The organism is Streptomyces sp. NPDC048275, from assembly GCF_040652275.1.
Classification (GTDB): Bacteria; Actinomycetota; Actinomycetes; order Streptomycetales; family Streptomycetaceae; genus Streptomyces.
On the sequence record NZ_JBEZLR010000006.1, the window covers coordinates 115344 to 173014 of the forward strand.

Sequence of the window (57671 nt, forward strand, 5' to 3'; positions counted from 1 at the left end):
GTAGATCGCGTACCCGGCCCAGGGCCCGACGATCGCCATCGAGAAGACGTTGGCGCCGAGTGTGGTCAGGCCGCCGTGCGCGAGCAGCAGCGCCTGGAAGAGCAGGGTGATGGTGCCCAGCACCGCCATGATCGGCGGCCGGAACAGGATGGCGCCGAGCCCCGTGCCGGTGGGATGCGAGCAACTCCCGGTCACGGAGGGCAGCTTCAGCGCGGACAGGACGAACGTGAAGGCTCCGGAGGCGCCCAGGAGCAGGGTGCTCTCGGGATGCTCTCTGACCTCACGGGTGAGGGACCGTACTCCGTGGACGACGAATGGCGCTGACGCGATGCTCCAGGCGACCGCGTGCGCAGGGGGCAGAAAACCCTCGGCTATGTGCATGGCTCAGCAGACCCTCTCCAGCACCTCGTGGATGGTTGACGCGCCTTGGCCGGTCTCCTGGCTGACGGGTACCACCGCCCGTACTCCGCCTTCCCGGGTCCGAGGACCCAGTGGCTGCCCGCGAGGGCTGGAGCCGGACTTCCCGATCACAGTGGCGAGGGCCGCACCGGTATCACACCGGATTTCCCGTGCACCAAGGCGTCGTGACAGTAGTGCGTGCACCGGGAGGGTGACAAGCGGGGCACAGAGGTGTGAAGGCGGCGCATGCGCTCACACCTGGCTCCGAGTCTTTGCCTGCGCTTGAATTCACCGACCACAGTCAGTGCACAAGGGAGCCACAAGTGTCGCGCCTCACATCGCCGTTCAGTCTTCGCCGTTCCGGCGTCCTCACCGCGGTCGCGCTCGCGGTCGCCGTCGCCACCGCCGGACCGGCGGCCGCCCATACGGAGGTCGAGGCGGAGGGCGCCCGTGCCCTCGACCAGAATGTCGCGCTGACCTTCACCGCGGAGTCGGAGTCCGGCTCCGCGGGGATCAGCAAGCTGGAGGTGATCCTGCCCGAAGGCATCACCCCGCAGGACATCTCCTACAAGGAAGGGCCCAAGGGCTGGAAGCTCGCGCCCACCAACCGGGGGTACATCGTGTCCGGGCCGAAGCTCGCGGTGGGCGAGGACGCCGAGTACGTCGTCACCGTACGGCAGTTGCCCGACGTCAAGGTGCTGGACTTCAAGACCCTGCAGACCTACAGCGACGGCCAGGTCGACCGCTGGATCGAGTTGGACGAAGAGGTGAGCGAGGACGGCCACGGCCATCCGGCACCCCGCCTGGAGCTGAAGCCCGCCGCCCCCGGCGCCGAACCCGTCAGCCCCAGCCCCACCGGACAGACGACGACGGCCTCGCCCTCGCCCTCGCCTTCGCCTTCGCCCAGCACCGGCTCGGGCGAGCCCACCTCCGGGGCGCCGTCGGCGTCCGCGAAGCCGGTGGCGAAGGAATCGGACGACGACGGTATGTCCGTCGCCGTGCCCGTCGGTATCGGCATCGCCGTCCTCGCGATCGGCGGCGCGGTGTGGTGGCTCAGGAGCCGTCGCGGCGGCGCTGCCTGACGCCCCGCAGCCCCCTCGTACGAAACCTCCCGCCCGGTCCCCAGCAGTGCTCACGGCACAGGCAGGGGCGACGGGTCTGCTCGAGGTGAGGTTCCCTGCCGTGGCTGAGATCCCCTTCGCCCACGTGAAGGGGCTCTCGGGCTGCCTCGGGCTTCCGGCAAAGAACAGATAGGCCGCGCCTATACGGGGCATCGATTTTTGGTCGTGGACCGCTTCACACGGGGGCCGGTTCACTGTGGCGCAAGCTGGCGCGTACCGATCGGGCTCGGTGTCGCGCGATCAGGGAGGCCGCAATGACGCAAACTCCGGGCAACGAGCGAGCCGAACAAGCCGCGCGCATCGCGGCCAAGCCGTGGTACCGGCAGTTGTACGTGCAGGTGCTGGTGGCGATCGTGATCGGCATCGTCCTGGGCTGGCGGTGGCCGGACCTGGCCACGTCCATGGAGCCGATCGGCACGACGTTCATCACCGCGATGAAGATGCTGATCGGGCCGATCGTGTTCCTGACGATCATCGGCGGCATCGCCGGAGTCGCGAACCTGAAGCAGGTCGGGCTCACCGGTATCAAGGCACTGACCTACTTCCAGGTCGGCACGATCGTCGCCATGGCGACGGGCCTGGTGGCCATGAACATCTTCCGTCTCGGTGACGGTGTGCACGCCGATCCGGCCACCCTTCACACGTCGGGCGACGCGGGGGACTACATCGCGAAGGGCGAGAGCCAGCACTGGTGGGAGTTCCTCACCCACATCGTGCCGGACAGTTTCTTCGGCCCGTTCGTCGAGGGCGACATCCTCCAGGTCATCTTTCTGGCGGCGATCTTCGGTATCGCGCTGAAGTCGGTCGGCGCGGTGGGCGAACCGATCATCGCCGGCGTCAACCGCCTCACCGAGGTCGTGTTCAAGGTGCTGTCCTTCGTCATGAAGGCCGCGCCGCTCGGCGCCTTCGGCGCGATGGCGTACGCCATCGGGAAGTTCGGCCTGTCCACGCTGACCAGTCTCGGCTCGCTGATCCTGCTCTTCTACGTCACCTCCGCCCTGTTCGTCGTGGTGGTGCTGGGAGGTGTGCTCGCCGCGTACGTGAAGCTGAACATCTTCCAGCTCTTCCGCTACTTCAAGGAGGAGTACTTCCTGATCCTGGGCACCTCCACCGCCGAGCCCGCGCTGCCGGGGCTGATGCGCAAGCTGCAGCACATGGGCGTCGAGCGGTCCACGGTCGGACTGGTCGTGCCGACCGGCTACAGCTTCAACCTCGACGGCGCGGCGATCTACCTCTCCCTCGCCACCCTCTACATCGCGCAGGCCACCGACACGCCCCTGTCGGTCACCCAGCAACTCGGCCTGCTCGCTGTCATGCTGCTGACCTCCAAGGGCGCCGCGGGCGTCGCCGGCGGCGGCTTCATCGCCCTCACCGCGACCCTGTCCACGGTCGGTACGGTCCCGGCGGCCGGCATCATGCTCGTCTTCGGCATCGACAAGTTCATGTCGGAGTGCCGGGCCATGGTGAACTTCTCCGGCAATGCCGTCGCCACCCTGTTCATCGCCAGGTGGGAGAACAACCTGGACCTGGCGAGGGCCCGCGCGGTGCTGTCCGGCAAGGCCGGAGATCTGCCACCGGTCACCGAGCTCGAAGAAGTCCGGGCGGCTGTTCTGCCGCCCGCCGCCCAGGCCGGCCACGAAGTCCCCGCGTCCAGGCACAGGGACGCCGTGAGCGCCGCCGCTCCGATGCCGGCCGAGGTGAAGCCCTGATGGTCTCCATCCTGGTGGCTCCGGACAAGTTCAAGTTCGTCGTGACCGGCGAAGGGAGCCTCGGCGAGCAGTCCCTGTCGGGCAAGCTGCCGGTCGCGCCGGCTCGTCGGGCCCGGCAGCAGGGGAGGGCGGTGCACGCCGTGGCCGGCCGTTGCACGCTGCCCGCCGACCGGACGGCCGCCCACTTCCGCTCCGTCCAGGCCCTGACGGACCTGACCGACCAGGACTGCGCGAACGACAGCGAGCTGTCCGCCCGCCTGCTCACCCAGTGCGGACGGACCGTTGCCGAGCGCTGGATCGGCTCCGGTGACCATGAGGTGCCCCTCAGCGGCCCGCTGTCGCCGGAAAGGTAGGTTGAGCCTATCGATCGACGCTACGACCGGGAGGCGGCGCCGTGGACGCCCGGCAGCTGGAGTACTTCCTGGCCATCGTCGAGCACGGCGGGTTCAGCAAGGCGGCGGCCGCGCTCCACGTGGCACAGCCCTCGCTGTCGCAGGCCATGGCGAACCTGGAGGCCGACCTCGGGGTGGCCCTCTTCCACCGGGTGGGCCGGGGCGTCGTACTGAGCGAGGCCGGTGCGGAACTGCTGGAGCCGAGCCGGCGCGTCCTGCGGGACCTGGCCGCCGTACGCGACACCGCCGCCGCGCTCGCCGGGCTGCACGGCGGCACGGTCGAGGTCGCCACCATGCCCTCCCCGGGCATCGAACCGCTGACCACCCTCATCCATCGCTTCGCCGAGCTGCATCCGTCCGTGACGGTGAGCACCCAGGCCGCGTTCACCCCGGACGAGGTCATCTCCCTGGTTCGCAGCGGTGCCTGCGAACTGGGGCTGCTGGGCTCGGCGAGCCCCTTGCAACTCTCCGGGCTGGACGTCCTGCACGTCGAGGACCAGCCGTTCGTGGTCGTCGCGGCGCCCGGCGGGGCCATCGAGGACGGGGTCACGATCAGGCCCGAGGACCTCGCCGGACAGAAACTCATCGCGTCGCGTACAGGCAGCCTGATGCGCAGCATCGTCGACGACATCACCACGGGCGGCACCGGCACCCAGATCGTGACGGTCGTCGACCACAGGACGTCCATCCTGCCCCTGGTCCTCACCGGCGTGGGCGTCGCCGTCCTGCCGTCCTCCTGGACCAGGCTCGCCCGGCGCTGCGGTGCCGCGGTGGCACCCATCGCGCCGACCGCCCACCTCCACGTGGCGATGGTCAGCCTGCCCGCGCATCTCACCCCCGCGGCCCGCGCCTTCCTCACCCTCACCAGGTCCTTGGCCCAGCGCCGGGCACGGGACGCCTGACGACGAACCGATCGGCCGGGCCTATGGGTCGTATCGAAAGCAGGTCTTGGACGCGCCCCGACGCCGCTGTGTTGACTCGAATCGACCGCACCACAGCGAGCCGGAGGCCCCCATGACCGCACCCCGCACGTTCCGTATCGCCGCCATCCCTGCCGACGGCGTGGGCAAGGAGGTCGTCGCCGCCGGGCGTGCCGTCCTGGACGCCCTGGCCGAAGGCTCGCACGGGGCCTTCGCGTTCACCTGGGAGGAGTTCCCCTGGGGCTGCGAGTTCTACGAGCGCACCGGCAAGATGATCGACGACGACGGCCTGGACCGCCTGAAGGACTTCGACGCCATCTACTTCGGTGCCGTCGGCTGGCCCACCGTCCCCGACCACATCAGCCTGTGGGGCCTGCGCCTGAAGATCTGCCAGAACTTCGACCAGTGGGCCAACGTCCGTCCCGTGCACTTCCTGCCCGGCGTCACCAGCCCGCTGCGCAAGGCCGACGACACCGAGCTGGACTGGGTGGTCGTCCGCGAGAACAGCGAGGGGGAGTACGCGGGCCTCGGCGGCCGCAACCTCTCCGGCCGCGGGCAGGGCGGCGAAGTCGCCATCCAGTCGTCCCTGTTCACCGAAGTCGGCTGCGAACGCATCATGCGCTTCGCCTTCGACCTGGCCCGCACCCGCACCCGCCCCAAGGTCTCCTCGGTCACCAAGAGCAACGCCCAGCAGTACGGCATGGTCCTGTGGGACGACGTGTTCAAGCGGGTCGCCGCCGACTACCCGGACGTGGAGACCGAGAGCGTCCTGGTCGACGCGATGTCCGCCAAGTTCGTCCTGCGCCCGGAGGACCTGTCGGTCGTCGTCGCCTCCAACCTCAACGCGGACATCCTCTCCGACCTCGGCAGCGCGCTGGCCGGCAGCCTGGGGCTTGCCGCCAGCGCCAACCTCAACCCCGAGCGCCGCTTCCCCAGCATGTTCGAGCCGGTCCACGGCTCCGCGCCGGACATCGCGGGCCAGGGTCTGGCCAACCCGATCGGCGCGGTCGGCAGCGCGGCGTTGATGCTGGAGCACTTCGGCCTGCCCGACCAGGCGGCCCGCCTGAACAAGGCGATCGAGGCCACGACCGCCGCGGGCATCCTCACCCGCGACGTCGGCGGCATCGCCACCACCGAGGACGTCACCAAAGCCCTCATCGACGCGCTGAACGTCTGACGACGACGCGCTGAGCCTCTGACGGCCGGACAAAAAAAGTCGACGGCATGACCACCGCGACGTCACAACTTCCTCACAGCGAGCGGTAGGACGAGCCCGCACCCAGGTCCGCACTTCACGAAACATCAGGTGTTTGACCATACTGTCCAGGGGCTGTGTCCTTCGCGGCCGGCGGCGCGGTGCGTCGCCGGTCCGTCCGCGCCGTAGACCGGGGCGGGAGGTGAACTCCGGCGGGACGTCCGGCCGTGACCGAACCGAAGGGACCACGCCCCGTCAGGCCACGGATCGGACGGGGGCGTCGCCACTCCTCGGCCGTTCGCAATGGACAGGGAGTACGGCCCTCATGCCACAGCAGAACACGTCGTCGTCGGACGCGGGTGCCGAACGGCTGGTCGCCGGTCGCTACCGCTTGCTGTCCGTTCTCGGCGAGGGCGGTATGGGCACCGTATGGCGCGCCCGCGACGAGGTACTGCAGCGCGAGGTCGCCGTCAAGGAGGTACGCGCTCCCGTCGGACTGGCCGTAGCGCAGGTCGAGCGGATGTACACCCGCTTGGAGCGGGAGGCCTGGGCGGCGGCGCGCATCAGTGCTCGCGGTGTGGTGACCGTCCACGACGTCGCCACCGACGACGGCCGACCCTGGATCGTCATGGAGTTCGTCCGCGGCCGGTCTCTGGCCGACGTGATCGGCTCCCAGGGTGCCCTCACACCGCGGGAGGCCGCGCGCATAGGTGCGGAGGTACTGGCCGCGCTGCGCGCGGCGCATGGCGCCGGAGTGCTGCACCGCGACGTGAAACCCGCCAACGTCCTGCTCGCAGACGACGGCAGGGTGGTGCTCACCGACTTCGGCATCGCCACCGTGGAGGGGGATTCCGCGCTGACGATGACCGGTGAGCTCGTCGGCTCTCCCGAGTACCTGGCGCCGGAGCGGGCACTGGGCCAGAACCCCGGCCCCGCGTCGGACCTGTGGTCCCTCGGAGCGTTGCTCTACACGGCCGTCCAGGGCCGTTCGCCCTTCCGCCGGACCAGCCCGCTGAGCACTCTGCGTGCCATCGTCGACGACGAGTTGCCCCCGCCGCACAGGGCCGGACCCCTCGTGTCCGTCATCGAAGGCCTGATGCGCAAGGACCCCCACGATCGGATGTCGGTCGAACAGGCCGAGCAGGAGCTGCGCCTGACTGGTGCTGCTGACGGCGTCTCCGGCGCCGGCACGGCCACGCTGTCCGCCCCGCTGCCCGCACCGGCCACCGAAGAGCTGCCCACCGCCGAGTCCCCGCTCGGGGAGACCGCACCGATGGCCACGGCCGGGGCGCCGACCGTCTCGGCGTCATCGTCTGTCCCGGAAAGCGCCATGGACGCCAGGGACATGGCGGCGACAGTCGAGGCCCCCACAGCAAAGGGACCTGCGGCTTCCGGGGCGTCGGCGGACACCGCCCACGCCTCCACCGCGCCGGAAACAAAGACGGCGGGCACGGTCGACACACCTACCGCCACGGTCGACACACCTACCGCCACGGTCGACACACCTACCGCCACGGCCGACACACCCACCGCCACGGTCGACATACCCACGGCCCCGGCACACCCCGACGCCCCCACCGCCCCGGCACAGCCCTCGCTTCCCGGTGCCGTACCGGCGGCCACCGCCGAGACGGCCGCTCTGGGCGCCCGCTCGTCCGTCGGCGCCGCCTCCCTGCCCACCGTGGACAGCCCCGGCGTCCCCGGCGTCCCTGACGTCCCCGCTTCTCCCGCCCCGCCACGTCCCGCGCCGGAGGCCGCCTCGGCCCCGGGCATCGCCGAGTCGCCCACCGTATTGGCAGGCCCGGTATCAGGGCCCGTACCCACGGCCGTTTCTGCGGCGCTCGAGCTCGAGGGCGCCGAAGAGTCCGGTCACGGCCCCACGAGGCGCAAACGGCGCATCGGGTACCTGACCGCGGCGGGAGCGGCCGTGCTCGCGCTGCTCGTAGGCGGCCTGGGCTATGCGCTCGGCGGCGGCGACACTGCCGAGCAGCCCGTCTCGGTCACCGTGACCGGGGGCGCGACCACATACGTCGGAGACTGTCCCCCGGCGGACTCGCAGGCTCCCTGGTTCACCGCGACCTTCAAAGTGTCCGAGTTGCCCTTCCAGTTCTCGTACCGGTGGGTCTCGACGAACGGGTCCGTGATCGACCGGCAGTGGCGGACGCTGGCGTTCCCGGAAGGCGGCCCCCGCACCCATCAGGAGACGGTGCGGCTGTCGACGTATGCGCAGAGCGGAACACTCCGCAGCCAGATGGCCGTGGAGATCCGCTCACCGTTCGAGACGGTGTCCAACTCGGTGTCGTTCTCGGTGACATGCGCCTCGACGACGGGCGGTTAGCCAACCGGGCGTCAAGGTCGGTGCCGCGCAGCAGAGTCATCCCCGCGCGTCGGTCATACTTCAATCAGTACGAGTTGGACCGCTGCCGGGCCGACTCGGACAATACCGGTCAAGTGAGCCTCGCTGGACCGGAGTTCTGTGGGAGTGACGAACCACTCTCACCCTCGTGGCGGACCAACCGCAGGGTGCGGTTCCTCTCCCCGCATCCGAGACTTTCGCAAGGAGTTTCTGTGTCGTCGGTCATCGTGGGACGCACGGGTCCCTTCGCCGGTCAGAGCGTGGTTCTGGGCAACGCTCCGCTGCGATTCGGACGCAAGAGCGACAACGACGTGATCATCGTCAGCGTCAGCGCCTCCCGTCTGCACACCGAGATTGTGGCGGAGGACGGCGCGTTCGTCCTCTACGACCGCAGCAAGAACGGAACCTTCGTCAACGACCAGCCCGTCACCCGTCACGTGCTCGTGCCCGGTGACTCCATACGCATCGGCGACGAGACCTTCCTGTTCGAGACGCAGGAGGCCCTGGAGACGGTCCTGGACCTCTCCCAGCTCGAACTGCCCCGCGCCAATGCCTCGGCGAACCCGGGCGAGCTGCGGGTCACGGTGTCCGGAGGAGGTCCGGTCGGCCTCGCCTTCGCCCTGCTGCTGGAGAACGCCCTGCCGGGGAAGGCGTCCATCACCGTCTACGACGGCCGGTGGATCAAGAACGGCTCCACCGTGGTCTGGAAGGACGAGACCCAGGGCAACGTCCGCCGCCAGCAGGTCGTCACCGTCCAGAGCCGTCAGTACCTCGCGCTCACCGAGGAGATGCAGTCGGCGCTGTTCGACGCGGGCGGATTCTCCGAGATGTGGCCCCTGGGACCGGACTCCGTGGACGGCCGCCCGCCCCGCAACATCCGGATCGCCTACATCGAGGACAAGCTGCTGGAACTGGCCAACGCCAAGTCCGCGATCCGCCTGGTGCCGAAGCGATTCGATCCGTCGGAGCAGCAGCAGCGGCTCTCCCAGGAACACGTCCTGGTGATCAGCGAAGGCGGCCGGTCGCGCACCCGGGAGCACTTCGCGGACCGTTTCGGTGCGGCCGACTCCTCGATCTACTCCCTCGACGGGGAGCACCTTCAGGACCTGGTGCTGGGACTGCGGGTCAAGTCCCAGCTCTCGGACCCCATGAGCGTCCTGTTGACCGTGGCGCAGAACCGGTTCCTGCTCAACTCGCTGCGTGGCGAGGGGTTCCTCAACATGAGGCTGACCCGCGAGGAGGCCGGCAACGTGATCGGCATCGACCCGGTCCGGCAGGTCTTCGAGGAGTGCGTGGCGGCGCGGCCCTGCCTGATGAGCCGCCACGAGGACAACGAGTTCGTCTGCCCGACCCATGGGACCCTGTTCCTGCCCGCCCTGCTGCGCAGCTCGCCGCTGTGGAAGCAGATCCAGGAGGGCCTGAGGTTGTTCGGCGTCCCCGAGGACGATCTCAGCGCCATCACCTCGTTCCGGCTGGACATGGTGCAGCGCCCCCGGTTCACGGCCCAGCTCAGCCGCCCTACCGCCACGAGCACCGGCACTTACGGCTTCCTGCTGGGCGACGCGGCCAACGCCATCCACTTCTGGCCCGGGCGCGGCCTCAACAGCGGCCTCGCCTCGGCTGTCTCCCTCTCCCGCTCCCTCAGCCGGGTCTGGCAGGGCCGTCCGCTGCGCGACGCCGACTTCATCCGGCACGAGGCGGCGATGTCCATGCTCCAGTACCGGCACAAGAGCCGGGCCTGGAACGCCATGGTCACCACCGACGAACGAGGCGTGACCCGCGCCATCAAGGACATCATCGCCGACAGCATGGAAGGGGACCGGGCCGTCGCCGAATCCGACGCCGAGCGGTCTGATCTGGACCTCTTGCTGGACCGGATGAGTGCGATCCGTGAGCGCCTCGCCCCCCGCCTCCCCGGAATGCCCAGCGACGAGGAACTGCGCAGCCACCTGTCCACCCTTGCTCCGTCGACCCTGCGGGCCCTGCAGGAGAGCGGCGCCTGGGACACGCTGATCGTCGGTGGCGAGGAGGCCGACATCGACATCTTCTACCAGTCGGACGCCCCGGTCTTTGTCGGCCGCCCCATCGATCCGCGCATCGGCCAGGCGGCAGGACCGCGGCAGCCGGGGGCGCTCGACCCGGCGTGATGCGGGCACTGAGCCCCTGAGGGCGAAGGTTCACATCCTGTCCCGCTGTCAGAAGAAGGGGGCCCGGCACAGCCGGGCCCCCAGAGCCACTGCCTCCATGAGGTCAAGGGGGCACGCATACGATCAAGGCATGAACGCGTGGAAAGAGAGCCTGGACGCAGCCGGGATCAAGGAACCGGCGTTGCGAAGGGACTACGACGCTCAGCGTCGGCTGGTGTCGCGCTTCCGCCGTACCTCGTACCTGGCGGTTCAGCTGCTGCTACCACGGCCGATGCTGCCCCATGTGGTCGCGGCGACAGCCGTGATGCACCACGGGGACAACCTTCTGGACACCGGTCCAAAGGCGCAGCGAGCCGCAGGGTGGGCGTCTTGGGAACAGCAGGTGCGTCAGGTGCTGGACACGGGAGTGAGCGGTGATCCGCTGCTCCGCACGCTGGCTCACACCATTGCGGCCCACCCGCGGCTTCGAAGGCCCGTAGAAGACTATCTGTCCACCGCGACAGCTGAGCTGGAGTTCACCGGATTCCTCGACGAGGCGGACTACCAGGCCTATGTGGATGCCTATTCACTGCCGGCGTTCATGCTGGTCGGCGCCCTGCTGGGGCCGGGGGGCGACGACGGGCCGTATCGGACGGCGTGCCGGGCGTTTATCGACGGCAGCCAGCGGATGGATTTCGTCAACGACCTCGCCGAGGACCTGCGGGAGGGACGGCTGGGCATCCCGGCGAACACTCTGGAACGCTTCTCCGTCAAGCTGGAAGATTTGGCGGCAGGCCGCGAAGTCGCGGGTGTGCGGGAGCTGGTGGGCCATGAAGTCAGGCAGGCCCGTACGACGTTGGAGGCGGCCAGGGAATTGTCCGCCCTGGCTCCAGCTCCTTACCGCCCGCTGATGGACGCGCTGGTCGAGGTCGAGTTGCTGACCGCTGATGCCGCGCTGGCGCGTGGTGCCAAGTTGCTGCGCGGCTCGGCGAGGCCGCCGCTGGTGAGGTCGCTGCGGGTGCTGCTGAGCGCTCGCCGAAGGGTTCGCAAAGGGGGCTGACAACTGTGCCATCAGCCCGACGCCGTCGTGACCGTCGGCAATCATCGGGCGAGAGACGCACACCCGAGCGGGCCGAGGCTGCCTCGGCGTGGCGCAGAAAGCTGGAGTACACGCCGGGTAGCCGAGAGCGGGGGTCTCGCGGTCGACCTGGACGGGGCGGCCGAGGAGCGGTCGTACGAGGCCGTAGCCGTGCGCACCCAGCGACCGGCGGCAGGGCAGCAGCATGGTCGCCAAGGCGCCCCGCTTCGTCCGCTTCCCCGCGATGCGTACTCGCCTGTTCGGCGTAACGTCTTTCTTGTGGACCTCACCGCGGACAGCCTTGTGTCCCGTGTCGCGCATGAGATCAGCCTGAGCGCGGACAGGCTGATCGCCGACGTGTTGCGGTGCCTGCGGCGTGAAGTCCCTGAGCTGTCGGAAGACCCGGACATCGCCCGCATGACATCGGAGAACATCACCGGGCACGTGAACCGCGTTTTGACCGGCTTCGAGCACGGCATCGAGCCGAGCCGGATCGCTCCGCCCGTCGCCGACGTCGAACACGTGCGTTGGCTGGCCCGGCGCGGGATACCCCTCAGCGCGATGCTGCGGGCCCACCGGCTCGCACAGGGCATAGCTCTCGACAGGCTGCTCGAAGAGTTGCCGCGACTGACGAGCGACGCCGAGCTGATCAGCGCGGCGGCACGCAAACTGACCGCGACGACGACCGAATACGTGGACCGAGCCTCCGAGCAGGGCGTCACGGCGTTCCAGGAAGAGCGGGACCTCCGGCTGCGGTGGCGGCTGTCGATGGTGAACCAGGCCGGCATGCGCATCGGCACCACCCTGGACATCACCCGCACGACGCAGGAACTGGCTGACCTCGCCGCCGAGCACTTCGCCGACCTCGCCACCGTCGACCTGCTCGACTCCGCGATTCACGGACACGACACCCCGGAGGAGAAATCGCTGGTACTGCGCCGGTTCGCCCAGCGGTCAGTGACCGAGGGCTGCCCGGAAGCGACGATCGAGCAGCAGCAGCTCCACACCTACCCGGACGGATCGCCGCCCGACCGCGCCCTGACCACTGGACAGCCTTCACGGCACCACTTCGACGGGCTTCCCGACCGTTCGGCGGCGAACCTGGGACCCAGCCGCGGCATCGACGCCCACCAGACCCACTCTCTGCTGGTCGTTCCCCTGCGCGCCCGCGGCACCGTCCTGGGCGTCGCGCAGTTCTCCCGCCACCGCAATCCCAGCCTCTACGACGACGAGGATCTGCTCCTCGCACAGGAGATCACCGCCAGGGCAGCCGTCGCCGTCGACAACGCCCGCCGCTACACCCACGCCCGCGCCACCGCCCTCAGCCTCCAGCGCAGCCTGCTCCCGTCGCGTACGCCACAGCAGTCCGCCGTGGAGGTCGCCTGCCGCTACCTGCCCGCCGGCGTCGAGGCCGGCGTAGGCGGCGACTGGTACGACGTCATCCCGCTGTCGGGAGCCCGAGTCGCCCTGGTGGTGGGCGACGTGGTCGGCCACGGCATCCACGCGGCCGCCACCATGGGCCGGCTCCGGACCGCCGTACGCACCCTGGCCGACATCGACCTGCCGCCCGACGAACTCCTCACGCACCTGGACGACGTCGTCCTCCGCGTGTCCGCAGAAGCCTCCACCGGCCCGGACGCCCAAGCCGGCGGGACCATCGGCGCCACCTGCCTGTACGCGGTCTACGACCCCGTCAGCAGTCGCTGCACCCTCGCCCGCGCGGGCCACGTGCTGCCTGCCGTGGTGACCCGGGACGGCACCGTCGACATCCTCGACCTGCCACCGGGGCCGCCGCTCGGCCTGGGCGGCCTGCCGTTCGAAGCCGTGGAGGTCGACCTGCCCGAAGGCAGCCTCCTCGCCCTCTACACCGACGGTCTGATCGCAGCCCGCGACCACGACATCGATACCGGCCTCACCCTGCTGTGCCAGGCCCTCGCCCAACCCGCTCCCTCCCTGGAGGCCACCTGCGACACCGTGCTCAAAAGCCTGCTGCGGGTTCGCCCGGACGACGACGTGGCCCTGCTCCTGGCCCGCACCCACGCCCTCGGGAGCTGCCAGGTCGCCAGCTGGGACCTGGAAGCCGACCCTGCCGCAGTCGCCGGGGCCCGGTCGAGTGTCTGCCAGCAGCTGAGCACCTGGGGGCTGGAGGAACTCGACTTCACCACCGAACTGGTGGTCAGCGAACTGGTCACCAATGCCATCCGCTACGGCAGGCCCCCCATCCAGCTGCGCCTCATCCACGACCGCGCCCTCCTCTGCGAGGTCTCCGACGCCAGCAGTACCACCCCGCACCAGCGCCGCGCCCGCGTCTACGACGAGGGCGGGCGCGGTCTGCTTCTGGTCTCCCAACTCACCGAGCGCTGGGGCACGCGTCACGCCCGGCGCGGCAAGACGGTCTGGGCGGAGCTGAACGAGTCCGTCGGATTCCCGACATTTGCGCTTTTGTAGCCCTCTGGTCCTGGACTGCTCGGCCGGGCCGCGATTGGTTTCTTCTTCTCGGCGTCGTGGTCAGCTTCCGGCGGGTGGGTCGGCCAGGATGCCCTGAAGGAGGCCGGTGGACTGCCCGACCTCGATGAGGTAGCCGTCGGGGTCGCGCATGTAGCAGCGCAGCTCCGCTTTGCGGTCGATGGGCGGGGTGAGGAATTGGGCGCCCTTGTCGCTCCACTCCTGATAACAGCTGTTGATGTCAGCCACGCGGATGTTGAGGAAGCTGGTCGCGGTGCCGGGGTCGGAGGGGGGATGCAAAGTGACTTCGGGCTTGTCGGGGGTCGGGCCGCCCCCAGGGTTCATGAGGATCCACGCGTTGGCCAGTTTGACGATGCACGGGTTTTCGGCGAGAACCACTTCGCCGCCGAGCACATCGGTGTAGAAGGCCCGCGAGCGGGCCACGTCGGCCACGGTGAGGAAGTGCGTGAGCAGGATCCCGGCCTGCGGGGCCGGGAGATCTTCACGGCGCATGTCAGTCCCCATCGTCTTTGGTTCCTGGTCGACCCTGGTGCAGCCGGTGACCGTCGCCCCGTTCCCGGGTGCCGGCAGATGGTCCGAGACGGCCTCCACGGCGGAGGGCCGGGCCTGCCGAAGCCCTCCGTCAAGCCCCTCACTCGTGATGATGGAGGACATCCGCTCACTCCGAAAGTCGATCACGCTGCGGAAGTCGATCACTCGTAGGGTTGGGGCATCCGTCGCCTCCTTCAGCGGCGCGTCGGGTTCTTGCGCGGTGCGATGGTGGCGTTCGGCAGTGCGGGCGCGGGAAGGCGGTCGCCGTCGTAACCGTCGACCGTGCCGAAGCGGTCGGATGCGTTCTGCCACGCTTCCCTGGCTTCGACGATGTCTTCGTGGCTGCGGCCGATGAAGTTCCACCACATGACGATCTGCTCCTCGAACGGCGTCCCGCCGAGCAGCACCGCCCGAGCGGGGGTGTCCGTCTCGTTCGTCAGCGTCAGCGTGTCGTTTCCCGTGCCGAGGTAGCCCAGTTCCGCCGGGCGCAGGAGTGTTCCGGCGATGCGGACATCCCCCTGGTCGACGAGCAGGCCGTACTCGAAGGCGGCGTCCACCGGGAGTGTGGTCGTCGAGCGCGGCTCGAGGGCGAGTTCGGCGCCGAGCAGGGGCGTGAACGTCCGTACCGGAGAGGTGTCACCGGCGAGGGATCCCAGGAACACTCTGATGTCTGCCCCGCCTACCCGGACCGGGCTCGGGACGTAGTGCCGGAAGTCACGGCCGGTGTGCCGGTGTTCTTCGGGCAGAGCCACCCACAACTGGACGCCGTGCAGGATCGTGGTGCGGGTGGTGGAGACTTCCGTGTGGCTGATGCCGTACCCGCCGGTCATGAGGTTCAGCTCACCGGGCCGTACGAGCGCGTGGCTGCCCATGCTGTCGCGGTGCTCGATCTCTCCGCTGAACAGCCAGCTCACGGTCTGCAGGCCGGTGTGCGGATGGGGGCCGACGTCCATGCCGTCCGTGTCGGCGACGTTGTCGGGGCCGTAGTGGTCGACGAAACACCAGGCCCCGATCAGCGTGCGGGCACGCTGCGGCAGCGTGCGCCGTACCGTCATCGCTCTCGGCCCGCCCAACGGGACGTCCCGCGCGCTCAGCACGTCGACCTGCGGCGCGGCCTCACCTTGGTCCGCGGTACCGCAGCGCAGTTCGGCGGGATCCACTTCGACGTTGCTCATCACACGCCCCTCTCACACCCGAAGATGATTTCATATTCAACAATCATGCCTGATAGTAAGTCCATGCCCCATCACGAGCACGGCAGAGCGAGCGAGGGCCGGTAGCGGCCCTCAAGGAGTCCACGTTGAGTGACACCACAGCAGCCCCCGCGAGCCGGCGGGTCTTCATCGACAAGCAGAGCCCCAAGGCCTACCACGCACTGGTCGAGACGGCCGAAGCGGTCCGCGTGGTCGCTGCCGAGGCGGGGCTGGACCGCAGCTTGGTAGAGCTGGTCAACCTCCGCGTGTCACAGATCAACGGCTGCGCCTACTGCCTCGACGTGCACACCAGGGCCGCGCTGCGCGCCGGCGAGACCACCCAGCGTCTGGGCGTGCTGGCCGCCTGGCGCGACACCGAACTGTTCACGGAGCGGGAGCGCGCGGCACTCGCCCTGGCGGAGGCAACCACCGAACCCGCGAACGCCGTCGCGCAGGAGGGCGCCTACGATGCAGCTCGCCAGGTCCTCAACGACGACGAGATCTCCGCGGTGATCTGGGTGGCGATCACCATCAACGCGTTCAACCGGGTCTCCATCCTGAGCAAGCACCCCGTCCGCGGGATGCCCCTGATACCCGGTTCCTCACGTGGGTGATCGCCACCTCGGTCCGCTCGGCAGGCAGCGTGAGGAAATCGCCCGGGGGGGTGATACAGGTGCAGATTCCGGTCGAGGGCTTTGACGGGGCATGTCGCTCTTTCTCTCTGCCCCTCCAAGTGCGGCACGCGTTATTTCTTGACACGTACGGTTTTCGTCGAGCGCGTTTCCAGTGTCATTTCGTCCGCGTTGGCCACCCTGGCCTTGAGCCGCACAGTGCCGCTCGCGACGTCGACGACATCCACCACCTTGGCCGGCAGCTTCGCGGCGTCGTCGTTGCCGGAGGCGTCGGCCAACTGGACGGCGCGGCCCAGCTTGGCGGTCGCGTACTCGAAGTCGCCCTGTTTACGCGCTTCCAGGCCCTGCTGGATGACCTCGGCGAGTTCGGCCTGCCCGGTGTAGTGGGCGACTTGGGGGTTGATGCGTGTGGAGGCGGCCGCGCCACAGCTTCGTCGGTCTGAGGCGCGGCCGACGTAACCTGCGGAGCGGCCGGTGTATCCGGCTGTTGGGTGAAACACGTGGTTCGCGGTGCCTCCCCCCCCGGAGGGCCGGGGAGAGTTGGCCCCCTTCTGAGCCGACGCCCGGGGCGGTGCCGCAGGTCGCTGTTCCGTAGCGCTGGTGTCCGGCATTGCGTTGAGTCCCCTTCGTACCGCGGAGCGGCCTGCGCCGCGCTTTCCGCGAGGGCTCCCCGACGGAGGTCCCGCCCGCTCCTGCTCTACCGCAGACCGGGATATTGCTTCACGGGCGCCCGTTGCTGTGGCCGCTGGATCGCGCCGTCCCATGTCAACGTTTCGTCCAGGTGTCCATGCGCGCTGATCAATGATGCGTCAGGAGCAACGGCGGCGAGGACGCGTTACCCGTTAGGGTCGCAATGAGCGTGTGCATTCCCGCAGGCAGCCGGAGCGGTCGCTGCCGACCGGGTGTCATCGAGCGGGTGGAAACGGGGGAGACGGCGGGATGGGACGGGGAGAGCCGGAGCGGGCCGCCGTGCTGGATGTCGGGTGCCACAGCGCACTGCTGACGGTGGTCCGGTGGCGTCCGGGCGCAGGGCTGGAGCCGGTTTTCTCGTACAAGGTACGGCTACGGCTGCAGGAGGCGATCGATCGCCGAGGTCGTATGCGCGAGGCCGGGATCGCCAGCGTGCAGCGCGCCGTGGCCGAAGCGATGGCCGCCGTCCAGGTCCGCTGCCCGCCGACCGTGTTCCCCTTCGCGACCTCGGTCATCCGGGACGCACCCAATCGGGAGCAGGTGCTCGCGCAGGTGGCCCGTGCCACCGGCACCCGGCTGCGGGTTCTGCCCGGTGAGGAAGAAGCGCGCCTGGCCTATGTGGCGGCTCGGCAGTGGGCGGGTTCCGAGACCGGCCCGCTGCTGATGCTGGACATCGGCGGCGGCACGGTGGAGATCGCCAAGGGCCGGGGAACGCAGCCCCGCCGCGTGCTTTCGCTGCCGCTGGGTGCCCGGCGGGTCACCCGGGACTGGCTCCCGGGCGGCACCCTTCCGTCCACGGGACGTTTGGAGGAGGTCCGGGAATACCTCGGCCATGCCCTGAGTACGGCGCCCGGCCTGCCGGTGGCCGCACGGGACGGGCGCGTCGTCGCCTGCTCCAAGACCTTCGAGCAGCTCGCCCGGCTGGCCGGCACTCCACCCCGGCGCGGAAAGCCCCCTTCCGGGCGGCAGTTGACGCTGTCTCAGTTGCGGCGGTGGATCCCGGTGCTGGCCGGAGCGGACCCCGCCCGACGGACCCGACTGCCGGGCATCTCCCGGCACCGCGCGGGGCAGGCCCTGGCCGGTGCTCTGGTCGCCGAGGCGCTCCTCAAGGTGTGCGAGGCCGAGAGCGTCGACATCTGCCCTTGGTCGACCAGGGAAGGACTGCTGTTGGAACGCCTCGGTGTGGTTTCCGTAGCACCTCGGCACGACCTTCCTGTCTTCGGCTGACCTGAGGCTTGCCCGGAACAGGGTGGAAGCTCTCTGCCACTCCCACAGGCTCTGCGGCTGACGAGTGGTGGGTGACGTCGTTGCGGTTGCCGCCGAGCCCGGCGAGAACCGGTGGGCCTTCGGCATCGTGGCGACGGTGGCCTGCGTCATCCCCATCGTGATCGGCGGGACCCTGCTCTTCTGCGGCCCCGCGCTGCTGCGCGGCGAGGCGGACTGGGTGGGCATCGCGGGCGGTCCGCTCTCCCTCGTGGGCGCCCTGGCCGGCGTCGGCATCGGCGTGGCCGACACCGGGCTCCCACGCGACGAGCGGTGGTCGAGGATGGCCGGCTACCTGGCCGTGTTCGGTGTCTGTGTGGTCACCATCGTGCTGATCAAACACAAGGCGACACAGAGGTTTCTGCGGTGACTCCGACAGCGATCGGCCGCCCGCCCCGTCACCCGGCCTTCCTGAACAGCTCCGACATCCGGCCCCCCACCCCATGGCCCAGCACCGCCGAGTCCGCGCCGATCAGGCCGATCCGCTCGGCCAGTTCCCGGGCGTGCACGTCGACGGCGGCCTCGATGAGCTCGGCGAAAGCGTCCAGGGCGTCGTGAGCGCGGGAGCGGGCGACGGCCGCGCAGCAGACGGCGACCAAGGCGGCCGGCCACCACCAGCAGGCGAGCAGGGCGTAGCCCACGGCCCAGGCGGCGAGGCGGGCGGCGGCGGCGAAGGAGTCGTGGGCGGACTGGATCTGGCGTACGGCGGGTTCGGGGAGAATCAGCCACAGCCGTGGCCAGAGGGCGGCGAGGTCCACTCCATAGGCGGTGTGGACGCGCTCCGCCGTCGCCTGGACGCGGTCGCCGTACCAGGTGGGGCGGGTCGGTTTGCGTAGCGCGACGCGGTCGCGGGCCTCGGCGAGGTTCTCGATGCGCGCCTGGATGTCCGGCGGGGCCGACGGCCGGCCGTTGGGCGCAGAGATGCCGTTGTGGGCCTCCTCGTACTGCGTGTCCAGGTCCAGCCACCTGCGGGTGCGGCGGGCGGTCAGGGCACGGGACAGCGGGTCGCGGCCGAACCGGAGCCAGTACCGCTCGATCGCGCCGCCGAGGAACTGCGCGGAGAGTGAGGCCGCGGTCGCGGCGAGCAGGACGAGGGAGACCAGGAGCGCGGCGGTACCGGCGCGGTCGAGGGCGGGTCGGGTCGCGAGGTCGTCCAGCGTGGTGCGCAGCCGGTCGATGTCGTGCCAGTGGTGGTGTCCCAGGGTGGTGCCGACGGCCGTGGCGGCGAGGAAGAGGGCGCCGGGAAGGACCAGCAGATTCAGCCAGCGTTCGGCGAGTTTGCCGCCCAGAGTGGCGAGGAAAGGGTTCATACCGGCGGGGTCACTGGCCGGGGCCCAGACGGCGCTTGCGCATACGGGTGCCGTTGACGGCGCAGGGCGGGGCGGGGAGCAGGTCGCGGGCCCGTTCGACCCGGGTGCACTGGGCCGGTCCGGGACATACGGCCACCTTGATGTCGTGCGAGATGCCGGGGACCCTCGCGCTCCGGGACTCGTTGACCAGGCCCCGTGCGTCTCCCGCTCGGCGCAGCGCCATGTCCAGGTCGCGGTAGCAGGTGGCGAGTTCGTCGGCGCTCGCGCCCGACCGCAGCAAGTCCCTTGCCCGCTCGGCCAGGTCCCGGACGTCGGGATCCTCCAGGTCATCGGGCGAGCCGAGCAGGGCGCACACCGCCGCGGCCCGATCGTCGGCGTGAGGGACGGGGGCAGATGCGGTCATGGTCCAAGTGTGCCGGAGATCAAGCGGAGTTGAGCAGGAGTTGACATGCTGTCGGGAGGGACGGCTGGGGGAGTGACGGCGTGAGGTACGACCGGGACTGGTTTCTTCAGGCGGTTCGCGTGCGTCTCGACCGGGCCGGGACGGCGGACGGGCGTGTGGACGCGGACGTGGTGTTCGGCCCCGCCGCGGATGCCGAACTGCGGGGACTGCTGCGGACCTGCGACACGAGGACCGACATGGAAGCCCGGCACGCGGCCGGCTGGCTCTGCGTCGCCCGTGCGATGGCCGACCCCGGGCACCGTGGCGCCGTACACGGGTGCATGGCAGGGACCCTGCTCTACCCGGTGTGGGTCGCCGGTCCGGCGTTGGTGCCGCCGCAGTTGGCGGCGGGCTACGCGGCCAACGATCCAGCCATCCACCCCGACCCTGCGAACGCGGACGGTCCCCACGAGTGGGCGGCCCAGGTCGCCGCGTTCGAGATCGTGGCGGAAGGGCGGCAGCACAACCCGCCGCCGGGCGCTTCCGAGTCCGTCCGCAGGCTCCACGAGATGGCCGTACTGCTGGCCACCATGTCGCCCTCGCGCGACGCCCGGCTCGCCACTGCGATCGGGCTCGCCAGTCTCGCCGTACTCGCGACGCCGGAGTACGACCCCTGGTTCCCGGGCCGGCTCAGAGGTGCCACCGACTTCGTGACCCTCACGGGGGCGACGTGGCCGTTCGGGGACCTGCCGGACGCGGATCCGGTCCGGTTCGTCCGCGGTGCCCTCAGGCGGATCCCGGCCGCCTCCCCCGAACGGGTCCTCGTCCTCGCCGGTCTGGGCCGCCTGCTCCTGGACCGCTACCTGGAGTCGCACGACGCCGAGGACCTGCACGAGGCGGTGGGGATCGCGCGGGACGTATTGGCCCAACTGCCGTCCGGCCACCCGCATCTCCCCGACGGCTTCGGCGCCCTGGGGCAGGCGCTGGTGCTGCTGCGGCAGGTGGAGGGCGCGACGCCCGAGCAGTGCGACGAGGTGGTGGATGTGTGCCGCCGGGCCGTCGACGGCCACCTGAAGGGACCCGCGGCGGCGGGGCACGACCTGGGCATGGCGCTCGTTCTCAGGGCGCACCACACCGGCCGGGTGGCGGATCTGGACGAGGCGATCGCCGTGTTCACCGAGGCGCTGCGGGCGGCAGGGAATCCGGGAGAGACCGCCGCCCTGCGCAACGCTCTGGGCAACGCCCTGCGCGCCCGCTCCGTCGCGACCGGCTCCCAGGCCGATCTGGACGCGGCGCTCGGCTTCACCGACCTCTCCATGGTATCCGCGGAGGGCCCGCAACTGCCGCTCATCGCCCCCGCGATGGCCCTGTACAACCGCTACCTGCGCGACCCGACGGCGAACGGGGCGGACCTGGACGAGGCGCTGCGCCAACTGCGCCGCGCCGAGAAGCTCATGGCACCGGACCACCCGGACCGTCCCGCGGCGCTCGACGACCTCGGCCTGGTGCTGATCGCCTGCTTCCAACGCTCGGGAAACCCGGAGGAGTTGAACGAGGCCGTACTGGTCCATCGGGAGTCGGTGGCCCTCACCCGGGAGGGGCACGGGTCGCTCGGGCTGCGGCTGCTCAACCTCGGTGCCGCGTTGAGTCTGCGGCACCGGCTGACCGAGGACGGCGACGACCTGCGGGAGGCCGAGGCGTGCCGGCGCCGGGCCGCCGAACTGCCCGGCATGGGCCCCGCGCACGAGGCGGCGCTGGCGAGCTCGACCGGCCTCAGTCTCATGGCGGGCTTCGAGCGTGCCCCCGACCCCGTCGCCCGGCTCGACGAGGCGGTACGGCTCCTGAGGCAGGCGCTCGCCCTCACCCCGGAGGGCGACCCGAAGCTGCCCCGGCGCCGCCACAACCTCGCCGTCGCCCTGCTGCTCCGCATCGCGAAGACGATGCGGATCGACGAGGCACGCGAGGCACGCGAGCTGGCCGACTTGGTGATCGCGGCGCTGCCACAGGACTCCCCCGACCTGCCCAGTGCCCTCACGGTGGCCGCGAACGCACGGCTCCTGAGCCCCCGCACCCTGCTGTCGTCGGCCGCCCAGGACGAGGTGGTCGCGCTGTACCGCCGGGCGGTCGAGGCCACCCCGTCCGGCCACCCCACACGCACCCAGCGCCTGGCGAACCTGGGCACGGCCCTGCGCGGTGTGGGGCTCCGCCGCCGTCGCCGTCAGGCCGATCTGGTCGAAGCGGCCGAGCGACTCCGGGAAGCGGCCCTGGAGCAGCAGTGCGCGCCCGCCCTGCGCCTGGACGCCGCACGGGATTGGGGTGACGTCCGGGCGGAGCTGGGTGACTGGGCCGGCGCCCTGGACGGCTATGTCGTGGCGGTCGACCTGCTGCACTCCGTCGCGCCCCGCCATCTCGTCCGTGACGACCAGGAGTTCCTGCTGAGCCGTACCGTCGGGCTGGGCGCCGCCGCCGCTGCGTGCGCGGTGCGCTGCGGCCGGCCCGGACTCGCGGTCGGCCTGCTCGAACAGGCGAGGGGCGTGATCCTCTCCCACGCCTTCGACGCTGACAGCGATCTGACCCGGCTCCGGGAGACCGCCCCCGGCCTCGCCGACCGCTTCGAGGAACTCAGGGAGGTCCTCGACACGGCGACCGACAACCTGGGGCCCCTGCCGGAGGAACCGCCCGGCCCCGCCGACGCCCGCGCCGATGTGCGGCAGCGGCTGGCCGCCGAGTGGCGCGACCTCACCACCCGGATCCGAGCCGAGCATCCCGAACTGGGCCTGCTGCGGCCGGTGCGGGACTGGGACGAGGGCGAACTGCGTGCCACGGCAGCCGCGGGCCCGGTGGTCCTGGTCAACGTCTCCCCGTACGGCAGCCACGCCCTGGTCGTCACCGAGCACGCCATCGACGCCGTACCGCTCCCGGACCTCGACCCGAAAACGACGGCGACGCGCCGACGGACCTTCCAGGACGCGCTGGTGCGCATCGACGCACCGGAAACCTCGCGCAAGCAGTCCCAGCGCGCGCAGCAGGACGTACGGGAGACCCTCGCCTGGCTGTGGCGGGCGGTCACCGGCCCGGTCCTGGACCGGCTGCCCGGGGCGGCCCGTGTGTGGTGGTCGCCCGGCGGCCTCCTGGGCACGCTGCCCCTGCACGCGGCGGCCCCTGCGGACACCGACGCCGCTCCCGGCGCCCTGGACCGGGTGGTCTCCTCGTACACGCCGACCCTGCGGGCCCTGCACCACGCCCGTCGGCGGGCCGCCCGCGCGGCGGGCGGCGGAACCCTCGTCGTCAGTGTTGCCGAGGCCGCCGGACAGGCCGCGCTCCCGGGTGCCCGCAGCGAGGCCGACCATCTGGCCCGTCTGCTCCCGGGGGCGGAGCTGCTGGCGGACGCCGCCGCCACCCACTCCGCAGTCGTGTCGGCTCTGCACCGGCACGCCTACGCCCACTTCGCCTGCCACGCCCTGGGCGACCTGGAACGCGCCTCGGGCAGTCGGCTCGTCCTGCACGACCATACCGAACGCCCGCTGACCGTCCGCGAGTTGGCCCGGCTGCGGCTGCCGTCTGTCCGGCTCGCCTACCTGTCCTCCTGTGACACCCTGCTCACCAGTCCCGAGCTCGCCGACGAGGCCGTCCACATCGTCAGCGCCTTCCAGATGGCGGGCTTCCCCCATGTCGTCGGCTCCCTGTGGCACGTCGACGACATGATCGGGAGGGAGGTGGCGCTCGGCGTGTACGACGCCCTGGACCGGGGCGACGGCACGCTCGACGTCGCCCGCACGGCCGAGGCCCTGCACGGCGCCGTACGGACCCTGCGCGACACCTATCCCCAGACGCCCAGCCTGTGGGCGTGCCAGGTACACGCGGGGCCCTAATGACTCGCCTTCTGGAGATCCGGCTCCTTGAGCCCCAACCCAGACACCCCGCTCGCATCAGGCGGCATGTCTCATGAGTGACCACGGTGATCTTCGGGCGGGGGTGCGGGGGTAGAGGGTTCTCCGGGCAGGCGTCGGACGGGGGATGCAGAGCTGCCGGGACTATCGGCGGGCGGCCTTGCGGGGCGCTGGCGCCGCTGTGGGAGCGGAGGTGTTCAGGCGCGGGGCGGTGCGCGGCGGCATCGAGGTCCGGAAGTCCGGGTGCCATGCGTGCGGTTTGGCCACGAATTGGGTGCGCGGGTCGGTGTCCCACGCGACCACGGGGCCGCGGTCGTACGCCTGCAGAGCGATCACTTCGATGCCGTGCTTGTTTTGGCAGAAGGCGTGTCCCGCGCAGGTCGTGTCGGATTGGCGGAGTCGGGTGGGGGGCTTCGTGTCGGCCCTGTACTCCCTGCACCTGCTCCAGTCCGCCTTGGTGTACGTCAACACGCTGCTGCTTCAGGACATCCTGTCCGAGGAGAAGTGGCAGGCCCGCCTCACCGACGCGGACTGTCGGGCGCTGGACCCACGTGAACCCATACGGCAGGTTCGAGCTGGGCAATGGCATCGCTGCTCGACATCGCGCTGCCGACTGTGCCCGACTCCCGCACCGGGGCGAACGCGGACATAGGGCGACCGTTGTTTGACAGTTCGGAGGCGTGAACTACCGGGACAGGCGCAGGTTCCGGCTCCTGATCCCAAGTTTCGGCTTCGGTCTACGTCTGCTCGGTGGACTGCTGGGCGGCCTCGCGTGCGCCGGCGCTGACCAGCCCTGTCTCGTAGGCGACGATCACGGCCTGGACACGGTCACGGAGCCCGAGCTTGGCGAGGATGCGGGCGACGTGCGTCTTGACGGTCGCCTCGGCCAGGTGGAGGCGGGTGGCGAGTTCGGCGTTGCTCAGTCCTCGGGCCAGCAGGCCGAGGACCTCCAGTTCGCGCGGGGTGAGCGAGGCGAGGTCGCGGTGGAGGGCGGCGGTGTCGCTGCCGCGCTGGGCGAACCGCTGCACGAGGCGGCGGGTGATGGCGGGCGCCAGGAGTGCGTCGCCGGTGCGGACCGTGCGGACGGCCGCGGTCAGCTGCTCGGGGGTGACGTCCTTGAGGAGGAAGCCGCTGGCCCCGGCGGACAGTGCCGCGTAGACGTACCGGTCGAGGTCGAACGTGGTCAGGATGATGACGCGGGGTTCGCCGGGGGCGCCGGTGAGGATGCGGCGGGTGGCCTCCAGGCCGTCCATCTCGGGCATCCGGACGTCCATCAGGACCACGTCGGGACGTGTACGGCGGACCGCTTCGACCGCTTCGGCTCCGTTGGTCGCCTCGGCGACGACGTCGATGCCATCGGCCCTGAGGATCAACCGGAATCCAGTGCGGACCAGGGTCTGGTCGTCGGCGAGGAGCACACGCAGCGGCTCGGTCACGGTGCCTCCAAGGGGATCAGGGCCTCCACACGGTAGCCGCCGGTCCGGCGTCGGCCGGTGTTCAAGGTTCCGTCGTAGACGGCGAGGCGCTCGCGCAGGCCGATCAGGCCCCGGCCGCTTCCGGCGCCCGCGCCCGGGTGTCCGCCGGTGTCGGTGACTTCCACCCGGAGCTGCTGCGGGCCGTATTCGACGGTCACGGCGGCGGCGGCGCCGGACGCGTGCTTCACGGTGTTGGTCAGGGCTTCCTGGACCACGCGGTAGGCGGCGAGTTCGACTCCGGGCGGGAGGGGACGGGGCGGGCCGGTCACGGTCAGGTCGACGGGCAGTCCGGTGTCCCGGACCCGTCCGACCAGCTTTTCCAGCTGGTCCAGGCCGGGTTGCGGGGCCGGCACCGCCGCCGTATCGGCGAGGTCCGCACCTTCGTCCGTCCCCTCTCCCTCGTCTGTCATGGTGAGCAGTCCCATGACGTGGCGCAGCTCGGTCATGGCCGCCCGCCCGCCCGCCTCGACGGCGAGCAGCGCCTCGCCGGCCTCCTCGGGGGAGGTCTTCATGATCTTGCGGGCGGCGCCCGCCTGGATGATCATCACGCTGACGTTGTGCGTGACGACGTCGTGCAGTTCGCGGGCGATCCTGGCCCGCTCATGCTCGACGGCCCGGCGCAGCGCCTCGGCCTGTTCGCGTTCCAGGGCAAAGAGCCGGGTGCGGCCCTCGTCGGTTCGGAGTTTCCAGGTACGCAGTCCGACGGCGGCCACGGCCATCGGGACCAGGATCAGCAGTGCGATGTATTCGTTGGGGACGATCGGTGTCACCGAGTTCCCCGAGGTGCCGACCAGGACGACCGACACCGGCAGCGCCGCCAGGGTCGCCACCCGGTACGGGCTGTACACGGCGGCGCTGTAGACGGCGATGACGAACGCGTAGAAGGTCAGCCGCATGACGCTCTGCGGTGTGGCCAGTGTCGCGGCCGTCACGACGCACAGCACGGCGAGCGGGTAGCGGCGGCGCAGCGCCAGGGCACCCGAGGCGATGGCCGCGAGGGTCACCATGAAGGCCAGGCCGCCGGGACCGGACGGGCGCGCAATGACGTACTCCACGCCGGGCGCGATCTCACGCACCACCACGTTATTGGCATTGTCGATGCCGTAGTAGACGGTGGCGATTCCCAGGACCAGTGCCACCAACGCGTCGAACTGCCAGGCGCGCCGGGTGGGCCGCAGCGGTGGACCGCTCGGAAGCCTGGCGTCGCGGACCGTCCGGCGGGCGGCTCCCCGCAGCCGCTCCAGCGTCGTACGTGCGTCCGTCACGGGATCATTGTCGCCGCCGCGCGGGGCCCTCCGAGTCCGTCCCGGTGGTCATTCCCACCGCGCCGGATACATCACCCGCCTACATCGCAGGGATGACGTTCGAGGGGCTCATCCCAGCGCGGTATCGCAATGGGTTCGGGCGGGGGACGTGTGCGGGCCGGGCCCGCTCCTAGCGTTCACGCAGCCAACTGCCCGTACCAAGGAGCTCTCATGACCATGCCGGTGATCGAACTGCGCGAGGTGAGCCGCCGGTACGACGACGGCGCGCCCGCTCTGCACGAGGCGTCGCTGACCGTGCAGCCCGGCGAGGCCGTCGCGATCCTCGGCCCTTCCGGCAGCGGCAAGTCCACCCTGCTCAATCTGATCGCGGGCCTGGACCGGCCCGATACGGGGACCGTCACCGTGGACGGGGTGCGGGTGGACCGGCTGGGCGAAGCCGGATCGGCGCTCTACCGGCGGTCGAAGATCGGCATGGTCTTCCAGTTCTTCAACCTGCTCGACGATCTGACCGTCACCGACAATGTCGTCCTGCCCGCGCGTCTCGCGGGTATGACACGTGGCGAGGCGGACCGCCGGACGGCGGAACTCCTGGAACTGCTGGGCATCGACCGGCACGCCCGCGCCTACCCGGGGCGGCTGTCCGGCGGTGAGCGGCAGCGCGTCGCGGTGGCCCGGGCGTTGATGAACCGGCCGGCGCTGCTCCTGGCCGACGAGCCGACCGGCGCCCTGGACACGGCCGCCGGACAGGACGTCAGCAGGCTGCTCACCGGCCTCAATGCCGAGGGCCAGACCATCGTCGTGGTCACCCACGACCTGGCTCTGGCCCGGTCCTGTACGAACCGTACGGTCCGGATCGCCGACGGCCGGATCACCGAAGACGTCCGGTCGCAGGCCGTCGCCTCGGAGGCCGTCCGATGAGCGCGCTCGGAAAGGTGGTGCGCTCGGGGGTGGGACGACGCCGGGTGCAGACACTGGTGATCGGGCTCGCCACGATGATGGCGGTGGCCGCCTCCGTCCTCGGCGGATCGCTGCTCGTGGTTTCCGGCGCGCCCTTCGACGACGCCTTCGCCGAGCAGCACGGCGCGCATCTGTCCGTGCAGTTCGACGCGGGCAAGGTGAGTGCCGGGCAGTTGTCGAAGTCCAAGGACGCCAAAGGGGTGAGCAGGTCCGCCGGGCCGTTCCGTACGACGACGGTCACCCCGCGGTCGGAGGGGGCGGGCCCCGAGTGGCCGATGACCGTGGTCGGCCGGGGCGATCCCGGCCGGGACGTGGACGAGGTGGTGCTGCTCGACGGGCGGTGGCCCACGCGCTCCGGCGAGATCGTGCTGTCCGCCAACTCCTCGATCTTCGCGACCATGGGCATGAAGATCGCCTTCCCCGGTCTGCCCGGCGGTCCGACGCTGACGGTGGTCGGTGTGGCCCGCTCGGTCACGCAGACCGCTGATGCCTGGGTGGTTCCGTCCCAGATGCCGGCGCTCATCGCGCCCGGGAGCGGCGGCTACCAGATGCTGTACCGCTTCACCGACGCGGGCACCGCCGCGCAGATCACCGCGGGCGGCAAGGCCGTGACGGCGTCCATGCCGCCGGGAGCGGCCGTCGGCGAACAGTCATGGCTCACCGTCAAGAAGACCGCCGCGCAGGACACCGCCCTCTACGTCCCGTTCCTCATCGCGTTCGGCACGCTGGGCCTGGTCATGTCGGTGCTCGTCGTCGGCAACGTCGTCGCGTCGGCCGTCGGCACGGGAACGCGCCGCATCGGCATCCTCAAGGCCGTCGGCTTCACCCCCGCCCAGGTCGTGCGGGCCTACGTGGGCCAGGCACTGATCCCGGCCGCGGTCGGCACGGCCCTCGGCGTCCTCGCCGGCCATCTGCTCGCCGTCCCCGTACTGGCCGAGACCGAGGAGGTCTACAGCGCCTCGTCCCTGACCATCGCTCCCTGGGTCGATCTGGCGGTGATCGCCGGAGTGCTGGGCCTCGTGGCGGCGACCGCTTGGGCGAGTGCCTGGCGGGCCGGCCGGCTGCGTACGGTCGACGCGCTCGCCGTCGGACGTAGCGCTTCGGCGGGACGCGGCCGGTGGGCGGCCCGTCTGGCCGGACGGCTGCCGTTGCCGCAGCCGCTCGCCCTGGGCCTGACCCGGCCCTTCGCGCGGCCCGCCCGTGCGCTGGCCATGGGCACGGCGATCCTGTTCGGTGCCATCGCCGTCACGTTCACCGTGGGGATGGGAGCCACGCTCGGCCAGGTGATGAAGGCCAGGGCCCATGACGCCGCCGATGTCGTCGTGCCCGCGCCCTTGCCGGACTTCGGACCCCAGGGCCCCGCCCCCGAGAAGCAGCCCGAGGTCGATCCCGCCGCGGTCGCGGCGGGCATCGAGGCCGCCGCCGGAACCGGGAAGTACTACAGTGCCGCGACGGTACGGGCGACCGTGTCCGGCCTGACCGGCACCGTCAACGTGAACGCCTTCACCGGCGAAGCCTCCTGGGGCGGCTACACGATGGTCTCGGGCCGCTGGATCGACAAACCCGGCGAGGCCGTGGTCCCGACCCCCTTCCTGGCCGCCACCGGCACCCGCCTCGGCGACACCGTCACCCTGAACGGCCTGGCCGAGCCGGTCACGGTCCGGATCGTCGGCGAGGTCCTCGACCCTCGCAACGACGGCATGCAGGTCTTCACCGACGCTTCGACCCTCACGTCTGCCCATCCCGACCTGACGGAGACGAGCCATCACATCGCGGTCACCTCAGGCACCGACGTGACCGGCTACGTCGACGCGCTGAACAAGGACTTGGCACCGCTGGGGGTCACCGCTCGGGCCGGTGGGCTGGACGCCGGCGGCGACGTGGTCGTCACGCTCAACGCGCTGTCCGCGATCCTCACGCTGATGCTCGTCGCCGTGGCCGCGCTCGGCGTGCTCAACGGTGTGCTGCTCGACACCCGCGAGCGCGTCCGGGAAATCGGTATCCACAAGGCGCTCGGCATGACCCCCCGGCAGACCATCGCGATGGTCCTCACCTCAGTCGTCGTGACCGGACTGGTCGCGGGCACTCTGGGCGTGCCGCTGGGCGTAGCCCTGCACGGCTGGGTCATGCCCGCGATGGGCGACAGCGTCGGGCTCCGCCTCCCCGGTTCCGTCATCGCCGTCTACCACGGGGCCGAGTTGCTCCCGCTTGCACTCGGCGGCCTGCTCATCGCCACCCTGGGTGCGCTCCTGCCCGCCGGCTGGGCCGCCAGGGCCCGAACTGCCACGGCCCTGCGCACCGAATAGGAGGTCAGGTTCAGAGCTCGTGCCGCCGACCTCCACCGCAAGGAGCGTTGGGGGTCGGTTGGCTGGTTCCCTCCAACTGGCGCGGGACGCGGGAGTTCCGGAGCTCTTTCAGCCCCGGGATGTGGCTGTGGAGCCTGCTGATGGAGACGCCGAGGGTCTTGGCGATGGTGGTGACGCTGTTGGCCAGGTCGGGCAGCATGTCGCGGGCACCCGGATGAGGTTCTCGTTGACGAAGGTGGGGCGCCTTCCGTACGGCCGCGGGCAGGAACGCGGTCGAAACACCGGTGACGGACACCACGGCCCACGCGGTGGCTGCGGACAGCCCTCGCCCTGCGAGGTAGTACTGCAAGGTCACCACGAGCGGCAGGTGGATGATGTAGACGGCATAAGCGGAGGCCGCCAGTTCCTTCGAGAACCGCCCGCTTCCTCGCGGGGAGCGCCGGCCCTCCGTTCGGGGTGATGACGAGCTGTCCGTCCATGTAAGAGGTCGCGCAGATAGGCGCGGTGGGGAGCCCGGTGCAGCCATCGGGGAGCGAGTTGCGGCGGAGATGAGAATTTCGCGGGGTACTCGCCCTGCTGCGGCGAGGGCGCGGCCCACTGGGTAGGCGTGGGTGCCTGCCAGGAGTTTTCCGCGGCGACCGCTGAGTACCACGTCGATGGAGCCTATGGTGCTGTGCGATTCCCTGGTTCTGTCCAATCGCCGCAGTGTTTGGCGGGCGACTGCCTCCGCGCTGTCGTACAGGGTGGTTCCGGCGGGCAGGCTCTGCAGAATCTCCGGCGCCACCAGGGGGGTAGTACGTGCATCCCAGCACCACGGAGTCGCAATTTTGGGGAGTTCGCTCGGCCGCGTCGGCAATCGCTTCCACTGCTGCGGCCCTGTCGCCCTGGTCGATCGCCTCGGCCAGACCGGGGCATGCGACACGCGCGACAGGCCGGCCGTTCGCGTAGTCCGCGATCAGGCGATCCTGGTAGTCACTCGACGTGGTGCGGACGGTTGCCCACACGGCGATGCCTTGGCCGTGATGATGGTGTCGGCGAGGTCGAAGAAGGCATTGATGACAGTGGCGCGGCGTTCGTAGCAGCGGGCGAGGCGGTGGAAGGCGTTCCGCCAGGCATGGGTCCGTTCGACATGCCACCTCTGGCTTGCCTGGGTGGGCGCCTTCTCACCTCTGTGCGCGATGCGGCCGTGCAGGCCGCGTTCGTCGAGCAGGGTGTGGGTCTTGTCCGAGTCGTAGCCGGCGTCCAGGTGCACGGTGATGTCGTCGGGGAGCGGTCCCAGGTCGTCCAGGCGGTCCAGGGTCGGGGCGAGTAGCGGGGAGTCGTGGCGGTTCGCTCCGGCCAGCACGCGCCCCAGCGGAATTCCGTCCTAGCCCATTCAGCAACCCTTTACGAAGGGGGCCTGAGCTCGATGAGAAATTCTTGGTCGCGGGCCCCCGAGCAGCGCCCCTGGACAATCTCCGTGCCCTCACTCATGTCTTGGTCGCGAAGCGCAAGGCATTGTTCTGTGGCGGCAGGGCGGATGCGGAAGTGTGACGCATTCGGGGGCCCGATGGGTTCGAGCCGGAATCGCTGAGCAGGATTCTCTTCGGCGCAGTCGTCCCGCGGTTCGACCAGATCGCGGCCGGGACCATCGATGAGGACGGTAAGGCAGCCGATTCCGTACTTCGGATGGTGCCATTGAATCTGCACCGTGTTCTCACCGATGGGTTCGACGTAGGTGCGGGGCTGGACAGCCTTCGTGCAGGGAAATTGCGCCGCGATTGCCGTTGAGTAGCTGCGTGTCCGATCCCGTCCTTCAGTAAGGCACAGTTTCGGTGTGCGGGCGGGGTGGATCTGTGCCCAACTGCCGACGTCCAGGATGGCCAGTCCCTGTACTGGATCTGTGCTCGACGGTCTGCGCTCTGATGCGAACATGGTCGACAGCACCGCCTGGATACCTAGCACTGCGCCGGCTCCGACCGCCACCGCGGTGACCAAGCCCAGCTGACGGCGTCGCCGTCCGGCAGGTGTCTCACTGCGGCTTTCCGAGGCGTCCGGCGACTCGTTTCGGGCGGTGCCGGAGGCAGGATCGCTCAGGGGTGTACCGGATGGCTGATCAGCCACAGAAAGGCGCCTACGAGCATCGAGCCACGACCTGACGTGGTCTTCATCAAGCCCGCAGGCGCGGGTGAACGCGGCGACGAGCGGCTCGCGGGGCAGCGTGCTGCGACCGAGAGCAGTTGCGATCGTACTGGCATGCAGCGTATCCCCTTGAGCTGCCGCCTTCTGTTCCAGCTGCCGGTAGGTCAACTCGGACCATGTGCGCAACTTACGCAGCGCTGCGATGAAATCCGCCGGTGTACGAGCTTGATCCGGTTTTGGCGCGCCTGAAGTTAACCCGGTCTGCGTGTTGTCCCCCGTCTGCTCCACCGTCCAACGGTAGCTGGTGTCACTGGCCGCATACCGACGAAAACTCGCCAGAAAAGAACGCCGATCGGATGTGTTCGGAACAGGTGAGCACCGTTCCGAACAGACTCGAATGTCCTTTTGCTTGTCTGTGGCCATCTTCTTCGGAAGCATCTTGGCCGTTGTCGCCGGCGGGTCCGCTAATGGTCTTGCTCTTTTGCCCGAGTAGAGGCTGATCGCGTGATCGAAAAGCGGTCTCGACCGGCGACCGCTCCAGGAACGAGAATCATCTGTCCCTGAGAGCGATCTCGGGGTAAGGGGGAGAATTGAAGAAGAGATACAGAGCCCTGGCGGTCATCGCGGGGTTACTGCTGACGTTTCCATCAGTACAGGCGTCGGCCATAAGTGAGACTCCAACGACTCGGGCGGAGTCGCTGTACAGCGACTCCCCTCAGCAATTCAGTACTGCTGCTGATACGCAGGTCTCCAGCAACTGTGAATCGGTTCGCAGCAGCCTCAAGCGGCTCCTCAGCCGGCATCCGGACAAGTACGCCTCGTGTGTTGCACCCGGTCCTGTTACGGATGCACGCAACGCCCTCGCGGGCGAGATCTCCACGCGCGCCATCGTGGACATCCCGGAATGGTGCAAAGATCATGCCTTCGATGGCTGGTGGATGACTCGCACGCAGGCATGCATGATCCGCACAGTGACGGTGAACGTGTGGGACCTCCGTGGGAGACTCGTCGGGCAGCTCCACGCCAACGAGTACAACTACTCCTACACGGTGCCGGACCTCACCCGGTGGGCGTATCAGATCCAAGTCTCCAAGCTGAGTACGAGCTGGGGCAGAGTCGGCGGGGCAATGGTGTCCGGGCATGCGTCATGCTCCGGAGCCTGCAGGCTGCTCCAGTCCCTCTTCCCGCCCCAGGTCGTGAAGAACGACGGCGAGGAGAGCGGTGAGGCGTACTTCAATTCCACCGCCACAACAAGGGGGTCTAGGGGGGATTCGCGCGCACAGTGGAAATATCAGTACAACTCGACGCAATGGGTGCTACCGCCTGAGGAAATAAACAGTGTTGCACCTGTAACCCGAGGGGACCACGCCTTACCCGGCAGGAACACGCGACCGGGAGTGGTATTCCCCGAGAGTGTCCCGACGATGAGGTACAGCCTCACAGGGTCCTATCCGGAGCTGGCCAAGCATATTCAGGAGGCCCAAAAGTCTGGGCTGCCCGGAGGAACCAAGGCCAAGCCCCTGACGCGAATAACTGGGTCTGCGGTGACCCGCAATCGCGACCGGTCATGTCCGCGCGGCCCTAACGCCTACCCGCGTCCGTCAGGCAAGACTTGTGATGAGTACCCGATGGCGTCGACGCGGCAGGGAGCTTCGACTGCTCGGCCGCGAGGCCCGGCTCGAACCTACGATCCGATCGCGTGCCATATCGCAGAGCCGGTTCGCAGAGGCCCTCGTGGTTACAGCGTCTGCATGATCAATGGGTCGCAGAACCGTGACGGCGGTAACGCTCTGAACCGCTTCTACATCGACCAACGAGTGCTCGCCGACGATGAATTCACTGTCGTGATCGAGCCGTAGCTGGTCAGTCAGCGAGGAGTCTTCCATGACCGATTCCCAATCGGGAGGCCCGGTGAACGTCGACGCCAGCTACAACACCTTCTGGCTGGTCGACACCGACCAACTGCCGATGGATGCGGGCGAAGTGTCCAATGGCCTTGTCGCGGTGACACAACCTGGCGCGGCCGTGGTACTCACTGGTGTCCATACGGGCCCGGTCGCGGTGAGTGTCGAGGCGCGCACCACACCGCCTGCGGCGACCAGAGCCGCAGAATGGGACGAGGTCGTGGAAGTCTCCTTGGAATCTCCGAGCGGTCACCTTCAGGTCGCATCCCCCCAAGGCTATGTGCAGGGAGAGTTGCCGGAGCTGACCGCTGCGGGCCCAGGAATGTACTGGCTGCGTGTCCATGCCCAGGGCCGTAGCAACCGTATCAACGGCGCAGTTGAGGAATCAGCCGAAAGATATCTGCTTATCGCATGGCCTCGCGATGCCGGACCCATGCTGCCGCCCTCACGCGAGGTGCGGAGCCGTCTCGAGTGCAGGGGTGATGCGTTCTCAGAGGGCGGTACGTGAGCTGATGCCCGTTCCGGCCTTTCGGTTGGGGCAGGCAGAGTGGTCGCGGGTTCGCTGGGTGGTTATGGCCGCGGCTGGGTGAACAAGCCCTGCTCGGTTTCGACCAGGATCCCGCGCTCGGCCAGCCGCTTGAGTTTCAGGCGGACGTTGTTGATGTTGTTGGGCGCGATCTCCACGTCCATCGCCTCGCATACCGTCCGCGCCCGCAGCGGGGCGTCGGCCGTGGCGAACACCGCCATGATCTGCTGGTAGGCGGGATGGTCCGGCAGCTTCGTGGCCAGAGGCGCGGGCGGCTGCGGATCGGGCAGCTCCAGCAGCGTCTTGCGGGTGATCCGGATCTCCTCGGCGGCCTTGTCGAACCCCCCGTGGTCGGCGACGGCGGTCGATTACCAGGCCCAACACGTCAACGGCCAGGCCGCGCTTACGGCCTGGCACTTTTTTTGCCGCGTCCCGTCCGGTCGTGTCCGCGGGCAGTCCGGCGGCCGCGTGCAGACTCTGGGTGTCGAGCACCACCGGACTGGGGTCGGCTGACCGGCCCTTCTTTTCGCGGACCTGCCGGCGCAGCAGGTCATGGATGGTCTGGTCGGTGCCGTCGTCGCGCCACTTGCAGAAGTGGTACTTCACCGCGCCGGCGGGCGGCAGGTCGTGGGGGAAGGTAGTCCCACTGCCAGCCGGTGCGGGACTGGTACAGCGGGGCGTTGACGATCTCCCGCATGTCGTAGTTGCCCGGTTGGCCGCTGACGGAGGGGCGTCGGCCCTTCCAGGCGGTGATCACGGGCTCGATCAGGGCCCAGCGCTCGTCGGATAAGTCGCTCTTGGTAGGGCTGGCGGTCGTTTATGGGGGACACTCCAGCACGGCCGGGCCCCCTGTCAGCGCTTATGCGGCGGTCCCACACGTTCCGGTGACGACAAATGCGACATCACGTCTATCGCCCTCTCAGAGCCAGTCCCGCCGCTTGAAGATGACGTACAAACTGGTGCAGACAACCGCCATCAGGACGATCGCGAAGGGGTATCCGAACACCCAGTGCAACTCCGGCATGTGCTCGAAGTTCATGCCGTAGATCGTCCCGACCAGCGTCGGAGCGAACAAGATGGCCGCCCACGACGAGATCTTCTTGATCTCCTCGTTCTGTTCGAAGCCGGCCTCGGCCAGTGCGCGCATTTCGGCGTTCTGTTGCTGGGTGACCAGGGTCGCGTTGACGGTGAGGATGTCGGTGAGGGCCTGGCGGAAGCTGTCGACGCGCTCGCTGGTGTGGGTGACGTGGTCGGCGACGTCGCGCAGGTAGCGCTGGAGTTCCTCGTCCGTGCCGTACTTGGCGAAACCCGCCATCAGGCCGTGCAGCATGCCGACCAGGGGACGGGTGGCGCGCTGGAACTCGACCATTTCGCGGGAGAGTTCGTAGATGCGGCGGGAGACCTTGGGGTCGTTGCGGAAGACCTGGGTCTCGATCTCGTCGATGTCGTTCTGGACGCCCGAGACGACGGGGGCGTAGCCGTCGACCACGGAGTCGAGGATCGCGTAGAGGACGGCCTCCGGTCCGAGCTTCAGCAGTTCCGGGGTGTCCTCCATGCGGCGCCGCACCGTCGAGAGGTCCGGCGCCGCGCCGTGCCGGACCGTGATCACGAAGTCGGGCCCTACGAACACGTGCAGCTCGCCGAAGTCGACCTCCTCGGCCGCGTCCAGATAGCGGGCGGCGCTCAGGACGACGAAGAGCGTATCGCCGTAGCGCTCCAGCTTCGGGCGTTGGTGCGCCTCCATCGCGTCCTCGACGGCGAGCGGGTGCAGGTCGAACTCGGCGGCCAGGGAGAGGAGTTCGGCCTCCGTCGGACGGGCCAGGCCGATCCACGCCATGCCGGCCGGCTGTTCGCGCAGCTCGCGGAAGGTGTCGGCGAGGGAGGAGGGGGTCGAGACGCGTACGCCGTCGCGGTACAACGCCGCCTGTACGACGCTGCCGGCGTCGGCGGGTTCCGGCACCGGTGAGTCGGGCTGGGGCGCGGAGGGCTGTGCGGGCGTCGCGGCCGGTGGGGTGAGGGCGCGCCGCCAGACGGACTTCCTGGCGTTCTTCGAGGTCGGGCGGGGGCGTCGCTCCGGCATCGCGGTGCCTCCCCTGTCGAACGGACTTCTCTGTGATCACGGAGCAGGATATACGGGTCAAATTACCGTTCAAGTGGTGTGGCGCTGGAGCGGGCGTACCGACCGAGGCGCCAGGCAGAGATTTCCTGGACTTGCGGACAGAAGGTGTCCGCAAGTCGCGTTAGCGTGCGCGGCATGACGAGGACGAACGGCACGACGACGAACGGCATGAGCGAGGGCGGCATGCGCGCGAGCTCCCCGAAGGGGCGCAGCGCCCGGGGCCGCCTCGTCAAGTCCATCCCGGCGGCACCCGTGCTCGGCACCCGTGCCCTCAACCGCGCCACCCTCGAGCGACAGCTCCTCCTGCGCCGCTCCGTCCGCACCGCCACCGACGCCGTCCAGCACGTCGTCGGCCTTCAGGCGCAGAACGTGAAGCCGCCGTACTACGCCCTCGCCGCCCGGCTGGAAGGGTTCCGGCCCGAGGAACTGTCGGCGGCCATGGAGGACCGTGCCGTCGTACGCATCGTCACCCTGCGCTCCACCATCCACACCCACACCGCCGACGACGCGCTCATCCTGCGCCCGCTCGTCCAGGCCGCGCGCGACCGGGAGCTGGGCACCTTCCGCAAGGGGCTCGCGGGTGTCGACCTGGACCGGCTCGCCGCGATCAGCCGGGAGCTGGTGGAGGCCGAGCCGCGCACCATGAGGCAGTTGCGGGAGGAACTGCTCCTGGAGTGGCCGGACGCGGACCCGTTCGCGCTCTCGGTCGCCGCCCGCTGCCGGCTGCCGCTGGTCCAGGTCACCCCGCGCGGACTGTGGGGTCGCAGCGGCCAGGTCGCGCTCACCACCGCCGAGCACTGGCTGGGCCGCCCTGCCGAGCCCGCGCCCGCTCCGGACGCGACCGTGCTGCGGTATCTCGCCGCGTTCGGGCCCGCCTCCGTCAAGGACATGCAGACCTGGGCGGGTCTGACGCGGTTGCGTGACGCCTTCGAACGGCTGCGGCCGCGACTGGTCACGTTCCGTGACGAGAGCGGCGTCGAGCTCTTCGACCTGCCGGACGCGCCTCGCCCCGACGCGGACACCCCGGCCCCGCCGCGTTTCCTGCCCGAGTTCGACAACCTGCTCCTCTCGCACGCCGACCGCTCCCGGGTCGTTCCCGCCGACTTCAAGGGGCGCAGCTGGGCGGGCAACCAGGCGTACTGCACGCTGCTCGTCGACGGCTTCCTTGCGGGCGTATGGCGGCAGGAGGGGGACGTCCTCACCATCGAGCCGTTCGGCAGGTTCACGAAGGTCCAGCGGGACGAGGTGGTGCGGGAGGCCGAGCGGATGCTTCAGATGATGGCGGGCTCATCGTCGTACGACATCCGGTTCGGGACCGTCACCAAGTGAGTCCGCCCGGGCTGCTTCTTGGCCGGCCGACAGGGGCCGCGTGACGAGGTGCCGGCGGACAGTTGGGCACTGCGGGGAAGCTGGCCGCCGACAAGCAGAGGGATGGACAGGGGGCGTTGCGGGCCGCTCGTGGAGGCCCGCAACGCCCCCTGGCTCTTACCTGAGGGATGCTCAGGGGTCGTCGGTGACTACGAGTTGATCTGCGTGGTCACCAGGTTCGAGAAGGTGGTCAGGCGGGTGTAGACGCCGGGGTAGCCGGCCTCGGCGCAGCCCTCGCCCCAGGAGGTGATGCCGGCCAGGACGCCGTCGATGAGCAGCGGGCCGCCGCTGTCGCCCTGGCAGGTGTCGACACCGCCGGAGGTGTATCCGGCGCAGACCATGTCGGAGGCGATGAAGTCGGAGCCGTAGGAGCTCGCGCAGCTGGAGTTGGACACGATCGGGACGGTCGCGGTGCGCAGCTGGTTGGAGGAGCTGCCGTTCGCGGAGGTGGTACCCCAGCCGAGGACACGGGCGGTGGCGCCGGTCGCGTACACGCCTGTCTGCGAGGCCGAGACGTACGACGCCGGGGTGTACGACATCGACGTCGACAGGGTCAGTACGGCCACGTCGTCGCCGTTGGTGGCGTCCGTGTAGTCGGGGTTGATCCAGATCTTGCTGACCCGGCTGACGGTGCCGTTCGTGCCGTTGAGGTAGGTACGGCCGCCGACGACTCTGACGCTGCTCGTGGTCTCGCCGACCATGCAGTGGGCGGCGGTGACGACCTTCGTCGCCGAGACGAGCGTGCCGCCGCAGAACTGGTTCTGCGAGGCGTCCGTGATCTGCATCATGAACGGGTACGCGGTGGTCGTGGTCGTCGTGCCGCCGACGATCGGCTGGGGGGCGGCGACGGCGCCGGGTGCGCCCAGGAGAGCGGTCGCGGCGGCGGCAGCGGTCGCCACACAGAGAGCGGCGGTCTTCTTGGCGTGGTTGAGCCCGAACATGGATCTCCTCAGAAAATTGCCGGTGGGGGGACGCGCGGGTGTGGGGGGTGAGACACGGTGTCTTTGGGCCGACGCCGTGTGCCCGAGCGAGCGGCACGACGCTCACGCTAGAAGCGGGGGCGCTCCGCTTCCAAGGGGGGAACTCCCTAGGCGCGTTGGGGGAGGGAAAACCCTTGGCCGCGCGGCCCGGCGTTTAACGCGAGGTCGCGTCCGCTTGGTCCCGTCCGCTTGGTCCCGTCCGTCCTGGGGGCTGCCGCCCCCAGACCCCCGCTTCGGCCCGAACGGCCTCGTCCTCAAACGCCGAACGGGCTGGGTGTGCCCGACCGGCATGTGAAGGCCCAGCCGCGGGCCTGAGGGTTCGGGCCCGGGGTTTGAAGGTTCCGCCCGGGTTGGCCGGGGGTTTGAGGGTTCCGTCTGGGGTTTGACGGTTGGTTGGGGGGCTTGGGGGGCTTGGGGGGCCGTCCGGGGTTGATGCTTGGCTGGGGGTTTGAAGGTTCCGTTCGGGGTTTGACGGTCGGTCGGGGGTTGAAGGCTGTGTCGGGGGGTGACGGTCGGTCGGGGTTTGAAGGTTTGCGCCCGGGGGTTTGATGGTTGGTCGCGGGTTTGAGGGTTCCGTTTCGTTCGGGTTTGACGGTTGGTCGGAGGCTTGAGGGTTCAGGTCGGGGTTTGACGGTTGGTCCGAGGTTTGCGGTCTCCCGCACAGGTTTCGACAGGTTTCGACGGTTGGCCGGGGACTTGAAGGTCTTAGCCGGGGCTCGAAGGTTTGCAGCGCCGGGCGGCAATCTTTAGCCCGTCCGGCGTTTGAGGACGAGCCCTTCGGGCGAGCGGGGGTGCGGGGACGGAGCCCCCGCGGGCAGAGTCCGAGCGGAGCTTCCCCGGCGGGGGGCCAGGGGGCAGCGCCCCGGCGGGGTACGGGGCGGAGCCCCGGGGGATGGGACGGGTAGGGGCGGCGGGGGCGAAAACCCACACCGGCACCCCAAAGACACCGCACCCCAAAGACACCGCACCCCAAAGACACCGCACCCCAAAGACACCGGCACCACCAGCAGGCACCGGCAACAAATTCACCCGCTCCGGCCCCCCGCCGCCAACCGCACGATGTCCACCCGCGACCGAATCCCCAGCTTCCGATACACCCGTGTGAGCGTCGCCTCCACCGTCTTCACGCTGATGAACAGCCGTGCGGCGATCTCACGATTAGTGGCGCCCTCCATGACGAGCGCCGCGACCTGACGCTCCGTCGCGGCGAGGGTGTCGAGCGCCGCGGAGGCCACGGCAGGCGAGGCCGGACCGGCCGTGGCCACCGACTCCACCTGACGCAGCCACGGCAGCGCCCGGCAGCGACGGAACAACCGCGTCGCCTCGTCGTACGAGGTCGGCCCCGGCCGGTGGGTGCGCAGCCCGGCGAGGGCATACGCGGCACGGGCCTCCTCAAGGCCGTAGCCCAGCTTGCCGAGCCGATCCTGAGCCGTGGTCAGCTGACGTACGGCCGGACCCTGTTCGCCGCGCGAGGCCCGTACCAACGCCTCGGCCCGATCGAGCACGGCGAGCACACTCTCACGGCCCAGCCGCAGCGCCCGCACCCGCGTGGCGTCGATGACGTCCTGCGCCTCGACCGGCTCACCGATCCGCACCAGCGCCTCGGCGAGGTCACCGTGCCAGCGGCCGCGGGCGGGGTCGGTGACCCCGAGCCCGTCCTCCAACTCCCGTACCCGCCGCAACGACCGCACCACCGCCGCCGGGTCCCCGGCCACCAGCTGAGCGTGTCCCAGGGCGCCCAGGGCACGCGAGAGATAGACCAGGTCGCCGTCCTCCTCGGCGCGGTCCACGGCCTCCCGGGCCAGCGCCAGCGCCCGGTCGACGTCGCCGCCCGCGGCCTCGGCGAGCGAGGTGAACATGGCGGTGGCGGCCTCGCCGATCCCGGTGTCGCGGGCGAGCCGAAGGCTCTCGCGGGCCAGGTCGAGCGCCCGCCCGCAGTGTCCGGAGCGCAGCTCGGTCTCGGCGAGCCCGCGCAGGAAGTGCACCTCGCTCTCGACCATCCCGCGCCGTCGCACCTCACGCAGCAGTGCGGTGATGGTCGTGCGCGCCTCGGCGAGCTGATCGCTCATGATCAGCCAGCGGAAACGGGCGGCACCGGCGCCGTTGTGATCGCAGGCCACCCGCGCATCCTGCGGTTCGCGCATCGCCCGCTGGATGGTTCCCGGGGCGCCCGGGTGCCCCATCAGCGTCTCCATCTGTGCCTGGAAGCCCAGTGCGAGAAGTTCGGTGGGCCGGTCCCCGGCCCGGGCGGCGAGCTGCGCCGCGCGGGCACCCTCCTCGCGGGCCTTGGCCATCTCGCCGTCCACGAGGAGCGCGCGCCACGCCAGTTGGTAGCGGACGAGGGCGAGCAGCCGAGGGTCGTCGCCCGCGTCCGCGAGCGCCTGTGGGAAGACGGCGTCGATCTCGGCCATGGAGTGACCCGCGGCGTCGATCACGATCATCCAGGCCCGTACGCGGTTCGCGGGCACGGTGGCCCGGGCCAGTACCTGACGCGCGATGTCCCGCGCGATGTCCGTCTCACCGGCCGTCAGCGCGTCCTCGGCCGCTTGCAGTTCGCGCTCCTGCGGGCTCGGCACGGTGCCGGCCGGAGTGTGCCGGGCGGCCAGCAGCCCGAGCCCCGCCGCGACCGACAGCGCGCCGCGATCGCGGGCCGCGGCGGCGGCCTCGCCGAGCCGTGCGGCCACCTGCGGGTCCGTACCGGTCGTGGCCAGGGCGAGGTGGCGGGCCCGCTCGATGGGGTCGGAGGCCGCGGTGGACAGCGCGGCGTGGGCCGCGCGCCGCTCCTGGGGACTGGCCTCCGCGTACAGGGCGGCCGAGATGAGGGGGTGCGCGAACCGGATGCCCGGTGTCTCGCGCTCCGTCGCCAGCAGCCCGAGCGACGCGGCCTGCGCCGTCTCCGCTTCGGCGTTCTCGCGCCCCGCGGCGTGCAGCAGCGCGAGCGTGGGGCGGGCGCCCGCGCTCGCGACGAGCAAGGTGTGGCGGGCCTCGGCGGACAGCGCCTCCAAGCGGCTGAGGACGAGTGCGCGCAGCGAGGTCGGCACGGGCAGCGGTTCGCCGGGGCTCGGCGCGGCCGGACTCTCGGCGAGTGCGCGGCCCAACTCCAGAGCGAAGAACGGGTTGCCGCCGCTGGTGCGGTGGATGTCCCGCACGGTCGATCGGGGCAGCCCGGTGTAGCCGCGGTGACGGAGGAGTTCGGCGACCTGCGCCCGGGACAGCGGGTTGAGCCGCACGGCCAGGGTGTCCGGTGGGGACGCGCGTAGATAGCGGTCGTGCTGCTGATCCTGCGGTTCCGTGTCGGTGCGTACGGCGCACAACATCGTCACGGGCATTTCGCCGAACCGGCGGGCGGCGAAGCCGAGCAGTTCGGCGCTGGCCGGGTCGAGCCACTGCAGGTCGTCGGCGACGATCAGGACCGGGCCCTGCGCGGCCAGCGCCCGGAACACGGACAGCACCGCGAGCCGCAGCGCGAGACCGTCTCGTTGCAGGGTCGATTCGCCGCGGCCGGTGAGTGCGGATTCCAGGGCGGTGCGCTGCGGGGCGGGCAGCCGGTCGGAGACCTCGTCCACCACCAGGCCGAGCAGGTCGGCCAGGGCGAGGAAGGGCAGATGGGATTCGGACTCGGTGGTCGAGCACCGCAACACGGTCCGTGCCGATTCGGCGCATTCCGCGGCCAATGCCCGCAGGAAGGTCGACTTTCCTATTCCCGCCGGGCCGTGCAACAGCACACTGCCTCCGCCGGAGAACTGCTGGCGCGCCCCCGCGAAGAGCTCCTCCCGGCCGATGACGAGGTCGGGGCGGGGTCTCGCAGGTTCCTTGAAGTCCCCTCGCACGCTCACCGCTCCCCTCGCATGTCGTGTCCGGGCCAATATTAGGCAATGACGCTTTGAATTTCGGAGTCTCGGGGTGGTGAGGGAAATAACAGGGCGTTCGCATAATGCATTTCAGGGCGCCGCTGGTTGAATGCCCAGCCGCAGGAGGGGGGCGCGGAGCGGCCGGTTCGGGGAGCGCAGGGTGGTCATAAGGGGCGGGTGGGTGGGAAACCGCCGCGGAGCGGCGAAGAAAGAGGCCGGGGCGCGGCCAACGCCGGGGCAGGGAGCAGCCAATGCCGGGGCGCGGAGCACCAGGAGCCCAGCCGGGCGGCAGGCTACGGCAGCAGGGCGGCCCGACGCGCGGCGACAACCGCCTCACCTCGCGGGTGCGCGCCGAGCTTCCGCGTGCGCCTCGCGCACCGCCTCCCACGCGGGCCCCGTGGCGCGCTGCAGCTGTAGCAGCGCGCCACGTATCTCGCCGCCTCGGCTGCGTCTGCTGCCACTTTCTCCGGTCCTTTCGCCCCTTTGTCGTGGCGTACCCCCGTTCGGGGGTGGTGAGACCTCCATCACGGAATACAGGATGGTAGGCGGCTGTCCGGCAATGAGGAGGACACATGACGGTGACATCGAGCGCCACGGACCGGTTCCGCGCCGCGCGGGACTTCCTGCTGAAGCACCGCGAGGACTACGCGACGGCGTACGAGGGCTTCGACTGGCCCCGACCGGACTCCTTCAACTGGGCGCTCGACTGGTTCGACGTCATCGCGCGGGGCAACGACCGAACCGCCCTGCACATCGTCGAGGAGAACGGCGAGCGCGCCGAGTTCTCCTTCGCCGCCCTCTCCGAGCGCTCGAACCGGGTGGCGAACTGGCTGCGCGCGCGAGGCGTCGGAGCCGAGGACCGCATCCTTGTCATGCTCGGCAACCAGGTCGAACTGTGGGAGACCGCCCTCGCCGCGATGAAGCTGCGCGCCGTCGTCATCCCGGCGACCACGCTGCTCGGCCCCGTCGACCTGCGCGACCGTGTCGAGCGCGGGCGCGTCCGGCATGTCGTCGTCGGCGCGGAGGACGCCGGGAAGTTCGACGAGGTGCCCGGCGGCTACACCCGGATCACGGTCGGCGGTTCGCAACCCGGTTCGAGGCCCGGATGGCAGTCGTACGAGGAGGCGTACGCCGCCGACGGGGCCTTCGAGCCCGACGGTGTCACCCACTCGGACGACCCTCTGATGCTCTACTTCACCTCCGGCACCACCGCCCGCCCCAAACTCGTCGAGCACACCCACGCCTCCTACCCGATCGGCCATCTGGCGACGATGTACTGGATCGGGCTCGAACCCGGCGACGTGCACCTGAACATCTCCTCGCCCGGCTGGGCCAAGCACGCCTGGTCCAACCTCTTCGCGCCCTGGAACGCGGAGGCGACCGTCTTCATCCACAACTACACGCGCTTCGACCCGGGCCGGCTGATGGCGGAGATGGACCGGGCGGGGGTGACGACGTTCTGTGCGCCGCCCACCGTGTGGCGGATGCTCATCCAGGCCGATCTGACGCAGTTGCGGACCCCGCCGCGTGAGGCCGTCGCCGCCGGGGAGCCCTTGAACCCCGAGGTCATCGAGCGGGTCCGGAGTGCCTGGGGCGTCACCATCCGGGACGGCTTCGGCCAGACCGAGACGGCCGTCCAGGTTTCCAACAGCCCGGGGCAGCAGCTCAAGACGGGGTCCATGGGGCGGCCCAGCCCCGGCTTCCGCGTCGAACTCCTCGACCCGGTGTCGGGTGCGCCGGGGGCGGCCGAAGGGGAGATCGCCCTCGATCTGTCGGGGAAACCGGTCGGTCTGATGACCGGTTACCACGGCGACCCGGACCGCACCGCCGAGGCCATGGCGGGCGGCTACTACCGCACCGGCGACATCGGCTCCCGCGACGCCGACGGCTACATCACGTACGTGGGCCGCGCGGACGACGTATTCAAGGCGTCCGACTACAAGATCTCGCCGTTCGAGCTGGAGAGTGCGCTCCTGGAGCACGAGGCGGTGGCGGAAGCGGCCGTGGTCCCGGCCCCCGACGAGCTGCGGCTCGCCGTTCCGAAGGCGTACGTCGTCCTGGCGGCGGGCTACGAGCCGGGCCCCGACCTTGCGAAGGTGCTCTTCGAACACTCGCGCACGGTCCTCGCGCCGTACAAGCGCATCCGCCGCCTGGAGTTCGGCGACCTTCCCAAGACCGTGTCCGGCAAGATCCGCCGGATCGAGCTGCGCGAGGCCACGGCCGCGGGCTCGTCGGACGAGTACCGCGAGGAGGACTTCCGGTGAGCGAGCAGATGCGCGAGAGGTCGAGCGAGTCGCCGAGTGGGCCGGCGGGCGAGCGGTCGAGCGAGTTGCCGAGTGGGCCGGCGGGCGAGCGGTCGAGCGAGTTGTCGTACGCGCACGGCACGAGCGGGACGACCCTGCTCGGGGACACGATCGGGGCCAACCTGGACCGGGCGGTCGAGGCCTGGCCGGACCGTGAGGCGCTCGTCGACATGCCGTCCGGGCGGCGCTGGACCTACGCCCAATTCGCCGCGGACGTCGACCGGTTGGCGTACGCACTGCTCGCGAGCGGGGTCGCCAAGGGTGACCGGGTGGGAATCTGGGCGATCAACTGCCCGGAGTGGGTGCTCGTCCAGTACGCCACCGCCCGCATCGGCGCCGTCATGGTCAACATCAACCCCGCCTACCGCACCCATGAGGTCGAGTACGTCCTCAACCAGGCCGGAATCTCCCTGCTCTTCGCCTCTCTCAGCCACAAGGCGAGCGACTACCGGTCGATGGTCGAGCAAGTGCGCCGCACATGCCCGCAGTTGCGGGAGACCGTATTCATCGGCGACCCGAGCTGGGACGCGCTGATCGGGCGCGGGACGCCCGACCTGTACGAGGACTTCCGGACCCGTGGGAGCGAACTGTCCTGCGACGACCCGATCAACATCCAGTACACCTCGGGGACCACGGGCTTCCCCAAGGGGGCCACCCTCTCCCACCACAACATCCTCAACAATGGTTATTTCGTGGGCGAGTTGGTCGCCTACACGGAGCAGGACCGGATCTGCATCCCCGTCCCGTACTACCACTGCTTCGGCATGGTGATGGGCAACCTCGCGGCGACCTCGCACGGCGCGTGCATGGTCATTCCGGCACCCTCCTTCGACCCGGCGGCGACGCTCCGCGCGGTCCAGGACGAGCGCTGCACCTCGCTGTACGGCGTACCGACCATGTTCATCGCGGAGTTGAACCTTCCCGACTTCGCGACGTACGACCTGTCGTCGCTGCGGACCGGCATCATGGCGGGCTCGCCGTGCCCGGTCGAGGTGATGAAGCGGGTGGTCGCCGAGATGCACATGGAGGAGGTCTCCATCTGCTACGGCATGACGGAGACCTCACCGGTGTCGCTGCAGACCCGCAGGGACGACGACCTGGAGCATCGCACGGGCACCGTCGGCCGGGTGCTCCCGCACCTCGAGGTGAAGGTCGTCGACCCGGTGGACGGCGTGACCCGGCCCCGGGGCACCCCCGGAGAGCTGTGCACCCGCGGCTACAGCGTGATGCTCGGCTACTGGAACGAGCCCGAGAAGACCGCCGAGGCCGTCGACGCGGGGCGCTGGATGCACACCGGCGACCTCGCGGTGATGCGCGAGGACGGCTACGTCGAGATCGTCGGCCGCATCAAGGACATGATCATCCGGGGTGGCGAGAACATCTACCCGCGGGAGATCGAGGAGTTTCTCTACGCCCATCCGAAGATCGCCGACGTCCAGGTGGTCGGGGTACCCCATGAGCGGTACGGCGAGGAGGTGCTCGCTTGCGTGATCCCGCGCGACCTGGCTGACCCGCTGACCCTCGAACAGCTGCGGGCCTTCTGCGAAGGGCGGTTGGCACACTACAAGATCCCCAGTCGGCTGCGGATCCTGGAGTCCTTCCCGATGACAGTCAGCGGGAAGGTGCGGAAGGTCGAGCTGCGGGAGCCGTACGCCGACTAGGACCTGTCCGGTCGATCACGGCGGAGACACGGGGTGGCGGTGACATCAGCCGCTCCGCGGCGGGCGCGCATCTGCGGCGTTGTCGTCGGTTGCCGACTCCCCCCAAGTTCTCGGCTTCGCTCGAACAGGGGGGGACCTCCATCGCGTCGACGCCCTCCTCCGCCTTGCAGCTGCGCGCACCACACCCCGCTCACCGGCATCGGACAGGCGCCGCTGCTTTCCTCCACCGTGATCGACCGGACAGGTCCTAGGACTCGCCGACCTGTCTCGTCATGCCGACCTCGCTGCCCATGTCGGCCGGCCTCCTCACGTCGATCGCCCTGTGCATACAGACACGCGGCCATCTGCCGAGGCCGTGCTCGGTCTCCGCGGTGCGGATCCTCCGTAGCCCCGGGGTGAGTTCGGTTTCCTCGAGGACGCGGAACCCGATGCGCAGGTAGTACGGAGCGTTCCAGGGGACGTCCGCGAAGGTGGTCAGCGTCAGACCGGCCAGGCCCTCCTCGCGCGCGTGGTCGGCGGCGCACGCGAGGAGGGTCCGGCCCACACCCCGGCGCGCGGCCTCCGGGTGGACCGAGACCTGTTCGACGTGCAGCGAGCCGTCCACCGGCTCGGCGATCAGATACGCGCGAGGGCGGCCCCTGTCCTCGACCCCGTCCTCGACGGCGACCCAGGCGCGGCCCGCCCGCCGGTAGCGGTCGAGCTGTTCGAGGGCGGGCGGCTCGTCGTCGGCGATGTCGTCCATGCCCAGGGCCCGGAACGGTTCACCCGCGGCGCGTTCGATGTCCTGGAGGGCCGCGAGTTCGGCGATGACGGCGTGGCGGATGCGCATACGTCGATTGTGCTGGGTGTCAGGCTCCGGCCGCGATGAGTTTGTCCGCGTGGCTGTTCACCGGCTGTGGGGTGCCCGTGAGGTCGAGGACGAAGAGGGCGACGCCGAGGGCGTCGGCGCGGAGTCGGGCGTCGTCCGCGTAGCCGGCGAGGGAGAAGTAGACGCATCCCGTGGATTCCGCCATGGCCGTCAGCCACAGGCACTCCACGTCGCGCAGAGAGGCCGGGCGGACGGTGGGGTCCACCTGGGCCAGGATTCCCCGGGTCGCGAGGCCGATTCCCGACGGGGGGCGCTGGTCAGCCCTGCGGATGTCGCCGTAGCCGAGCCACCGCAGGTACAGCGCGGCCGCCGTGACGGCGTCCCGGGCGGTGCGGATGGTGACCGGCTGGAACGCCGGGCGGTGTGTCGGGGCGGCGCTGGGGAGGGGGACGTGGTCGGGATGGACGGGGGATCTGGGGGCGGCGGGCGCGCGGTCGCCCGGGACGGAGCCGGGAGAGGCCGGTGACGTCTCGCCGGTGCCGGGCGTGACCTCCGCGCGCAGGGGGCGCCGTACCCCTCGTACCGGAATCCGCAGCGTGGTTCCGCAGGAGCAGCCCAGTTCGGGATGGGGCCACTGGTCCTCGCGGCCGCAGCTGTCGCAGGGGACCGTGACCCAGTCCTCGTCCCAGGTGCGGTGGGTGACCGGTGCGGGGTCCGCGAGGCGGTCGAGCGGGGGCGTGACGGGGGCGCCGCACGCGCAGGGGTACGACGGCGCGGCGAAGAGATGCTCGCGACGGCAGGCCGGACACCGCACCGGCACGCTCTCGGACATGGGCCACTCCAGCACGTCACGTCGGGACAGCGTGACCATCGTCCTCCAGGGACAAGGCCTCCGACAGCGAAACGGTCCGACAACACCACATCTGCCCCCTTGTGGATCCCGCCCCGTGCCCACCCTTGACGCTCCTTGGCACGCCACCTACATTATTTCCAGATGGTAGAAGTTAGTTTCCGTAATGTGGAATCTATGTAGCCGAAGTCGGAGTACTCCATGGCTCGTATGACCGCTGCCCGCGCGGCAGTCGAGATCCTCAAGCGCGAGGGCGTCAGCAACGCGTTCGGCGTCCCGGGCGCGGCGATCAACCCCTTCTACGCGGCGCTCCAGGCCTCCGGCGGGATCCATCACACGCTCGCCCGCCATGTCGAGGGCGCCTCGCACATGGCGGAGGGCTACACCCGGACCCACCCGGGCAACATCGGCGTCTGTGTCGGTACGTCGGGACCGGCCGGTACCGACATGATCACCGGCCTCTACTCCGCCATCGGAGACTCGATCCCGATCCTCTGCATCACCGGCCAGGCGCCGACCGCCGTGATCCACAAAGAGGACTTCCAGGCCGTCGACATCGCCTCGATCGCCAAACCGGTGACCAAGATGGCGGTCACCGTACTGGAGGCCGCACAGGTCCCCGGCGTCTTCCAGCAGGCCTTCCATCTCATGCGCTCCGGCCGCCCGGGCCCGGTCCTCATCGATCTGCCCGTCGACGTCCAGCTCACCGAGATCGAGTTCGACCCGGAGGCGTACGAGCCGCTCCAGGTGTACAAGCCCGCCGCCACCCGCGCCCAGATCGAGAAGGCGCTCGCACTCCTCAACGAGTCCGAGCGCCCGCTGATCGTCGCCGGCGGCGGTGTCATCAACGCCGATGCCTGTGAACTCCTTGTCGAATTCGCCGAGTTGGTCGATATCCCGGTCGTCCCGACCCTGATGGGCTGGGGCGTCCTGCCCGACGACCACGAGCTCAACGCCGGCATGGTCGGCCTGCAGACCTCGCACCGCTACGGCAACGCGACCTTCCTGGAGTCCGACTTCGTCCTCGGCATCGGCAACCGCTGGGCCAACCGCCACACCGGCAAGCTGGACGTCTACACGGCGGGCCGCACCTTCGTGCACGTCGACATCGAGCCCACCCAGCTCGGCCGGATCTTCGCCCCGGACTACGGCATCGCGTCCGACGCGAAGGCCGCGCTGGAGCTGTTCGTCGAGGTCGCACGCGAACTGAAGGCACAGGGCCGGCTCCCCGACCGCGCCGCGTGGGCCGCGTCCGCGCAGCGGCGCAGGGCGACCCTCCAGCGCCGTACGCACTTCGACGACATCCCGATCAAGCCGCAGCGTGTCTACGAGGAGATGAACAAGGCCTTCGGCCCGGAAACCCGGTACGTCTCCACCATCGGCCTCTCACAGATCGCCGGCGCCCAGATGCTGCACGTCTACCGGCCACGCCACTGGATCAACTGCGGCCAGGCGGGCCCGCTCGGCTGGACCGTCCCGGCCGCGCTCGGTGTCGCCACGGCCGACCCTCAGGCGCAGGTCGTCGCGCTCTCCGGCGACTACGACTTCCAGTTCATGATCGAGGAACTGGCCGTCGGAGCCCAGCACCGGATCCCGTACGTCCATGTCCTGGTGAACAACTCCTATCTGGGCCTGATCCGTCAGGCGCAGCGGGCGTTCGACATCGACTTCCAGGTCAAGCTGGAGTTCGAGAACATCAACTCGCCCGAGCTCGGCGTCTACGGCGTCGACCACGTCAAGGTCGTCGAGGGTCTCGGGTGCAAGGCGATCCGCGTCACCGACCCGGCCGAGCTGGGCACCGCCTTCGAGCAGGCCAAGAAGCTTGCCGCGGAACATCGGGTGCCGGTCGTCGTGGAGGCGATCCTGGAGCGCGTCACCAATATCTCGATGTCCACGACGAACGACATCGGCAACGTCGTCGAGTTCGAGGAGATCGCGACCGAGCCGGGCCATGCGCCCACCTCGATCAGGACGCTGAAGATCTGACGCGCGACGGTCGGGTCGGCGTACGACCGCCGGCTCGGCGTATGACGGCCGGTTCGGCGTACGACCGCCGAGGGGCGGCTCGATCCGGGGGGAGAGCCGCCCCTTCGGCCTGCCCGGGCGTGCCCGGACAGGCCGAAGGACGTCCCCCGTGACGGGGCCCGCCGCCCCCGTGTCGGCGGGCCCCGTGTGCTGACAATGTGCCCACACCCGGGGTGAGTTGAAGCCCCTGGGGCCGTGTTCAGAGCTTGATTTGAGGATTCCGTAGGCCTCGTACGTCCGGTGGGGTACGCCGGGGGTGCCCGGGGCGTGTCCTCACGGGGTCGGGTGCTCGGTCAGCCCCGGCCAGTCGTCGGGACCGCCGCCCTGCCAGTCGATGATGTCGCTCTCCTCGACCTCGATCTCGTCGAGGTCGACGTCGGCCCGCCGCAGAATCTCGACCACGTCGTCGAGGTGATAGGCGATACCGAGGGTGTCGTCACCCGAGGTGACCCGCCGCGACCCGTCCAGACCCGGGGTGTGCACGACGATGCTGGGATAGTCCATGCCCTCAGGCTCCTGCGCCACGGCGGAATCCGCACCCGGAGCGCACGGCGGAGCGCCGTGTACGGGAGTGTCCGTACGCGGCGCTCCGGGCCGGTCAGCTGTGAAGTTGTCCATCGGTTGGTCAGTCGATCGTGCCGTGTGCCCTGCCGTGTGGCTGGGACCGCGGCGGGTGCGACGGAACCGGGGCCGGCCTTCCCTCAGGTCGAGAAGGGGGCCTCGGGACCTTCACCACCGCACTGGCTCGCAGGGCCGCCGCGGTCCTCGCCGTGCCCGCGCGGTGCCGGGCGGCCACCCCTAAGACCGACCGGCAATGGAGGGCGGCGTCGCGGGGTCCGGCACGCACATCTGCCGCGTTGTCGTCGGTCGCGATGGCTCCGCCATCACTCCCTCCTCCGCCTTGCAGCTGCACGCACCAGACCCCGCTCCTTCTCCCACCCTCCCATTGCCGGTCGGTCTAAATCCGGGCCGCTCGGTCGTCGCGGGCTGCGCGCACGGCCCTGATATTCCGTCAGGGACGCACGCGGGCCCAGGAATTCGGTTGTGGTGGTTCCGGGCGGCGCCGCCGCCTGGGCGCGACAGGACAGATGTCGGCGATGGCGCCGCCCGGAGGTCTCAGAGCTGGGCGCCGGAGAGGCGCTCCACGGCCCGCAGCAGGGCCGAGTGGTCCAGGCCGCCGTCGCCCTGCGCACGTAGGCTGGCGACCAGCTGGGCGACCACGGCGCCGACCGGCAGCGCCGCGCCGACGTTGCGGGCCGCGTCCGTGACGATGCCCATGTCCTTGTGGTGCAGGTCGATGCGGAAGCCCGGCTTGAAGTCGCGGTTCAGGAAGTTGTCCTTCTTGCGGCTCAGCACGGTGGAGCCCGCGAGCCCGCCGCCCAGGACATCCAGCGCCGCCTTCAGGTCCACGCCCGACTTCTCCAGGAAGACCACGGCTTCGGCGCACGCCTGGATGTTCACGGCGACGATCAGCTGGTTGGCGGCCTTCACGGTCTGGCCGGAGCCGTGCGGACCGCAGAGCACGATGGTCTTGCCGAGCGCCTGGAAGATCGGCTCTGCCGCGTCGAAGTCGGCCTGCTCGCCCCCGACCATGATCGACAGGACGGCCTCGACGGCACCGGCCTCGCCGCCGGACACGGGAGCGTCGAGCACGCGGATGCCCTTCACGGCGGCGGTTTGCGCGAGGTCCATGGAGGTCTGCGGCGTGATCGAGGACATGTCGATCAGCAGCGCGCCGGACCTCGCGTTCTCCAGGATGCCGTCGGGGCCGTACGCGATGGCCTCGACCTGCGGGGAGGCGGGCACCATCGTGATCACGACGTCGGCGTCGCGCACGGCCTCGGCGATCGAGCCGGTGGCCGTACCGCCGGCCGCGGCCAGCCGCTCCAGCTTGTCCTGCTCCAGCGTGAAGCCCGTGACGTCGTACCCGGCCTTGATCAGGTTCTCCGACATGGGGGAGCCCATGATGCCGAGCCCGATCCACGCGATCTTGGGAAGGTTGCTGCTCATGCGGGTGCCTCTCTGACTGCTGTGCTACGTCTGGGGGTTGCCGCGCGCCGCGCGGGCCTCGTGGGGGAGCCAGTCGAAGGACTCGGCGCTCGGGCGGTCGCCCGGCTTGTACTCCAGGCCGACCCAGCCCTCGTAACCGGCCTTCGCGAGCTGGTCGAGGAGGTCCTCCAGCGGGAGGGTGCCGGTGCCCGGGGCGCCGCGGCCGGGGTTGTCGGCGATCTGTACGTGGCCGGTCCTGGCGGTGTACCGCTCGATGATCGAGGACAGGTCCTCGCCGTTCATGGACAGGTGGTACAGGTCCATGAGGAACTTGGCGTTGCCGAGACCGGTCGCCTCGTTGACCTTGTCGACGACGGCGATGCCCGCCGGGGCGGTCACCAGCGGGTAGCGCGGGGACTCCGGCTTGTTGAGGGTCTCGATCAGGAGCACCGCGCCGATCCGGTCGGCGGCCCGGGCCGCGAGGGCCAGGTTCTCCAGCGCGAGCGCGTCCTGCTCTGTCGGGTCCACGCCGTCGACGCGGTTGCCGTACAGGGCGTTGAGGGCCTTGCAGCCGAGCGCCCCGGCGAAGTCCGCCGCCACGTCGATGTTGGCGCGGAACCTCTCCGACTCCACCCCCGGGATCGACAGTGCGCCCCGATCCGGTCCGGGCAGTTGCCCGGCGTAGAAGTTCAGGCCCGTGAGCTGGACGCCCGCGTCCTCGATCGCCTGCTTCAGGGCGTCGAGCCCGGGCCGCTCGGGGGTGGGGGAGTCGACCCAGGGCCACCACAGCTCGACCGCGGTGAAACCCGCCTCGGCGGCGGCCGCGGGGCGCTCCAGAAGCGGGAGTTCCGTGAAGAGGATCGACAGGTTGACGTTGAAGCGCTGGTCTGCAAATCCCATCGGGGCGGGCGCTCCCTTCTGTGCTGGTGCCGCCGAACCGGCGGCTGCGTCCCGGACATCTTCGCTACTTCCGCATTACGGAAGTTCTTTTCTGCTTAATGGAAGATTGCCGCCGGACGTCGGGGCTTGTCAAGAGGGGGCCGCCGGAAATCCCCGCCGTCCGTGGCCGGCCCCGCCGACCCGGTCGGCACGCGAAAAGCCGTACCCATCCGAACTGCGGATGGGTACGGCTCACGGGTGCGCGGTGGCGCGGCCGGGTGGATCAGTTGTCGTGGTGGAGGGTGTCGTCCTCGTCCATGGTCGGGGGTGGGTCGTGGCGTCCGGCAGGTTCAGGAACGTCGCGATGGGTACGGGAGCCGACGCGAGTGGTCAGCGGGCGGTGCCGAAGTCCTGCGTCCAGTAGTCGTTGGGCTGCGCGAGGCCGACGCCGATCTCCTTGAAATCGCAGTTCAGGATATTTTCCTTGTGGCCGGGGCTGGACATCCAGCCCGCCATGACCTCCTCGGGGGTGGAGTACCCGTACGCGACGTTCTCGCCGTAGGTGCTCCAGGTGTAGCCGGCGGCCGTGATCCGCTGGGACGGATCCGAACCGTCGGAACCCGTGTGCGACATGTTGCTGTGGCTCGCCATGTCCGCGCTGTGATCCTGGGCGGCCTTCGAGAGCTTCGCGTTCAGAGTCACCGGGGAGCAGCCGGCCTTGCTGCGCTCGCTGTTGACCAGGGCCACGACCTGAGCCACGGCGCCGGATGCCGGGGCCGCCGTCTCGGAGGCGCTCGGGGAAGCGGCGGCGGTCTCCTCGGGCGCGGCGGCTGGCGTCGAGGCGGGCGCAGGCGCTGCCGTCGAGGCGGGCGCGGTGGGCGCGGTCGAGGTGGGGGCGGCGGCCGCGGTCGAGGCGGGTGCGGCGGCTTCCTGTGAAGCCGGCGTGGTGGCCTCCGAAGCCGGCGCGGTGGCTTCCTGCGAATTCTGCCTCGGGGACTGCGAGGACCACTTGCCGCCCTCCCACCGCTTCTCCGAGGACGTGTTCTTCCAGTTCTTCCACTGACCGTAGGACTCGGTGTTCTCGGAGCCCTGGTCGTTCAGACAGGCCATGGCGGCGGACGGCACTGCCAGCGCGCCCAGCGCGACGGCGGCGATGGTTATCTGCCGATGGCGGGTCTTCCTGCGGTGCTTGCTCATGCGGACCTCTCTCGGCCGTTGCGGAAGCGCCTCCGGTGGGGTCTGCTCCGGCACGGACGGTGTGCCTGAGCTGCGGCGACGCATGCTGGGGCCGTCATTGTTAAAACCTGAGTGAGTGAGCGGCAACGAGCGCCACTACTACCCGGCCTCGTAGGCCCCGAACGCCCTTGAATCGGGCGCACGGGTGTGCCGACCCGGCTCACTGGAAAGCGGCGAGGCCTGGCGCTCCGTCAGGAAGCCCCATGTGCCCGGCGAGCGGAGTGAAGGAACCGGGTGGAGCGCATACCTTTGGATCATGTGTTCCGTATGTCTGTTTCCGGGCGGCAAGTCTGCCTATATCGCCCAAGTGCCATGTACTACCGGACCCCGTTGATACGGGAAGTCGGCGTGATGGATGTCACTTCGCGTCGCTGCAACCATTCCCGACGGCGGTATCCGCGAGAGCGCGTGAGACGACGAAGCCCCGCCGGAATGCGAGGCATCGGCGGGGCTTCTGCGCGCGGCGGACTTCGCTGCGTTCCGCCAGGGCCTGTCGTTTGGATCACGCCGCGGACGCGGGGTCTGGCACGCGCGTCTGCGGCGACAAGGCAGCGTCGATTCCCCGCGACCTGATCCAAACGACAGGCCCTGGTTCACCAGCGGGGTGACTTCTTCTCGTACGAGGGATCGATGCGGCGCATGTAGCCGGTGTCATCGCGGTTGCGCAGGCCGCAGGCGCGGTACTGCTCGTGCAGACGGGCGAGGGCGTCGCGGTCGAGCCGGACGCCGAGGCCGGGCCCGCGGGGCACGCGAACGGCGCCGTCGGTGAAGGCGAGCGTGCCGGGCTGGACGACGTCCTCGGTCTTCCAGGGCCAGTGCGTGTCGCACGCATAGGTGAGGTTGGGGGTGGCGGCGGCGAGGTGGGTCATGGCGGCGAGGCTGATGCCGAGGTGGGAGTTGGAGTGCATGGACAGGCCGAGGCCGAAGGTGTCGCAGAGGCCGGCGAGGAGCCCGGAGCGGTGCAGCCCACCCCAGTAGTGGTGGTCGGAGAGGACGACTTGCACCGCGTCCTGGTTTACGGCGGACGGCAGTTCGTCGAAGGCGACCACGCACATGTTGGTGGCGAGCGGCATGGGCGCCTCGCGGGCGACGCGGGCCATGCCTTCCTGGCCGGGGGTGGGGTCCTCCAGGTACTCCAGTACGCCGTCCAGGGCGCGGGCGACCTTGACCGAGGTCTCCACGGTCCAGGCGGCGTTGGGGTCCAGGCGCAAGGGGAGCGTGGGAAACGCCTCCCGCAGGGCCAGGACGGCCTCGATCTCCTGCTCGGGCGGCAGTACGCCGCCCTTGAGTTTGATGGCGGTGAAGCCGTACTCCGTGATCATGCGCCGGGCCTGGGCGACAATGCCGTCGGTGTCGAGCGCGGGGCCCCAGTCGTCGGGCTCGGCGCCGGGATGCCCGGCCCACTTGTAGAAAAGGTAGGCGCTGAAGGGGACCTGTTCGCGGACGGCGCCGCCGAGCAGGTCGCTGACAGGGCGTCCGGCCGCATGGCCCTGGATGTCCAGGCAGGCGACCTCGATGGGGGAGAAGATGCGATCCACGGTACTGCTCGTCGTGATCATGCCGGTCAGGCCGTGACCGTCGCTTCCGGAGTCGCCGCCGAGCGCCTGGCTGATCCGATGGCGCATCGCGCCGAGCGCGTGAACGTCCATGCCGACGACGGCGTCGGCGGCCGTCCGCAGCCGGCGCAGGTGGCCCTCGTCGGCGTAGGTCTCGCCCAGTCCGGCCAGGCCCTGGTCGGTGTGGACCTCGACGATCGCGCGTAGGGCGTAGGGCTCGTGGACACCGACCGCGTTGAGGAGAGCGGGGTCCTTGAACGCGATCGGGGTGATGTCGATCCCGGTGATCAGGATGGCGTCGCTCACTGGGCGGCCGCCTCGGTGGGAGCGGCTACCAGAGCCGCACCGGGATTGCCCGTGCCGTCCGGGAAACGGGCGCCGTTCAGCGAATCGTCAGCGATGAAGGGGAGTGCGGGAAAGAACGGAGCGTCCTTGAGCATGAAGCCCCTCTTTGTTTCTGTACGTGAACTCGCAACGTGAATGTGAACAACTGCACTGTAAAAGCCGCTGTTTGAGGTGGTCAAGACATGTGCGCATCTCTCTCCCCGCGACCGATGAGGCCAAGGTCGCCCGCCGTGGCCTTCGCGCAGCCGGCCTGCCTGACGGCGATCGTGATCTTCAGGGCGCCCCCTCCCCACCCGGCCCGGTACACGGCATACTTTGGGCCGCCCGCCCGCGCCCAGGCGGTCCGGCGAGCTCGATACGCACTGACCAGGGGTCCCCGTGACAGCATCCGTATCCATATCCATGCCCGCATCCGTGCCCGCGCTGCCCAGCGGCGTGGACCCGGCGTGGCTGCCGCCCGAGGTGTTCAGCCCGCTGGGTTCCCGGCGCACGCTGATCTCCGGAACGGGCCCGGTGGTGGACACGGTCCACGCGGAGGTGACCTGCGCCTGCACGCGGTTCGGCGGCGAGGTCGTCAGAGCCGCGCGGGCACAGGGCGCGCCGTACGACCTGGTGCTGGAGCTGGGCGAGGACGGCGACCCGGACGGTGTCGGGGACGAGGGGTTCGCGCTGGTGCGGACGGGCGGCGTCACACGGGTGACGGCTGCCGGCCAGGCCGGGCTGCTGTACGGGTTGTTCCACCTGGTGCGGCTCGGCGAGGCGGCCTTCCAGGGCGAACGGGCGCGCGAGGCGCACCGTCCGGCGCTGGCGCTGCGGATGCTGGACCACTGGGACAACATGGCCGTGCATCCGGTCATGGGCCAGGTGGAGCGCGGGTACGCGGGTGGCTCGCTGTTCTGGCGGGACGGCCTGCCACGGGGCTCGCGGGACGAACTGGAGCGGGTGCGCTGGTACGGCAGGCTGCTGGCCGCATGCGGCATCAACGCGGTCGCCGTGAACAACGTGAACGTGCACGAGACCGAGGCGCACCTGCTGACCGACCGCATCGGCGAGGTGGCCGCGATCGCGGACGTGCTGCGCCCGTACGGGATCCGGACGCATCTGTCCGTCTCCTTCGCCGCGCCCGTCGTGCTCGGCGGCCTGCCCACCGCCGATCCGCTGGACGAGGCGGTGCCCGACTGGTGGGCCAGGACGACCGGCCGGGTGTATGCGGCGATACCCGACTTCGGCGGGTATGTGGTGAAGGCTGACTCCGAGGGGCAGCCCGGCCCGTTCAGCTACGGCCGCAGCCACGCGGACGGCGCCAACCTGCTGGCCGCGGCACTCACTCCGTACGGCGGAACGGTGCACTGGCGGGCCTTCGTCTACGACCACCGGCAGGACTGGCGGGACCGGTCGACGGACCGGGCACGTGCGGCCTACGACCACTTCGCCCCGCTGGACGGCGAGTTCGCGCCGAACGCGGTGCTCCAGGTGAAGCACGGGCCGATGGAC

44 protein-coding genes, 4 pseudogenes and 1 riboswitch (2 of these 49 cut by a window edge) are annotated in these 57671 nt (G+C 70.0%); of the genes and pseudogenes, 23 read left to right on the plus strand and 25 right to left on the minus strand.

Annotated elements, in window-relative coordinates:
* Positions 1 to 381, minus strand: the 5' portion of a protein-coding gene (locus AB0D57_RS06310) for an energy-coupling factor ABC transporter permease (RefSeq protein WP_362067606.1). The gene continues 309 nt to the left of window position 1, outside the view; the window shows 381 of its 690 coding nt (coding positions 1-381); the start codon lies at positions 379 to 381; the stop codon falls past the left edge of the window.
* Positions 382 to 410: 29 nt separating this feature from the next.
* Positions 411 to 594, minus strand: a riboswitch (cobalamin riboswitch).
* A 128-nt stretch (positions 595 to 722) separates the two neighbouring features.
* On the opposite strand from AB0D57_RS06310, the gene AB0D57_RS06315 reads away from it, so the two are divergent.
* The 9 genes from AB0D57_RS06315 (at position 723) to AB0D57_RS06355 (ending at position 13744) form a co-directional block, all read left to right on the plus strand.
* The gene (locus AB0D57_RS06315) at positions 723 to 1481 is read left to right on the plus strand and encodes a DUF1775 domain-containing protein (protein WP_362067608.1); all 759 of its coding nucleotides are present in this window, start codon (positions 723 to 725) and stop codon (positions 1479 to 1481) included.
* Between the two features lie 293 nt (positions 1482 to 1774).
* A complete protein-coding gene (dctA, locus tag AB0D57_RS06320; RefSeq protein ID WP_362067610.1) occupies positions 1775 to 3229 on the plus strand; it encodes a C4-dicarboxylate transporter DctA in 1455 nt (484 codons plus the stop codon).
* Positions 3229 to 3582 carry a glycerate kinase gene (locus AB0D57_RS06325; protein WP_362067612.1) on the plus strand — a complete coding sequence of 118 codons (354 nt, stop codon included), beginning with the start codon at positions 3229 to 3231 and terminating at the stop codon, positions 3580 to 3582. The genes dctA and AB0D57_RS06325 overlap by 1 nt, the downstream gene beginning before the upstream one ends.
* Positions 3583 to 3623: 41 nt before the next feature.
* Positions 3624 to 4523, plus strand: coding sequence for a LysR family transcriptional regulator (locus tag AB0D57_RS06330; RefSeq protein ID WP_362067614.1), 900 nt, complete (start codon positions 3624 to 3626; stop codon positions 4521 to 4523).
* Positions 4524 to 4635: 112 nt separating this feature from the next.
* Positions 4636 to 5718: a tartrate dehydrogenase gene (locus AB0D57_RS06335; RefSeq protein WP_362067616.1), complete on the plus strand. Its 1083-nt coding sequence runs from the start codon at positions 4636 to 4638 to the stop codon at positions 5716 to 5718.
* Between the two features lie 343 nt (positions 5719 to 6061).
* Positions 6062 to 8074 (plus strand): protein kinase, encoded by a 2013-nt coding sequence (locus AB0D57_RS06340; protein ID WP_362067618.1) that lies wholly within the window; start codon positions 6062 to 6064, stop codon positions 8072 to 8074.
* A gap of 230 nt (positions 8075 to 8304) precedes the next feature.
* Positions 8305 to 10239 carry an FHA domain-containing protein gene (locus tag AB0D57_RS06345; RefSeq protein WP_362067620.1) on the plus strand — a complete coding sequence of 645 codons (1935 nt, stop codon included), beginning with the start codon at positions 8305 to 8307 and terminating at the stop codon, positions 10237 to 10239.
* Between the two features lie 130 nt (positions 10240 to 10369).
* Positions 10370 to 11278 carry a squalene/phytoene synthase family protein gene (locus AB0D57_RS06350; protein WP_362067622.1) on the plus strand — a complete coding sequence of 303 codons (909 nt, stop codon included), beginning with the start codon at positions 10370 to 10372 and terminating at the stop codon, positions 11276 to 11278.
* 297 nt (positions 11279 to 11575) lie between these two features.
* Positions 11576 to 13744 (plus strand): SpoIIE family protein phosphatase, encoded by a 2169-nt coding sequence (locus AB0D57_RS06355; RefSeq protein ID WP_362067624.1) that lies wholly within the window; start codon positions 11576 to 11578, stop codon positions 13742 to 13744.
* A 60-nt stretch (positions 13745 to 13804) separates the two neighbouring features.
* On the opposite strand, the gene AB0D57_RS06360 is transcribed toward AB0D57_RS06355, so the two are convergent.
* Together AB0D57_RS06360 and AB0D57_RS06365 are read right to left on the minus strand one after the other, a co-directional pair.
* Positions 13805 to 14254 (minus strand): VOC family protein, encoded by a 450-nt coding sequence (locus AB0D57_RS06360; RefSeq protein ID WP_362067626.1) that lies wholly within the window; start codon positions 14252 to 14254, stop codon positions 13805 to 13807.
* 233 nt (positions 14255 to 14487) lie between these two features.
* Positions 14488 to 15468 (minus strand): pirin family protein, encoded by a 981-nt coding sequence (locus AB0D57_RS06365; RefSeq protein ID WP_362067628.1) that lies wholly within the window; start codon positions 15466 to 15468, stop codon positions 14488 to 14490.
* 125 nt (positions 15469 to 15593) lie between these two features.
* Here AB0D57_RS06365 and AB0D57_RS06370 point away from each other — a divergent pair, with 125 nt between their 5' ends.
* The gene (locus AB0D57_RS06370) at positions 15594 to 16100 is read left to right on the plus strand and encodes a carboxymuconolactone decarboxylase family protein (RefSeq protein WP_362067630.1); all 507 of its coding nucleotides are present in this window, start codon (positions 15594 to 15596) and stop codon (positions 16098 to 16100) included.
* A gap of 131 nt (positions 16101 to 16231) precedes the next feature.
* On the opposite strand, the pseudogene AB0D57_RS06375 reads toward AB0D57_RS06370, so the two are convergent.
* Positions 16232 to 16534: pseudogene (locus AB0D57_RS06375) on the minus strand (hypothetical protein); the annotation flags it as partial.
* A gap of 523 nt (positions 16535 to 17057) precedes the next feature.
* On the opposite strand from AB0D57_RS06375, the gene AB0D57_RS06380 reads away from it, so the two are divergent.
* Complete coding sequence (locus tag AB0D57_RS06380; RefSeq protein WP_362067632.1) at positions 17058 to 18035, plus strand: hypothetical protein; 978 nt, start codon at positions 17058 to 17060, stop codon at positions 18033 to 18035.
* 67 nt (positions 18036 to 18102) lie between these two features.
* Positions 18103 to 18441, plus strand: a complete 339-nt coding sequence (locus tag AB0D57_RS06385; protein ID WP_362067634.1) for a hypothetical protein — start codon at positions 18103 to 18105, stop codon at positions 18439 to 18441.
* 28 nt (positions 18442 to 18469) lie between these two features.
* Here AB0D57_RS06385 and AB0D57_RS06390 read toward each other — a convergent pair whose 3' ends face one another.
* Both AB0D57_RS06390 and AB0D57_RS06395 read right to left on the minus strand, forming a co-directional pair.
* Positions 18470 to 19381 carry a hypothetical protein gene (locus tag AB0D57_RS06390; protein WP_362067636.1) on the minus strand — a complete coding sequence of 304 codons (912 nt, stop codon included), beginning with the start codon at positions 19379 to 19381 and terminating at the stop codon, positions 18470 to 18472.
* 10 nt (positions 19382 to 19391) lie between these two features.
* Positions 19392 to 19784, minus strand: a complete 393-nt coding sequence (locus AB0D57_RS06395; RefSeq protein WP_362067638.1) for a hypothetical protein — start codon at positions 19782 to 19784, stop codon at positions 19392 to 19394.
* An 80-nt stretch (positions 19785 to 19864) separates the two neighbouring features.
* Between AB0D57_RS06395 and AB0D57_RS06400 the strand changes: the two genes are divergently transcribed.
* Positions 19865 to 23635, plus strand: a complete 3771-nt coding sequence (locus tag AB0D57_RS06400; RefSeq protein WP_362067640.1) for a CHAT domain-containing protein — start codon at positions 19865 to 19867, stop codon at positions 23633 to 23635.
* A gap of 162 nt (positions 23636 to 23797) precedes the next feature.
* On the opposite strand, the gene AB0D57_RS06405 is transcribed toward AB0D57_RS06400, so the two are convergent.
* On the minus strand, positions 23798 to 23989 hold the full coding sequence (locus AB0D57_RS06405) for a hypothetical protein (protein WP_362067642.1): 192 nt from the start codon (positions 23987 to 23989) through the stop codon (positions 23798 to 23800).
* 85 nt (positions 23990 to 24074) lie between these two features.
* Between AB0D57_RS06405 and AB0D57_RS06410 the strand changes: the two are divergent.
* Positions 24075 to 24231, plus strand: a pseudogene (locus AB0D57_RS06410) (Tn3 family transposase); the annotation flags it as partial.
* A 159-nt stretch (positions 24232 to 24390) separates the two neighbouring features.
* Here AB0D57_RS06410 and AB0D57_RS06415 read toward each other — a convergent pair.
* On the minus strand, positions 24391 to 25089 hold the full coding sequence (locus AB0D57_RS06415; protein ID WP_362067644.1) for a response regulator transcription factor: 699 nt from the start codon (positions 25087 to 25089) through the stop codon (positions 24391 to 24393).
* On the minus strand, positions 25086 to 26372 hold the full coding sequence (locus AB0D57_RS06420; protein ID WP_362067717.1) for a histidine kinase: 1287 nt from the start codon (positions 26370 to 26372) through the stop codon (positions 25086 to 25088). Before AB0D57_RS06420 ends, AB0D57_RS06415 begins: the two co-directional genes overlap by 4 nt.
* Positions 26373 to 26603: 231 nt before the next feature.
* Between AB0D57_RS06420 and AB0D57_RS06425 the strand changes: the two genes are divergently transcribed.
* Both AB0D57_RS06425 and AB0D57_RS06430 read left to right on the plus strand, forming a co-directional pair.
* Complete coding sequence (locus AB0D57_RS06425) at positions 26604 to 27311, plus strand: ABC transporter ATP-binding protein (protein ID WP_362067646.1); 708 nt, start codon at positions 26604 to 26606, stop codon at positions 27309 to 27311.
* The gene (locus AB0D57_RS06430) at positions 27308 to 29656 is read left to right on the plus strand and encodes an FtsX-like permease family protein (RefSeq protein WP_362067648.1); all 2349 of its coding nucleotides are present in this window, start codon (positions 27308 to 27310) and stop codon (positions 29654 to 29656) included. The genes AB0D57_RS06425 and AB0D57_RS06430 overlap by 4 nt, the downstream gene beginning before the upstream one ends.
* 10 nt (positions 29657 to 29666) lie before the next feature.
* Here the strand turns inward: AB0D57_RS06430 and AB0D57_RS06435 are convergent, their stop codons facing one another.
* The 3 genes and pseudogenes from AB0D57_RS06435 to AB0D57_RS06445 all read right to left on the minus strand — a co-directional run bounded on the left by AB0D57_RS06435 (position 29667) and on the right by AB0D57_RS06445 (position 32065).
* Positions 29667 to 30014 (minus strand): hypothetical protein, encoded by a 348-nt coding sequence (locus tag AB0D57_RS06435; protein WP_362067650.1) that lies wholly within the window; start codon positions 30012 to 30014, stop codon positions 29667 to 29669.
* A gap of 597 nt (positions 30015 to 30611) precedes the next feature.
* Positions 30612 to 31019 (minus strand): annotated as a pseudogene (locus AB0D57_RS06440) (transposase); the annotation flags it as partial.
* Between the two features lie 23 nt (positions 31020 to 31042).
* The gene (locus tag AB0D57_RS06445; protein ID WP_362067652.1) at positions 31043 to 32065 is read right to left on the minus strand and encodes an XRE family transcriptional regulator; all 1023 of its coding nucleotides are present in this window, start codon (positions 32063 to 32065) and stop codon (positions 31043 to 31045) included.
* Between the two features lie 302 nt (positions 32066 to 32367).
* Between AB0D57_RS06445 and AB0D57_RS06450 the strand changes: the two genes are divergently transcribed.
* On the plus strand, positions 32368 to 33636 hold the full coding sequence (locus AB0D57_RS06450) for a hypothetical protein (RefSeq protein ID WP_362067654.1): 1269 nt from the start codon (positions 32368 to 32370) through the stop codon (positions 33634 to 33636).
* 25 nt (positions 33637 to 33661) lie between these two features.
* A complete protein-coding gene (locus AB0D57_RS06455; protein WP_362067656.1) occupies positions 33662 to 34189 on the plus strand; it encodes a hypothetical protein in 528 nt (175 codons plus the stop codon).
* Positions 34190 to 34251: 62 nt separating this feature from the next.
* On the opposite strand, the gene AB0D57_RS06460 is transcribed toward AB0D57_RS06455, so the two are convergent.
* The 3 genes and pseudogenes from AB0D57_RS06460 to AB0D57_RS06470 form a co-directional block, all read right to left on the minus strand.
* The gene (locus tag AB0D57_RS06460; protein ID WP_362067658.1) at positions 34252 to 34428 is read right to left on the minus strand and encodes a hypothetical protein; all 177 of its coding nucleotides are present in this window, start codon (positions 34426 to 34428) and stop codon (positions 34252 to 34254) included.
* A gap of 145 nt (positions 34429 to 34573) precedes the next feature.
* Positions 34574 to 34976 (minus strand): annotated as a pseudogene (locus tag AB0D57_RS06465) (transposase); the annotation flags it as partial.
* Between the two features lie 150 nt (positions 34977 to 35126).
* Positions 35127 to 36287, minus strand: coding sequence for a magnesium and cobalt transport protein CorA (locus tag AB0D57_RS06470; RefSeq protein WP_362067660.1), 1161 nt, complete (start codon positions 36285 to 36287; stop codon positions 35127 to 35129).
* Positions 36288 to 36509: 222 nt separating this feature from the next.
* On the opposite strand from AB0D57_RS06470, the gene AB0D57_RS06475 reads away from it, so the two are divergent.
* Positions 36510 to 37655, plus strand: coding sequence for a winged helix DNA-binding domain-containing protein (locus AB0D57_RS06475; RefSeq protein WP_362067719.1), 1146 nt, complete (start codon positions 36510 to 36512; stop codon positions 37653 to 37655).
* Positions 37656 to 37843: 188 nt separating this feature from the next.
* On the opposite strand, the gene AB0D57_RS06480 is transcribed toward AB0D57_RS06475, so the two are convergent.
* Positions 37844 to 38635 carry a serine protease gene (locus tag AB0D57_RS06480; protein ID WP_362067662.1) on the minus strand — a complete coding sequence of 264 codons (792 nt, stop codon included), beginning with the start codon at positions 38633 to 38635 and terminating at the stop codon, positions 37844 to 37846.
* A gap of 1064 nt (positions 38636 to 39699) precedes the next feature.
* Positions 39700 to 42510 (minus strand): AAA family ATPase, encoded by a 2811-nt coding sequence (locus tag AB0D57_RS06485; RefSeq protein WP_362067664.1) that lies wholly within the window; start codon positions 42508 to 42510, stop codon positions 39700 to 39702.
* Between the two features lie 587 nt (positions 42511 to 43097).
* Here AB0D57_RS06485 and AB0D57_RS06490 point away from each other — a divergent pair.
* A complete protein-coding gene (locus AB0D57_RS06490) occupies positions 43098 to 44789 on the plus strand; it encodes an AMP-binding protein (protein WP_362067666.1) in 1692 nt (563 codons plus the stop codon).
* The gene (locus tag AB0D57_RS06495) at positions 44786 to 46489 is read left to right on the plus strand and encodes an AMP-binding protein (RefSeq protein ID WP_362067668.1); all 1704 of its coding nucleotides are present in this window, start codon (positions 44786 to 44788) and stop codon (positions 46487 to 46489) included. Before AB0D57_RS06490 ends, AB0D57_RS06495 begins: the two co-directional genes overlap by 4 nt.
* A gap of 247 nt (positions 46490 to 46736) precedes the next feature.
* On the opposite strand, the gene AB0D57_RS06500 is transcribed toward AB0D57_RS06495, so the two are convergent.
* Together AB0D57_RS06500 and AB0D57_RS06505 are read right to left on the minus strand one after the other, a co-directional pair.
* Positions 46737 to 47318, minus strand: a complete 582-nt coding sequence (locus tag AB0D57_RS06500; RefSeq protein ID WP_362067670.1) for a GNAT family N-acetyltransferase — start codon at positions 47316 to 47318, stop codon at positions 46737 to 46739.
* 19 nt (positions 47319 to 47337) lie between these two features.
* Positions 47338 to 48129, minus strand: a complete 792-nt coding sequence (locus tag AB0D57_RS06505) for a hypothetical protein (RefSeq protein WP_362067672.1) — start codon at positions 48127 to 48129, stop codon at positions 47338 to 47340.
* A gap of 219 nt (positions 48130 to 48348) precedes the next feature.
* Here AB0D57_RS06505 and gcl point away from each other — a divergent pair, with 219 nt between their 5' ends.
* The gene (gene gcl, locus AB0D57_RS06510) at positions 48349 to 50133 is read left to right on the plus strand and encodes a glyoxylate carboligase (RefSeq protein ID WP_362067674.1); all 1785 of its coding nucleotides are present in this window, start codon (positions 48349 to 48351) and stop codon (positions 50131 to 50133) included.
* A gap of 312 nt (positions 50134 to 50445) precedes the next feature.
* Here gcl and AB0D57_RS06515 read toward each other — a convergent pair whose 3' ends face one another.
* From AB0D57_RS06515 to AB0D57_RS06540, 6 genes are all read right to left on the minus strand, one after another.
* Positions 50446 to 50676, minus strand: a complete 231-nt coding sequence (locus AB0D57_RS06515) for a hypothetical protein (protein ID WP_362067676.1) — start codon at positions 50674 to 50676, stop codon at positions 50446 to 50448.
* Positions 50677 to 51288: 612 nt separating this feature from the next.
* Complete coding sequence (locus AB0D57_RS06520; RefSeq protein WP_362067678.1) at positions 51289 to 52182, minus strand: 2-hydroxy-3-oxopropionate reductase; 894 nt, start codon at positions 52180 to 52182, stop codon at positions 51289 to 51291.
* A 24-nt stretch (positions 52183 to 52206) separates the two neighbouring features.
* Positions 52207 to 53061: a TIM barrel protein gene (locus AB0D57_RS06525; RefSeq protein WP_362067680.1), complete on the minus strand. Its 855-nt coding sequence runs from the start codon at positions 53059 to 53061 to the stop codon at positions 52207 to 52209.
* Between the two features lie 369 nt (positions 53062 to 53430).
* Complete coding sequence (locus AB0D57_RS06530) at positions 53431 to 54237, minus strand: CAP domain-containing protein (protein WP_362067682.1); 807 nt, start codon at positions 54235 to 54237, stop codon at positions 53431 to 53433.
* 632 nt (positions 54238 to 54869) lie between these two features.
* Entirely contained in the window at positions 54870 to 56138 is a 1269-nt protein-coding gene (locus AB0D57_RS06535; protein WP_362067684.1) for a glucarate dehydratase family protein, read from the minus strand.
* A complete protein-coding gene (locus AB0D57_RS06540; protein ID WP_362067686.1) occupies positions 56135 to 56272 on the minus strand; it encodes a hypothetical protein in 138 nt (45 codons plus the stop codon). Before AB0D57_RS06540 ends, AB0D57_RS06535 begins: the two co-directional genes overlap by 4 nt.
* 307 nt (positions 56273 to 56579) lie before the next feature.
* On the opposite strand from AB0D57_RS06540, the gene AB0D57_RS06545 reads away from it, so the two are divergent.
* Positions 56580 to 57671, plus strand: the 5' portion of a protein-coding gene (locus AB0D57_RS06545; protein ID WP_362067721.1) for an alpha-glucuronidase. The gene runs 936 nt beyond the window's last position; only the first 1092 of its 2028 coding nucleotides appear in the window; it begins with the start codon at positions 56580 to 56582; its stop codon lies beyond the right edge, outside the window.

Excerpts from the sequence above, each read along its gene's own strand:
- dctA (WP_362067610.1), top strand. The coding sequence starts at position 1,775 with ATGACGCAAACTCCGGGCAACGAGCGAGCCGAACAAGCCGCGCGCATC.
- AB0D57_RS06325 (WP_362067612.1), top strand. The coding sequence starts at position 3,229 with ATGGTCTCCATCCTGGTGGCTCCGGACAAGTTCAAGTTCGTCGTGACC.
- AB0D57_RS06335 (WP_362067616.1), top strand. The coding sequence starts at position 4,636 with ATGACCGCACCCCGCACGTTCCGTATCGCCGCCATCCCTGCCGACGGC.
- AB0D57_RS06340 (WP_362067618.1), top strand. The coding sequence starts at position 6,062 with ATGCCACAGCAGAACACGTCGTCGTCGGACGCGGGTGCCGAACGGCTG.
- AB0D57_RS06350 (WP_362067622.1), top strand. The coding sequence starts at position 10,370 with ATGAACGCGTGGAAAGAGAGCCTGGACGCAGCCGGGATCAAGGAACCG.
- AB0D57_RS06360 (WP_362067626.1), bottom strand. The coding sequence starts at position 14,254 with ATGCGCCGTGAAGATCTCCCGGCCCCGCAGGCCGGGATCCTGCTCACG.
- AB0D57_RS06365 (WP_362067628.1), bottom strand. The coding sequence starts at position 15,468 with ATGAGCAACGTCGAAGTGGATCCCGCCGAACTGCGCTGCGGTACCGCG.
- AB0D57_RS06380 (WP_362067632.1), top strand. The coding sequence starts at position 17,058 with ATGGGACGGGGAGAGCCGGAGCGGGCCGCCGTGCTGGATGTCGGGTGC.
- AB0D57_RS06390 (WP_362067636.1), bottom strand. The coding sequence starts at position 19,381 with ATGAACCCTTTCCTCGCCACTCTGGGCGGCAAACTCGCCGAACGCTGG.
- AB0D57_RS06395 (WP_362067638.1), bottom strand. The coding sequence starts at position 19,784 with ATGACCGCATCTGCCCCCGTCCCTCACGCCGACGATCGGGCCGCGGCG.
- AB0D57_RS06425 (WP_362067646.1), top strand. The coding sequence starts at position 26,604 with ATGACCATGCCGGTGATCGAACTGCGCGAGGTGAGCCGCCGGTACGAC.
- AB0D57_RS06430 (WP_362067648.1), top strand. The coding sequence starts at position 27,308 with ATGAGCGCGCTCGGAAAGGTGGTGCGCTCGGGGGTGGGACGACGCCGG.
- AB0D57_RS06455 (WP_362067656.1), top strand. The coding sequence starts at position 33,662 with ATGACCGATTCCCAATCGGGAGGCCCGGTGAACGTCGACGCCAGCTAC.
- AB0D57_RS06460 (WP_362067658.1), bottom strand. The coding sequence starts at position 34,428 with ATGGCGGTGTTCGCCACGGCCGACGCCCCGCTGCGGGCGCGGACGGTA.
- AB0D57_RS06470 (WP_362067660.1), bottom strand. The coding sequence starts at position 36,287 with ATGCCGGAGCGACGCCCCCGCCCGACCTCGAAGAACGCCAGGAAGTCC.
- AB0D57_RS06475 (WP_362067719.1), top strand. The coding sequence starts at position 36,510 with ATGCGCGCGAGCTCCCCGAAGGGGCGCAGCGCCCGGGGCCGCCTCGTC.
- AB0D57_RS06480 (WP_362067662.1), bottom strand. The coding sequence starts at position 38,635 with ATGTTCGGGCTCAACCACGCCAAGAAGACCGCCGCTCTCTGTGTGGCG.
- AB0D57_RS06490 (WP_362067666.1), top strand. The coding sequence starts at position 43,098 with ATGACGGTGACATCGAGCGCCACGGACCGGTTCCGCGCCGCGCGGGAC.
- AB0D57_RS06500 (WP_362067670.1), bottom strand. The coding sequence starts at position 47,318 with ATGCGCATCCGCCACGCCGTCATCGCCGAACTCGCGGCCCTCCAGGAC.
- AB0D57_RS06505 (WP_362067672.1), bottom strand. The coding sequence starts at position 48,129 with ATGTCCGAGAGCGTGCCGGTGCGGTGTCCGGCCTGCCGTCGCGAGCAT.
- gcl (WP_362067674.1), top strand. The coding sequence starts at position 48,349 with ATGGCTCGTATGACCGCTGCCCGCGCGGCAGTCGAGATCCTCAAGCGC.
- AB0D57_RS06515 (WP_362067676.1), bottom strand. The coding sequence starts at position 50,676 with ATGGACTATCCCAGCATCGTCGTGCACACCCCGGGTCTGGACGGGTCG.
- AB0D57_RS06520 (WP_362067678.1), bottom strand. The coding sequence starts at position 52,182 with ATGAGCAGCAACCTTCCCAAGATCGCGTGGATCGGGCTCGGCATCATG.
- AB0D57_RS06525 (WP_362067680.1), bottom strand. The coding sequence starts at position 53,061 with ATGGGATTTGCAGACCAGCGCTTCAACGTCAACCTGTCGATCCTCTTC.
- AB0D57_RS06530 (WP_362067682.1), bottom strand. The coding sequence starts at position 54,237 with ATGAGCAAGCACCGCAGGAAGACCCGCCATCGGCAGATAACCATCGCC.
- AB0D57_RS06540 (WP_362067686.1), bottom strand. The coding sequence starts at position 56,272 with ATGCTCAAGGACGCTCCGTTCTTTCCCGCACTCCCCTTCATCGCTGAC.